A 48,429-nucleotide genomic window follows, 5' to 3' on the forward strand; every position below is an offset into this window, starting at 1 on the left:
CCCTGGGCGGCACCCATGAATAAGGCCGCCAGCTTTCGAAAGGCGATGGCCTCGGCCGTTCCCTCGCTCAACGATGACCCCGACAAGCTGCTCGTTTTCATCGATCAAGGGCGCATCGTCGCCACGGCCGCGCCGTCGCTGTCGTTCGAATATCGTTTCGTGCTCAATGCGATCCTGCTCGACTTCGCCGGCGACGCCGACACGATTTTCGTCGCGCTGATGGCCTGGGTTCAACGCAATCAATCCGACTTACTCGCCAACGTCGACGAGCGGGCGAACGGCATCACTTTCGAAGTCGATCACCTGACGCAATCAACGTTTGACCTGTCGATCAAGCTCTCGCTCACCGAGGGCGTGATCGTCGACACCGACCAGGCCGGCGCGCACACGATCACGCATATCGACGAGCCTGTGCCCGAATGGACCCTCGACACGCTGTTCGCCGGCAATGGATGAACTGCGCGCCCTCGAAGCCTGGGCGGGGCGCTTGCTCGCCCAGCTCGAAGCGCCCGCCAGGCGCGCGGCGTTGCGCGATATCGCGCGCGAGCTGCGGCGCACTCAAACGGCGCGCATCGCGCAGCAAAAGAACCCGGACGGTAGCGCCTATGCGCCCCGCAAGCCGAGGCATGTAAAGAAGCTGCGCGGCAAGCAAGGCCGCATCAAAAACGGGGCGATGTTTGCGAAGCTACGCCAGGCGAAATATCTGCGCGCCGAATCCGACGCGGTTAGCGTGACTGTCGGGTTTTCCGATCGCATTGCGCGCGTCGCGCGTGTGCACCAATACGGCCTAACCGATCGCGTCGCAAAGGGCGGCCCCGAGCACAAATACGATGCCCGTGTGCTGGTCGGATTTAGCGACGCTGATCGCGAGATGATTCGCGATATGTTGCTTAAACACATCGTCAAATAATCATTCGGCTCTCTAACTATGTACCCAAGGCGCGAACAACCGCGCCGTGTCGACTCGCGCGTGCGTGCTCGGCACCATTGGGGAATGAACTCAAACGAATCCACACGCCAATTTTTGAACGGCATACGCAAAGGCACCGTGATAGGTCTGTCCGGCGCGTTGTGTCGCGTAGAGAGCGGCGATTTAACTACCGACTGGATTCAATGGTTCGTGCCTTGTGCCGGAGAAACGATCGAGTGGCTTGCGCCCTCGATCGGCGAAGGCGTGATGCTGTTGTGCCCGAGCGGCGACCCGGCGCAAGCCGTCGCACTGCGCGGTTTCTATACCGAGGATTTCGAATCGCCGAGCCTCGACCCCAATAAACACATTCGACGATATCGCGACGGTGCGCTCGTCGAATACGACTTTGCCGCTCACATTCTCAACGTCGATTTACCCGCCGGCGCAACGGTCAATGTCACCGCCCCCGACGCGGTGAATATCAATACGAAAACCGCCAACGTAAAGGCCGACAAAGTAACGCTCGATGCGGACGTGGAAGTTACTCGCTCGATGGTTGTGAAAGGCCCGTTTTCGTTCGAGAACGGCGTGAGCGGAAAGGCCGGCCAAAGCGGCGGCCCCGCAATGGTCATTTCCGGCACCGTCGCCGTAAGCGATGACGTGATCGCCGGCGGCAAGAGCGGCGCACATCACTCGCACATGGAACAGGGCGACGGCAAACCAGTGAGCGAACCGATATGAAAGGAATGAACGCCAAGACGGGGCGCGCTACGTTCGGCCTGTCACACCTGTATCAATCGATCGAAAAGATTCTGACGACCCCGCTCGGCACGCGTATCGCTCGCCGCGATTTTGGTTCCGAGCTGCCCGATCTTGTCGACGCCCCGAACAACCTCACGACCCGCGTGCGCCTGTATGCCGCTGTCGCGACCGCGCTGATGCAATGGGAACCCCGCTTGCGGCTCACCCGCGTGCAGCTCTCGACGGACGTGAGCGAGACGGGCGCGGGCGTGCAAGTGCTCGACATTGAAGGCACGACAACCGAATCGGGCGACCAGGTATCGACCCGCGTGCAGCTCACGAACGGCGGTGCGGCATGAGCGCGACCCCGATCGACCTCTCGCGCCTACCTGTTCCGGCCGTTGTCGAAGTCATCGACTACGAAACGTTGCTCGCCGAGCGCAAGGCGCGGCTCGTCTCGCTCTATCCGGCCGACGATCAAGCCGAAGTCGCGGCCGCGCTCGAACTCGAATCCGAGCCGATGAATATTCAATTGCAGGAAAGCACGTATCGCGAAGTCGTCTTGCGTCAACGCGTCAACGATGCCGCGCGCGCCGTAATGCTCGCCTACGCGGTCAAAGAGGATCTAGACCAGGTAGCGGCCCTGTTCGGTATCAAGCGCCTCACCATCGTCGAACCTGACCCGGCAAACGACATTGAGGGCGTCTATGAAGAGGACACCGACTTGCGCAAGCGCACGCAGCTCGCCCCGCAAGGCTATTCCGTCGCTGGTCCCGAGGGCGCATATATCTCGCATGCGTTGAACACTGACGGCCGCGTGCTCGATGCCTCGGCCACGAGTCCCGCACCGTGCGAAGTCGTCGTAACGATCCTGTCGCGCGAAGGCGACGGCACCGCATCGCAAGAGCTGGTCGACAAGGTAACGGCCGCCCTGCAGGCCGACAACGTGCGCCCGTTGACTGACGAAGTAACGGTACGCGGTGCGCAAATTCTGCGCTACCAGGCGCGCGCGACGCTCATTTTCTTCGCCGGCCCTGATCGCTCCGTCGTGCTCAAGGAAGCGCAAAAACGCACGGCCGCATATACGGACGAAATGCACCGTATGGGCATGGAAATAACCGAGGATGGTTTGTTCTCGGCGATGCGTGCGCCAGGCGTTCAAAAGGTGAAACTCATTTCGCCGATCGGCGGCATTGCTGTATCGAAAGCTCAAGCGGCTTATTGCGAGCTGATCGAGCTGATCGACGGCGGTGTTTATGACGGGGGCACGGAATGAGCAAGCTACTCGCCCCTAACTCGACCACGACCGAGCGCAACCTCGCCACGGTCAACGCCCGCATATCGGATATCCCGACGCCGATCGCGCAGCTAATGAACCCCGACACGATCCCGCTCGCGTTGCTGCCGTGGCTTGCCTGGCACCTGGGAATCGATGCGTGGAAAGACTATTGGCCCGAGCAAGTGAAGCGCGCCCGCGTTAAGGCCGCTATCTCGATCGCCCGCAAAAACGGCACTGCTGCGGCCGTGCGCGAAGTCGTCGCCGCATTCGGCGGAAACATTGCGCTGCGCGAATGGTTCGAGATGCAACCCAAGGGCAAGCCGGGAACGTTCGACGTTGTTCTGACTGTTGGATCACGCGCCGGCGAAGCCCCGACCGCCGAGTTTATCGCCGACATCATCGCGGAAATCGACCGGACCAAGCCCGTGCGCGCTCACTACTCATTCACCCAGGGTTTCGGCATGCAAGGAACGCTCGGCGTTGTCGGCGCCGTGCGGCCGGCCCTGTATCGCCGTCTTTCTTTCACGGATCAATAAACATGGCCGGAAATCTCTTTACTGTCACCGACGCCGGTAGAGCTGCGCTCGTCTCACCCGGCAACACTGGCACTGCTGCGCACAAAGTCACGCAAATCGGCGTGAGCACCGTCGCCTTTGACTCGACCGATAAGACGCTCAAAGTGCTGCCAGGCGAGCGCAAGCGCATTACCACGCTTGCCGGCGATAACGTCGCGGCCGACATGATTCACGTCACGCTCAAAGACGATACGGACGATCAATACACGCTCTACGGGTTCGGCCTGTACTTCGAAAACGGCGTGCTGTTTGGCACCTACAGCCAGGCCACGCCAATCATGGAGAAATCGCCGGCGGCAATGCTTTTGCTCGCGGCCGATATGGCGTTCAAGTCGATCGACACGGCGCAAATATCTTTCGGCGATGCGACCTTCACGAACCCGCCGGCGACCACCGATCGCCAAGGCGTTGTCCAATTGGCGACGAACGCCCAGGCGATCGCCGGCACCGACACGCAACGCGCAGTAACGCCGGCCGGTTTGCAATCGGCCCTCGCCCCCGCACTCGCGACGAAATCGAATGTCGGCCACCGTCACACGATCGTCGAAGTTGACGGGCTGCAATCCGCGCTCGATGCAAAACTAAACCTCACTGGCGGGATATTGAGGGGAAACACGACCGTCTCAAACGCGACCCTCGCGTTTCAAAACGGCAATTACACCGCCAGCATGCGCGCCGATGCGAGCGGGCTGCTCGGCTTCCTCAATCAAGCGTTGACCGCGTGGAACCTGCAACTCAACGATGCCGGCGTGCTCTCGTTGCCGCGTGCTCGCCCGAATTGGGCGGGCGGCCTGACACCCTGGGACAACGGCAACTTTGACCCGAATACGCGCGTCGCCAAAACCGGCGATCGCATGAGCGGCGACCTGTTTGTCGATAGCGGCGGACTGCACTTAAGCGGATGGAACGGGAACCCGAATACAGGCGTCGTGTTTCTCAACGCTGCCAGCAATAGGTACGTTAATTTTGACGGGACCAGTTACGTTATGCCTGGCGCCGAGCTGTACACCGGCCCTGCGATTAACCGCGTTTGGCACGCCGGCAACTTCAATCCCGCGGCCTATCAACCTGCTGGCAACTATCAACCAGCGGGAAGCTACCAGGCTGCCGGCGACTATCTACGCAATCGCACCGGTCAAACCACGACGGGCCTGTATTTCGGTTCGGCTAACCCCCCTGGCATTGGTGGAATCTCCCAATCTGGAAACAACGACAACGTAGCGCTCACGATCGGCAATGACGGCAATCAGTCTGCGTCGGCCGTGATGCAGTTTCACCGCCAAGGTTCATTTGCCGCCTATTTCGGCCTGGACACTGACAACCAATGGGCGGTTGGCGGGCGCTCGATGGGCAACGTTCGATATCGCCTCTTTCACGAGGGCAATTTCGATCCCAACACCGCCGTCAACCTGGCTAACAACGCCAACAACAACGCCGCTTCAAAAGCCCCGATCCGCAACGGCAATAACAACGGCGGATACGGATACGTCTGTTGCGATAGCACTGCCAAGGTGACGATTAGTTGGGATGGCGCGAATCACCAGATATACGCCGATAACAGTTACCTCGGCGCGCTGATGACCACGAGCAATTACAACAATTGGGCCGCGACGAAAAGCGCACAAGTGCAATGGGGTAGCGGCGTTTCCGAACTCGCCGGAGTAGTGACCGGCGCCGATGTAACGGTGGACGCCGGCGGCCCTTGGGTGTTGGAAGGCTTGCGCACGGTCGGCGGAAACAACCGAATTTATATGCGCGTCGTTTGGCTAAGGAACCAATAACCATGATTTCGCACGATCAACTCGCTCACGCTATTGAGCAAGAACTCGGACTTAAGCACGGCGTCGATTTTCTCGTCGCTCATCCGCTCGACAAAGACGGAAATCAACGCGCCGATGCCTATCTTTTTCGATGGATGAACAAGGACGTTTTGCAACCGGATATCGAGCTGATGAAGGCCCGATATCAAGAGTGCCATTGCGACACCTATGAAGCGATGGCCGCACGCGAGCGTCGCGACGCGTTGATCGCGCAAACCGATTGGACACAAGCCCAAGACATACCGGACGCGGTGAAGGCGAAATACGCCGTCTACCGCCAGGCCTTGCGCGACATAACGAGCCAGGCCGGTTTTCCAAAGTCGATCGACTGGCCTCTTTTACCGCAGTAATCCCATACGCAACCAGGAGCAAAACAAAATGCCTTTGAAAAAAACAATCCGCATCGCATCGATCGGCACGCCGGCGTCATACCACAAGGTTCGTCGCTATGCGGTCGACGTGGAAGCAAAGACCACGTTCATCGATATCGCCAGTTTCTACGATGAACAAGCGGCACGCGACAACTTGCAATCGATCGGCATGGCAAACGTGATGATCGCCGGCATTCCTTCGAACGGCACCGATGCCGTCGCCTTCTGCGAGGCGCAACTCGCGGAGCCCGTACCCGCTGCGCCGGTCGATGGATCTGATCCGACCATCGGCAACCCGAATCGTTACCTGTTCGCCGACGCTGAAATCGTCGACTAACACGCCCACGCCCCCGTTTCCCCTCACCTCTACGGACTAGGAAAACCCATGCCTACGGATTACCACCACGGCGTAAGAGTGCTCGAAATCAACGAAGGCACGCGCCCGATTCGCACCGTATCAACGGCCGTTGTCGGCTTTGTTGCGACGGCTGAAGATGCCGACCCGCTCGCATTCCCGCTCGATACGCCTGTGCTCATCACGAACGTCATTTCGGCCCAGGCGAAGGCCGGCAAGCTCGGCACGTTGAGCAAGACCCTCAAGGCGATCGCCGCACAGACGAAGCCGGTTTGTGTCGTCGTGCGTGTCGCTGCCGCCCAGGACGCGGCCGCGACCTCGGCCGCAATCATCGGCGGCGTTAGTGTCGACGGCAAATACACCGGCATGAATGCGTTGCTGGCCGCGCAAGCCAAGCTCGGCGTTAAACCGCGCATCCTGGGCGTGCCTGGCCTCGATACGTCTGAAGTCGCCGTCGCACTGGCATCGATCGCGCAAAAGCTGCGCGGCTTTGCCTACGTGTCGGCCAACGGCGCCAAGACGAAAGAGGAAGCGACCGCCTATCGCAAGACCTTCGCACAGCGCGAAGTGATGGTCATTTGGCCGGACTTCACCGCTTTCGACACCGTGACGACCATCACGTCGACGCTGCCGGCGACCGCTGCGGCCCTCGGCCTGCGCGCCAAGATCGACGAGGAAACGGGCTGGCATAAGACGCTTTCCAATGTCCCGGTCAATGGCGTAACGGGTATCTCGCAAGACGTGTTTTTCGATCTGCAAGACCCGGCGACGGATGCGGGCTATTTGAATGAGCAAGACGTAACGACGCTCGTGAATCCGGGTAAAGGCTTTCGCTTCTGGGGTTCGCGCACCTGTTCGTCTGACCCGTTGTTCGCGTTTGAGAACTACACGCGCACCGCGCAAGTGCTCGCCGACACGATGGCCGAGGCGCATCTCGAATACGTCGATAAGGACATGCACCCCTCGCTTGTTCGTGACTTAATCGAAAGCATCAACCAGAAGTTTCGCGAGCTGGTCGCAAACGGCTATTTGATCGGCGGCTCGGCCTGGTACGACGAAGAACCGAACACCGTCGACTCGCTCAAGAGCGGAAAGCTCTACATCGATTACGACTACACGCCGGTTCCGCCGATTGAAAACCTGCTGCTGCGCCAGCGCATCACCGACCGTTACCTCGCCGACTTCGCCTCGCGCATTCAGGCCTAACCCGGTTCAACCAGGAGTAAGAAAACATGGCATTGCCGAAAAAGCTAAAGGCTTTCAACCTGTTTCAAAACGGCGAGAACTATCGCGGCGAAGTCACCGAAGTGACCCCGCCCAAGCTCACGCGAAAGATGGAGGACTATCGCGCCGGCGGCATGAATGGCCCGATCGGCATTGATTTCGGTAACGAAAAGATCGTGCTCGAATGGACGTGCGGCGGAATCATGCGCTCGGCCCTCGAACAGTACGGGATTATGAAACACGATGGCGTGCAACTCCGTTTCGCGGGCGCCTACCAGGCCGAGGACTCGGCCCGCCCCGATGCCGTCGAAATCGTCGTGCGTGGCCGACACACTGAAATCGACTTTGGCAACGGTAAGGCCGCCGACGATACCGCGTTCAAAGTCTCGACGCAGTGCAGCTATTACAAGCTGACGATTAACGGCACGACGATTATCGAAATCGACTTTATCAACATGGTCGAAAAGGTGAACGGCGAGGACTTGCTCGCGTCGCTGCGCAACGCTATCGGCCTCTAAGCCAGGCATCCACGTTTAACCCCGCCTCGCTCGCCTGGTGAACGCCAGGCGAGCAATCAGCACCCGAACCCATTGCAGAGAAAATCAAATGAACGAACAAGCAATCGAACAAGGCACCGAAGAAGCCAACCCGAACACTGTAGAACTCGATACGCCGATTACGCGCGGCGATCAAGTCATCAACTCGATCACGCTGCGCAAGCCGACCTCTGGCGAGCTGCGCGGCACGTCGCTGAATGCCCTGGTCAATCTGGACGTGGACGCCCTCGGCAAAGTCTTGCCGCGCATCGCCACGCCCACGTTGACGGCTTTCGACGTGAACTTGCTGGACCCGGCCGACCTGGTGCAATTGGGCGTGGTGTTTGCCGGTTTTTTGCTGCCGAAGCGGGCGAGCTAGAGCACGGCTTACCCGATCGCGTCGAAGAGGCGATGGCCGATATAGCGATCGTCTTTCACTGTTCGCCGTTCGGTATGGACGAGCTGACTCTCGGCGAATTGAGTGAGTGGAGAGAACGCGCCCGCGTGCGCAACGGAACGGAATAGATATGGCGAATGACCTGAAATTGCGCGTGCTGTTCGATATGGTCGACAACGCAACCAAGCCCCTCAAAGAGCTGATGAACGGTAACAAGGGGCTTGCAAAATCGCTGAAGGAAACACGCGGCGAACTCGGCCAGCTCAAGAAAGCGCAAAAGGACGTTGCCACGTTTCGCGAGCTGCGCACCGGCCTGGCCGGCACCGCGCGCGAGTTGAACACCGCGCAAACCAGGGCGAAGGAACTCGCCGGCGGCTTGCGTGCGTTCGGCCCGCCGAGTAAAGCAATGATCGCTGACTTTGAGAAAGCGAAGCGCACCGCCTCGCAGCTCGGCCAGGCACACGCGCAGCAAGCGAACAAAGTCGACGAGCTGCGCACGCGCCTCGCCGGCGCCGGAATCAGCACCCGCAACCTATCCGCGCATGAACGCGAGTTGCGCACGAGCATCACCGCGACAACCGGCACGATGACCGGTCAAATGCAAAAGCTTGACCAGCTCGCCGAACGTGAGAAGCGTATGGGCGCCGCACGCGGGAAAATGAACCGCTTGCAAGGCACGGCCGCAAACATGGCGGTCGCCGGCTATGCCGCGAAGGCAACCGGCTCGCATATCCTCGGCGATATCAGCGAAACGCTCGACGAGTCGAAGAAATTCGAAGTCGAAGCGATGAAGATAAAGGCGCTCGGTCTGGGCGATCACGCTACGGCCGACGCGCTGAAATACGTTAAGGCGATGAAGTCTTACGGCACGTCCACGACCGATAACCTCACGCTGATGCGCGATGCAATGACCATTTTTGCGGACGAGCATCACGCACAAATGGTTATGCCTACACTGGCGAAAATGAAGTTTGCAAACGAAGCTTTGTTCGGCGCCGAGGACGGCCACGTCAACGAAGAAAAGTTTATGAACATGCTGAAGGTGATCGAGCTCCGCGGCGGCACGAAAGACGAAGCGACGTTCAAAGACGAAGCGAACATGGTTCAAAAAGTCATCACGGCCACTGGCGGCCGTGTGGGCGGCGACCAGTGGATGCAGTTCATTCAAACGGGCGGCGTTGCGGCAAAGCAAATGCGCAAGGACGCGTTTTATAACCAGATGGAACCGCTCATTCAGGAAATGGGCGGGCATGCGGTCGGCACCGGGCTTATGTCCGCATACAGCAACGTCTACCAGGGCAAGACGACCGTTCGCGCAGCTCGGCAAATGATGGACCTCGACTTGCTCGATAAGAAGAAAGTCGAATTCAACAAAATCGGCATGGTCAAGCAAATCAAACCCGGCGCGCTCGCCGGTGGCGACATGCTCAAGGCCTCGCCGCTCGAATGGCTGGAAAAGGTTCTATTGCCGAAGCTGGCCGCCAAGGGCATCACGGACCCGGACAAGGTTAAAGACATGATCGCGACGATTTTTACGAATCGCACCGCGTCGAATCTCTTTACGACCATGTACATGCAGAAGGACCAGATTCACAAAAACGAAAAGCTAAACGCCGGCGCTGATGGCATCGACGAGGGATACGCCAAGGGTCAAGCATTGACGCACGGCCACGAAATCGAGGCGCTTAAAAAACTGGAGAACATTAAGCGTGAAATCGGCGACAAGGTTTCACCCATGTATAGCGCCGGCCTGGAAATCACGGCCAACCTCACGGAAAGGCTTACCCGCTTCATGCAAGAGCACAGCACCACCGCGAATATCGTGCTCGTGTCGCTCACTGCACTGGCGGCCTTGCTGGTCGGAGGCGGCATGCTGACGATCGCACTCGCCGGCATTCTCGGCCCGCTCGCCCTGGTCAAATTCAGTATGTCGACGCTCGGCATACAAGGCGGCATCCTGTCGCGCGTGCTCGGCCTGGGCGCGACTGCCTGGCGCATGTTCGGCACGGCCGCGATGTTTGCCGGCCGCGCCATGCTGATGAATCCGATCGGCCTCGCAATCACCGCGATCGCGGCCGCTGCCCTGTTGATCTATACCTATTGGGAGCCGGTCAAGGCGTTTTTCGGCGGCCTATGGGACCAGGTTAAACAAGCGTTCGCCGGCGGCCTGGCGGGCGTCGGGGCGTTGCTTCTGAACTGGTCGCCTATGGGTCTGCTTTACCAGGCGTTCGCGAGCGTGATGCAATGGTTTGGCATCGACATGCCGGCGAAGTTTTCCGAGTTTGGCGCGAACATCATCGCCGGCCTGGTCAACGGCATCACAAGCGGCCTCGGCGCGGTCAAAGCGGCGATCACGGGCGCGGCCGATAGTACGGTCGCATCGTTCAAGGAAAAGCTCGGCATTCATAGCCCCTCGCGCGTTTTCGGCGAGCTGGGCGGGTTCATCAGCCAGGGCGCCGCGCTCGGCATGGAAAGCGAGCAAGGGCGCATCGCAAAGGCCGCGGTCGGCCTGGCGACGCTCGCCGCGACTTCATTCGCCATGCCAGGCGCCCAGGCGGCCGACACGCCGCTCGGCGTACCGAGCGTACCCATTGACACCCGAGGACCGATCGCGGCCCGCCAGGCGCCCGGAATTTCGGCCGGCGGGGCATCGGCCGCCGGCGGTGACACCTACATTTTTCAAATCAGTGGCAACGATACGAAGGCAATCGCCGACGCGGTGCGCGCCGAGCTGCAAAAGATCGAACGCACCAAGCAATCGCGCGTTACCTCGCGTCTGTCTGACTAAGCGGAGAAAAAAACATGCTGGCATCACTCGGACAATTCGTATTCGGCCTGTCGACGCTCGCTTACCAGGAGCTGCAACGGCGCACGAGCTGGAAGCATGCGAGCACGTCGCGCGTCGGCGCTCGCAATGCCCGCCAGTTCAACGGCCCAGGCGATGACGCGATCACGCTCACCGGCTGGATCGCGCCCGATCAAGTCGGCAAGCTCGCGTCTATCGCCGAGCTGCGCACGATGGGGGACGCCGGCGACGCTTACGCCCTGGTCGACGGCACCGGCTCGGTTTATGGCGCCTTCATTATCGAAGGCCTCGACGAAGGGCAAACGCTGCACCAAAAGGACGGCACACCGAGGCGCGTCGAATTCACGATCACGCTCATGCGCGTCGACGATGGCCTCGTGCAAACCAAAACCAAAACGAACGAGACGAAGGCATGAAACAACCGACGCCCGAATTTCATATCACGCTCGACGGCCGCGACCTCACGACAAAGATCGCCCCGCGCTTGGTGAGCATGGGCTTGTCTGAGTCGCGCTCGGACGAAGCCGACACGCTCGACCTGACGCTCGACGATAGCGACGGCAAGCTCGAAATCCCCCCGCGCGGCGCCGTGCTGCGCGTCTCGCTCGGCTGGTCCGATACGGGCGTGATCGATAAGGGTAGTTTCACCGTTGACGAAGTGGAGCACGCCGGCGCCCCTGACGTGCTCACCATTCGAGCGCGATCGGCCTCGATGACTAAGGAAATGGGCGAGCGCATCGAAAAGAGTTGGCACGGCGAAACGCTCGGCGCGATCGTTCGAAAGATCGCCGGAAAACACAGCCTAAAGCCGGCGATCGCCGACGCACTTTCAAAGGTATTGATCGCCCATATCGATCAAACACACGAGTCGGATATGTCGTTTCTCACGCGCCTGGCGAAGCGTTACGACGCGGTGATGAACGTGAAAGACGCAAACTTGCTTTTTATGCCGATCGGACACGGCACGACCGCGAGCGGAAAAAAACTCGAGTCGATCGAGCTGACGCGCGCGAGCGGCGACTCGCATCGTTACCACGTTGCCGAGCGCGAGAACTATGCGGGCGTTCGTGCGCACTACCATGCAACCGGCCGAGCGAAACGCAAGTCGGTTGTTGTCGGCGGGGAAAATAATCACAGCATCAAGGTTTTGCCCGAAACGTATGCCACCGAAGCCGAGGCACGTGCGGCGGCATCGGCCGAGCTGAACCGCACGAAACGCAGTCAAGCGACGCTCGATTACACGCTCGCTCTCGGCCGCCCTGACCTTTACCCCGAGCTGCCGGTCTATCTGTCGGGCTTCAAACCTCAAATCGATGACGAGTCATGGCTCGTCAAGCGCGTTAAGCATTCAGTGGGCGATGGCGGATTCACGACCGGCCTAGAACTCGAAATGCGCGACGACCCGACAAGCGATCGCCACCGCTCGCACTTTCGAAAGGTAAGCAAATAAACGCCGCCAAGCCTATGCAGCTTGGTTTTTTGTATGTACGCCAATCTGTCGAATTCGTTGCAAAAATGTTACAAAATACTTCATATACTTTCTAATACCTTACCATTGCGCACTAAATAACAACGGCCGTTGGTCAACGGCAGCGCTATGACGATTGGAACTCATTTTGTATGCATCTCTCTTGAACGCGCTAGTGAACGCCGCGCACTGATGGCACGGCAATTCCAGGCACACGGGATTGATGTTCAATTCTTTTCTGGCATTGAACCGCGCTCCTCCGCTGACGCCATTAACGAAAGCGATTTTTCGGCGCGCATGCGGCGATATGGTCGCCCTATGTCAGAAGGCGAAATTGGCTGCTATCTCAGCCATCGCGAAGTGTGGAAACAGCTTGTCGATTCGGGCGACGATGCTTGGTGCATCATGGAGGACGATATCGCGCTTCGCTCCGGGTTCGTCGCCACGGTTTGGGAGTTGGCTTCAAACCGGGATCATTGGGATGTTGTGCGCCTGATGGGACTGAACAGAAACGAGCGAATCCCCTATGCCAAGCTGCCTAGCGGAACTCAGCTCATGTGGATGGATCGGCAACCAGTTGGACTGCAGTGCTACATGTTGACGCGCGCGGGCGCCGCTGCTTTGCTGGCACACACGCATAAAATCGTGCATGCAATCGATACTGCGGTAGACCGACATTGGGAGCACAAGCTACGGCTGTTTGTTACCGAGCCGGAATATGTTGAGACAGTCGATATGGTCTCAACAGTCGGTTTCCGGCCTGGCATCACGTCGCTTTCGATGCGCGTTCGAGAGAAGATTTATCGTCGCATTGATAAAACGATGGCGGCCTTATACAACGCGAAGCGCCGCCCACAACGTCCAATTCACTTATCGCAGAATGCCGTCTTTACCGAGCACCGGCAAAGGGACGCTCATGGTTTGAGCCTCATAGATCGCCAGTCCTAGTCCGCTCAAGAGCAAAGCAAACCAGCAATACCACCACACCCGCTTAGAAAGGCGTCGCTTTGAACGCGTTAGCTTCCAAGCTGCGATTACAGCGACGCCGCCAGCAAGAACTAGCGCAACTACGCCGATTAGCTTGCATAGTCCGATTGTCGTAATCAGTCCAGCAAATCCCCAACCCGTGATGTAAGCGTCCTCTTCGCTTGGAGAAAGAGGGGCTCGTTTGTGTTCGTCCATAAGTCTTTTCGTTAGGTAGTTTTCAATTTGCCTACAGTATTTTAATAACGAATGACTCGCGCGGTCACTGACTCAGTGCAGCACACACCAAAAACTTATATTTATCTTCCAATAAACTTATATACGACTTATAATTTCCAACATGAACAAAATCAACTGGACGTCGAAAGCAACCAAGCAGGCGCGCAAGCTCGATAGGCCCGTTCGTGTTGCAATCGTGGACGCGGTTGAACAACTGGCAGAGATGCCGGACTGCCAAAACGTGAAGGCGCTGACAAACCATCTCTACGGCTACCGTCTGCGAGTTGGTAACTACAGGGTACTTTTTGATTGGGATGGCTCAATCAAAATCGTCGAAATACAGGAAGTGAGGAAACGCGATGAACGCACCTACTAACATTCAAACGATCAACGGCCCGGACGGAAAGCCGGCCTTTGTCGTGATCCCCTATTCCGAGTACGTCGCGCAGCATGCGCGCGACAATGACTTGATCCCGCATGAAGTAGTGCGCCGCACGCTCGCCAATGACATACCGCCGGCGCGCGCATGGCGTGAACACCTGGGGCTAACGCAAGCAGAAGTTGCCGAACGGCTTGGCGTCTCTCAGTCGGCTTATGCACAGCAAGAAAGTAGTGCGCGCTTACGCGCTTCGTCTCGCGAGAAGATCGCCGGCGCGCTTGGTATTACGGCTGCGCAACTTGATTTCTGATCGGCACCGCGATCGAGAGCCGACTTACGAAGAAAGCATCGCGGACACTGAGCGCGCCCTACGCCACCGCATCAAGACCGCGCACGAATCCTTCGAACCCGGCTCCGACCAATTCAATGCGTGCCTTGGCAGTTGTTATACGGTGCTCGAAGGCGTCTGCCGAAACGTTGCTATCGCCCCCGCTGACGAAGCCCGCTTGCGGGCGCTTATCGAACGCGAGCGCCAATAGCGCAGGTGCATATAAGCCGATCGTTTTCTTTACTGTTTAGGTGGGGCGCCTAGCGCCCCTTTTTTCGCCCATTCGGTAGAGAAACCCGCAAACTCGTTAGCCCTCTAGCAAGCGTGCGTCAGATGTGCGAAGCAATACCCAATGAAGTCGACGGCGTCGGCCTGGTCGACGTCGATTACATCGGTTTCATAGTCCGGGTTATCGCACAGCAAGTGCAGCGCGCCCCCATACATGCGTTGCACCCGCCTCACTCGAAGGCTTTCACCGACTCGCACGATATACACGCCGTCAATGTCACGCGGCCGGCGATCGACCAGCACGACATCGCCATCGCTGATCGTCGGCGCCATGCAGTTTCCTGGTATGCGCATCGCAATCGTATCGGCCGTGCTCAACCCTTCGCGCTCGACCCACTCCCTCGGCAAGCGCATCGACCATTGCGCCGTTTCCCCGTCTATGAAACTTGGCATATCGAATGCTGGGAATTCGACATAGCCCGAATCAGGCGTGGCGGCCACCGGCAGATGCAAAAAGCTTTCCGGTTCCTCGATACCCGGCAAGCCTCGGCCAAGGATCAACCAATCAAGACTTACCCCGTACTTTTCTGCGATCGCCGCGCACTCGGCATAGGGCACGCGATCGCGGATTTTCCATACCGCCGGCGTGCTACGTGACGCGCCTATCACCTCGGCAAGCTCGACGTCCTTACTTACCCCCACTACATCTTTCATTCTGTCGACGATGGCTTGAATAAGTGCCTTTTTTTCGTTCATTTCGCGGTCTAGAAATTACAGAAATGTATGTGCGTTAGCTAACAGTAAGGCATATAATTACACTTAGTAACATTCAAAACCAAGCTGTTACAAACTGAAATTGACTATGCCACTTCCTAACGCAACTCGATCGACCGCTAAACGCGTGCCGATCCCTATGAGTGCCGACGAAATCGACACCCTCCAACAACTTGCCGAGCGCGATCAACGCAGCGCCGCATCAATGGCCCGAATTATCTACCTCGCCGGCCTCGAACAATACGCTGCACGAAACAAAGCACGCGGCCGTCGCTAACCGTGTGACCGTGAAGGATCAAGGCCGGGGGCGGATTCCTTATCTGAACGGGTAGACAAAAGCCATGCGAATCACACTGAGCTGTCCACATTGCCGAAGCCGCGTGATTGCTCGAACGTCGCGCGAACTTTCGGCAACGATGCGCGAAATCACTTTCGTTTGTTTCGATCACGAATGCGGCCACACGTTTGTCGCACAGCTTGAAGCAGTACGAACCCTCTCACCAAGCGCCAAGCCGAATCCGTTGGTCGGCCTACCTATGTCGCCGCATGTGCGAGAGCGGGTAATGAGCCAATTGCAATTAATTGACTGAGAGCCACAGTCACCGGGAGAAAAGAAATGATTAAACTCGATACGACCTTGCATTACGCTGCCCTTTCCTACCTCGTGCAGCACGAGGGCGAACACTTCAATCACGATCGGATTCTGCTGATCGACCGCTGCGTATCTCACCTGACCGAAACGCAATGCGTTTCTCAGCGTGAGGCGGAAGTCGCCACGCTGCAAGCTTATGGCGAACGCGAGTCGCGTCGATGCAAGGCCTATGTCGACATGTCACTGACGACAAGCCACTCGATTTTTATACGCGACCCGGCGACCGGCCGCCTCCGTGTCTTTACCGTTGCCGAACTGATTGACCTGGTGAAAACGCCAGCGCTTTCGAGCCTGCCTGTGCCAAGTAGTCGACACATGCTTGCCAATGGAATCACCGAGCTACCGCTCACTGCGTAAGACCCACCCAATTTAAAAGCGCATTCCCTGCCGCACTTTCACGAGCTGCGGCCGGGACAACTCACGCCCGCGAAACTGAAAAGCAATGGCCTCTATCGACGAACTCAAACGCCGCATCGACTTGCATCAACTCGCCGACCGTCTCGGCCTGAAGCAAGGCAAGGGTGGCGATAAAGCCCTCTATCACTCGCCGCACCATCCCGACAAGCACCCTTCGCTCTCGATCTATCAGGGACACCCCAAGTACGGCACGGGTTGGAAAGATCACAGCGGCGACGCTGGTGGCTCCTGCATTGACCTAGTGATGCACGTTCAAGGCTGCACCGTGTCGGACGCGATGAAATACCTGCACGACGCGTTCGGCATCCCCTACGACACCCCGACCAACTCGGCGCCGGCTCGAGAAAAATCGCGTTGCGACTACATCGCCGAACGTTCGCTCGGCCATGCCGAGAAGGTGCGCGCCTACCTCACCGGCCGAGGCATTAGCGACGCCGCGATCGACGCGGCAATCAAGGCCAAGACCCTTGGCTATAACGACTACACCAGCTCCACGAAGAAGCCCGGCGAAGTCGGCTTTTGCGGACCCTCGGCAGCTTTTATTGTCAGGCCCATGAACCGCACCGACGTGGTCGCCGTTGACATGCGGTTCATCGACCCTGCCCTCAATGGGGACGTGAAAACGCAAACACAGGGCGAGAAAGACGGCCACGGCTGGACGGCCGACCCGCGCAAGCTCGCCCGCGCGCAACGCGTCATTCTGGTCGAAAGCTCGATTAATGCCCTCTCGATCGACACCTGTGCGATACCCGGCACGGCCGCCGTCTCGATTCGCGGCATCGGCAACGCCGAGAACATCGACTTTTCGTTTCTGATCGGCAAGCAGGTGGTGATCTGCATGGACAACGACGCCCCCTTTCCAGATGGGCATCACCGTGCAGGGCACCGCCCAGGGCCGGAAGCCGCCTGGACCATTTATGAGCGTCTGACCGCCTTGAATATATCGGCGAGCCTGGTCGATCAATCCGACTGGATTCAAGACCTGGCAGACGGCGCGAACAAGACGGCGCCAATCAATGACGTCAATGACTTTCTGTTAATGCGCGACGCCGCCTCACTCGCCAAGGCGCTGAACACGTTCGAGCAATGGTTAATCCCCGGCATGGCCGGCAATGCCACGCACAAAGGAAAGCGCCGCGTCTATCTGCCCGAACACGACTACGCGCTCTACTGGCGGTTTCGCACCCACCTCGATTTCACGCGCTATATCACCCGCATGGAACGCAAGGAGGATTCGGACGTTGAAACACCGACCTACGGCGACCTATGCGGTTTTCGGGTGGCCTCGCTCTCACGCGTGGCGGTCGCGAGCGCGTCGTCGACGATGACCGGCGACGTGGACCAAGCGCCGAACGTCTATTTTGCGGCGACCGTGCAAACGCCGCGGCATGGTTCGAAGCTCACCCGCAAGGTGATGCTCGATGACCAGCTCCACAACAACACGCATTGGCTGAAATTCGGCCCGATCTGGAAGCCCGCCGAATTTTCGCGGATGGTCTCGATTCTGGAACGCACGGCCGACCTCGGCGCGCGCAACGCCGCGAACTTCGTCGGCCTCGCCTGGCGCGACGGTGCGCTCACGGTGAATGAAGGCCCTGATTGTTATTTCACCGACGCCGAAAAGCAGTGCCCGTATCACAACCTGACCTTTCCGAGCGGCGCGCGGACCGATGCTCGCCGCGTCATCACGGCATACCAACAGACCTTCAAGGAAAACGCGGCGGCCATCCCGCTGGTGTGGGCGCTCGGCGGCCACCTGAAAGCGATGCTGGGGTTTTGGCCGCATATCACCGTGCAGGCCGACAAGGGCGCCGGCAAATCGACGCTCATTAAACGGCTCGAACGCTCGATCGCCTTCACGATGTTTTCCGGGCAGAGCTTGCAGACCGAATTCCGGCTTTTGACGAGCATCAGCCACACGAGCCACCCGGTAGGCTGGGAAGAGCTATCCGCGCGCCGGCAAGAGGTGATCGACAAGGCGGTCGGCCTGCTTCAGGAAAACTACCAGTACACGGTGACCCGGCGCGGCGCCGATATGACCGAATACCTATTGTGCGCACCGGTCATGCTGGCGGGCGAAGACGTTCCTGTGCGCAGTTTGCTCGGCAAGCTGGTCCGTACCACCTTGACCGGCAAACGCGGCCCACTGCTGCCCGACGACCTGCCCCGCTTTCCGGTACGCGAATGGCTGGAATTCCTCGCTGGTTTGAACAAGCGCGAGGTGCTCGATCACTACCGCGCGCTGCGCGAGCGGTGTCTCACCAACAGCCGCGCCAGCGGCGCCGACGACGGCGCGTTGCGTATGGCCGGCAATTACTCGGCCGTGGCGCTGGCCTGGCACTACCTGTGTGAGTTCGCCGGCATGGATGACGGCGAAAGCGCGTTCTTTCACGACTTGCTCGCCGAGATGAACGGCCACATTGCGGAAACAAGCGCCGACCGCGAGCCGTGGGTGTGGATTCTCGAAACCGTGCTCTCCGAGATCGATGGCGGCAACTACAAACACCCGTACACCTTCGATATGGTCGACGGCGAGTTCTGCATTTTGCTGCGCACCGGGCACGTGATGGATCACATCGCTCACACCGGAAGCTTGCGCGACAAGTGGAACGGGCTGCCGGTCAAGTCCGATCGCGTGTTCAAGAAGCAGCTCCAACAGGCCGGCGTCGTGGTCGGCACGAAGGAAGTCGAGCGACGTATTTTCATGCGCCGCGTGCCTTACCTGACCCCGATCTCGCTGCGCCGCCTCGAAGCCTTCGGCCTGCATGTGTCGGTGCGGGAGGATCTGTGCTGAACGCCGCCCACCTCACGAACCCGAGTCGGCGTCCGAGCGGCCGCATAGCTTCGCTTGCTCATTCAGGCCGTCCGAAAGCACGAACGATGAACGAAAGAGGGCTGGCGGGCGGAATCGACCGGCGGCAAGGCACGGACAGCGCACGTGACACGTGGTTTTCAATACCCACCGCGCCTAAGTCATTGATTCTTGTAAAGAGTGCCGCCACGACTGATACGGCGTTTGCCACGAGTTACCGTGTTTTTGCCACGAGTCAGTTTTTGCACCGTCGCCGCAAGCCGTCCTCTTTTTCTCTCTCTAAATTATTGAAAGAAAAGAAGAAAGAAGGCTATGAAGCAAAGGAATTCCGAGACACCGGCGCGCCACGAGTTGATCTCGATTTGCCATCAGTTAGAAGGGCTGCCTATTTTTTGGGCCACGAGTTCCACGTGTTGTCCATGCCTGACTCGTGGCATTTGATGGCGTCCGTTTTCTTTGAAATCAGTGACTTACCGATGATCCACCGGCCCGCCACGTGTCCACGAGTTGCACTGCGTGTGGTTCGGCTGCGCACTCAATCGGAGGCCGGTCGGTGAACACAGTTGACCTGGTGCAAGCGGCGGCGATGCTCGGCGCTCACCCTGAGACGGTGCGGCTCAAGGCCAAGGCCGGCGAGCTACCCGGCCGGAAAGTCGGCAAGCGCTGGATGTTTTCGGTAGTTGCCCTGCAGCGTTACCTCAGCGGAGAATGGATTCCGCGAGTTGTGCAGGGCGAGCACGTTGAGGAAGTTAAAACATGTCGCTCTACAAACGGAGTAGAAGTCCAAACTGGTATTACCGGCTATCCCCGCCGAATGGCGGTCCAGTCGTACAAGGCAGCACTGGCACCAGTAACAAAGAGCAGGCGCAGGAGTTCTACGACCGCCTGAAGGTGGATCTGTGGAATCAGGCCAAGCTCGGTCACAAGCCGCGCTACACCTGGAACGATGCAGTTGTGCGCTACGTCGCCGAACGCGAAGGCATCGCGAGTCTCGAAACCAGCAAGACACACCTGCGGTGGCTCGATCAGCACCTGTCCGGCGTGCAGTTAGCCGATATCGACCGCAACCGGATTGACGCAATTGCGCATGTAAAACGGATGGAACCCCGAGTCATCCAGACGCACAAGGGTCCGAAGATGCTCGGGCGCAACGTCAGCGCAGGAACGGTCAACCGCGTGATTGGCGTGCTCAAAGCGGTCCTGAACGCCGCGGTTGAATGGGAGTGGATCGACCGGGTGCCAAGGACGAAAAAGACGAAAATCGTGTCGCGCCGGATACGCTGGTTGACGTTGGCGGAAGCCGAACGTCTGCTGGCCGAGTTGCCGACGCACTTGGCCGACATGGCGCAGTTCAGCCTCGAAACCGGGTTGCGCCGCGCCAACGTGACGGGCCTGCAGTGGTCGCAGGTTGATCTGGTGCGGCGCGTCGCGTGGATTCATCCGGACCAGGCCAAAGCCCGCAAGGCGATCACGGTGCCGCTGTCGGACACGGCAGTCGCGGTGCTACGGCGACAGCGCGCGAAGAAGCGCAAGCCGGAATACGTCGAAAGCGTGTTCGTGTACCACGGCAAGCAGGTCTACCAGACGGTGACGGCGGCATGGACCAAAGCGTGCAAGCGCGCCGGCATCCGCGATTTCCGCTGGCACGATCTGCGCCATACCTGGGCAAGCTGGCATGTGCAGCGCGGCACGCCGTTACAGGTCTTGAAGGAGTTGGGAGGATGGGAAACGCTGGAGATGGTGCAACGCTACGCGCACCTGTCGGCCGATCACCTGGCGCGCTGGGTTCAGCCGCACACGCAGGTCGTCGACCTGCAGACGGCCGCCGGCTGACTGTACTAACTGTATTTTCACTGTACTGGAGGGAAATGCTGAAGCGAGAAAACCGCTGAAACCCTTGTCAGGATTGGTGCGCCCGGCTGGGATCGAACCAGCAACCCCTGCCTTCGGAGGGCAGTACTCTATCCATTGAGCTACGGGCGCGTATGACCGCGGGCACCGCGTTCCATATACAAAACAATGGAGGCAGGGCCGCTGCGAGTCCGAAACAATACCTGTTTTCCGCCGATCCGTCCACCGCAAGGACCAGGCCAACTTACAACCAGCGCCGCTAACGCCATCGCCCGCAGCACCGAAATCCGGGTTAACACGCGCTGCGACAGGCCTTTCCGGGCGCGCCGCCACGTAAACGTTCCGTCTATAATCGACCGTGCTGGTGAAAACCATCACGAACGCCCCAGAAAGTCGTTGTTGCTGTCACGCTGTTGCTGAACCGACGCTGAACCGACTCACAAATAAAAGGGAGACGAGACGAGCATGAGTGAAGCACCCCACGGAGTCCCGATCAAAACGCCAGGCCAACTCATTGCGGCAATAGTCGCCGGGTTCGCCGTCCCTATCGTCGTGATCGTCCTGTTGGCCGTCTACGTCAACAACACGACACGCATCGGCGCCGGCACCGATTCCCTCTCCGAAGCGGAAGTGGCCGCGCGCGTTGCCCCTGTCGCCCAAGTCGACATACGCGACGCCAACGCCCCCCACGTGTATAAAACCGGTGAAGAAGTCTTCAAAGCCGTCTGCACGACCTGCCACACGGCCGGCGTAGCGGGCGCACCCAAGTTCGGCAATGCCGGCGACTGGGCGCCCCGCATTGCGCAAGGCTATGACACCCTGCTTCACAACGCGCTCAACGGCAAAGGCGCCATGCCCGCACGCGGCGGCACCAGCCCCGACGACTACAGCGACTTCGAAATCGCCCGCGCAGTCGTCTATATGGCTAACGACGGCGGTGGAAAATTCGCCGAACCCGCGCAACCGGCACCGGGCGCTGCAGCAGGCGCATCGGCAGCAGCACCGGCGAGCGGAGCCGCAGCAGGCGCGGCCTCGACCGACAACGCCCAGGCCGCCGCCGCAGTCGCGGCGCTGGCGAACGTGCCGCAAGCGAGCCCGGGTGCTGCAGCAGGCACAGAAAGCGCGGACGCATCGCAAGCTGGCAAGACGCTTTACACGCAGGTCTGCCAGGCCTGTCACGCGGCCGGCGTGCTCAACGCCCCGAAATATGGGGACAAGGACGCGTGGGCCCCGCGCCTGAAAGACCCGATGGACACCGTCTACAACTACGCGCTGCACGGCAAGGGCGCAATGCCACCCAAGGGCGGATCAACCGCATCCGATGCCGACGTGAAAGCCGCCGTCGATTACATGGTCGCAGCCGTCAAATAGCCGCTCTCCATCAGGCACCGCAAATAAAAACCCTGCGCAAAGCAAAACGCAGGGTTTTTTAATGCCACCAAGGCCAGCCGAAACAATCAAGCCGGTTTCTGCAGCAACTCTTTCAGCCGCGCCATCCGGTCCTTCGGCGACATCGGCGCTTCTTCCTCGGTTGGCGGCGGTGCATCGTCGAGAAGCATTTCCGGGATAAACCGCGACGGCTCGCACACTACCGTCTCGCGCGCCCGCTTGCGCTTCTTGCACCAGTTCAGATGAAGGCTGCGCTGGGCGCGCGTGATCGCCACGTACATCAGCCGCCGCTCTTCCTCGATTCGGCCGGTGTCCACCGGCGCGTCCGCGTCCGCATCAGGATTGCCACGGTGCGGCATGATCCCTTCCTCCACACCGACCAAAAACACGTGCGGATATTCCAGCCCCTTCGACGCATGGACCGTCGTCAGCCGCACGGCATCGGGATTCTCGTCCTTGCCCTCGAGCATGGACATCAGCGCGACGGTCTGGATCAGGCCGAGCAGGTTCTTGCCTTCATCGCCGAAACCATCGACGTTGTCATAACCCGTGGCCTCCGAATCCTCGGACGGCTCCGCCTCCGGCTTCGTGCCCTTTTTCTTCAGCCACTCGCAGAATTCCAGCACGTTCTGCCACTTCGATTGCGCCTGCCGTTCGTCGTGGGCATCGTAGAGATAGGCCTCGTAATGGATCGCCTCCATCATGTCGTCGAGCACCTGGGTGGCCGGATCGCGTCCCGCCCGATCGGACAGGCGCTGCATCCATTCGCAAAACGCACGCAACGGCTCGACCTGCCGCGCCGACAACCGCGCTTCAATGCCGCCCATGAACACGGCTTCGAACAGCGACACCTTCGCCTGCCCCGCGAACGAGCCCAGCGCTTCGAGCGTGGTATTGCCAACGCCTCGCCGCGGAGTGGTGATCGCGCGGATGAACGCGGGATCGTCGTCGGGATTCGCGATCAGCCGTAAATACGAGACGATGTCCTTGATCTCGGCTTTATCGAAGAACGATTGGCCGCCCGACAGCACATACGGAATCCGCTCGCGCCGCAACACCTGTTCGAAGATGCGTGCCTGAAAATTCCCACGATACAAAATGGCGTAGTCGCGAAACGCCGCGCGCCGCTCGAACTTATGTGCCGAGAGCCGGAACACGACCGATTCCGCTTCATGCTCTTCATCGTTGCAAGCGGTGACGGTAATGGAGTCGCCCATGCCGTGTTCGGACCACAGCTTCTTTTCGAACAGCTTCGGGTTGTTTGCAATGACGTTGTTGGCGGCCGTCAGAATACGCACGGTCGACCGGTAGTTCTGCTCGAGCTTCACCACGTGCAACTTCGGAAAGTCCTTGCCCAACTGCGCCAGGTTCTCCAGCGTCGCGCCGCGCCAGCCGTAGATGGCCTGGTCGTCATCGCCCACGGCCGTGAACGCCGCACGCGGACCGGCCAGCAGTTTCAGCAGTTCGTACTGGCAGGTGTTCGTGTCCTGATACTCGTCGATCAGCAGATACCGCAGCCGGTTCTGCCACTTTTCGCGAACTTGCTCGTTCTCGGCGAAAAGCTGCGCGGGCTTCAGGATCAGATCGTCGAAATCGAGCGCCTGATACGCATGGAGCGTCGCCACATAGCTGCGAAAGACGATGGCCGCCTGCATCTCGTCCTCGTTCGACGCGCTCGCCGACGCCTGATCCGGCGACATCATGCCGTTTTTCCACAGCGAAATAATCGACTGGACCTTGCGGATCAGGCCTTTGTCCGTCGTTCCAAGCTGCTCCTGGACCAGACCGAAACAATCGCTGGAATCCATGATCGAGAACTGCGGTTTCAGGCCGACGTGCTCGGCCTCCTGCCGCATGATCTGCACGCCGAGCGAGTGAAACGTCGAGATGGTCAACTGGTTCACCGGCACCCGGCGGCCTTCCTTGCCGGGCGTAGTGAGCGTCTTCCCTTCGAGCAGCTTGGCCGTGCGCTCGCGCATTTCGAGGGCGGCCTTGTTCGTGAAGGTCAGCGCGGCAATGTGCTTCGGCTCGAAACCTTTGCCTTCGATCAGATGGGCGATCTTCTGGGTGATCACGCGCGTCTTGCCGCTGCCGGCGCCGGCAAGGACAAGACAGGGGCCATCGAGATAGCGCACCGCTTCGGATTGCGCGGCGTTCATACCTGCTGCGGACATCGTTCGGACACTTTGAGATGCGTAAATCGGGCGGACGTTTCAGCTGCCGGAAATACGCGGTGGTGAGCAAGATGGTGAGCAAAATTGCGCCTCTTCGAAGCGGGCGCAATTTCGAGAGCGCGATGTTAACACGGAAGAAACCCTCTCTCGAAGGCAATGGTTCTGGCCCTTTCCGCCCATGCCACAATACCGGCATCGCCAAGACAACAGGATGCCCACATGACAGCACTTCTTAAAGTAGGCCTGATGGGATACGGCTTCGCCGGCGAAACCTTTCACGCGCCGGTAATAGAACATTGTGGCCGCGCGGTGGTATCCGCCATTGCCACGGGCAAACCCGAGCGGGCGCAGGCTGACTACCCGAACGCGACGATCGTCGAAGATTTCGATGCCCTGCTCGCCCTCGACGAACTGGATTGCATCGTCATAGCCACCCCCAACGACACCCATTTCGATCTCGCCAGGAAAGCCCTTGAAGCGGGCAGGAACGTGGTCGTCGACAAACCGGTCACCCTCTCCGGCACCGACGCAAAAACGCTCACCGAGCTGGCCGAAAAGCGCGGACTGCTGTTCGCGCCGTTCCACAACCGTCGCTGGGATGGCGATTTCATGACGGTGCGCGCGTTGATCGAAAGCGGCCGGCTTGGGCGCGTGACGCACTATGAATCGCATTTCGACCGCTTCCGGCCGAAAGTGCCGCAACGCTGGCGTGAGGAAGCGTCGCGTGGCGGCGGTTTGTTGTTTGATCTCGGGCCGCATCTGATCGATCAGGCGCTGGCGCTCTTCGGCCACCCGCAGACCATTTTCGCCAGCGTCAAAGCGCACCGCGACCACGCAAGCGCGCCGGACTACGTTCATCTGCTGCTCGGCTATGAGGACAAGGAAATCGTGCTGCACGCCACCGCGCTCGCCGCGCTGGAACCGCCGCGCTTCGCCATTCACGGCACCCGCGGCAGCTACGTGAAAACGGGTCTGGACGTTCAGGAAGACCAGCTCAAAGCCGGTTTGCGCCCGGGGAACCCGGAGTTCGGCCGCAATCCTCCCGGCCTGCTGCGCGAAGTCGACGGCGACCACGACCTGCGCCAGGAATTCGCGACCCGCGACGGCGCGTATGCGGAGTTTTATCGAGCGCTGGCGGCATCGGTGCTTGAGGGCAAGCCGTTCCCGGTCACGGCACAAGATGCCGTCGATGTAATGACCATCATCGACATCGCCATTCGCAGCAATGCAGAAGGATGTCGCCTGGATTTCACGCCGCTCTGATCTCTGATAACAAACGGCTCACGCGATACTTTCAAACACACAGCGTTACATTTGCGCGCGGCGCCGGCGTCAGCCGCAGCCGCGCGTGGGCCGTTCTTTCTCCAGACGTCTTATCTTAAAAACCAAAAGAGGGGAAATTCAATGCTGACGCTTAATGCAAGTTTTGCCCGCGCGCTGATTGGCGTGGCGCTGGCGGGATCGCTCGCGGCGTGTGTCGTGCAGCCGACGCGCCAGGTCGACGTCGTTCAGGAAGCACCGGCACGTCCCGATCCGCATATGGAAGCGGTGCATCGGATGGATCAGGTCAATGGCCGCATCAACTCACTGTGGCATCACGTCGATCAGCGCGTGAGCCAGGGCTTCTACCCGCCACCACAAGGCGACGCGTTCCATCGTCGGCTGGATGTAGTGCGTCAGGAAGCGCGCGACATGGCGTCCCAGCATGGCGGCGGTTTGTCGGGTGAAGAACAGCACACGCTGAACGGCGAGCTGGACGGTTTGCAGCGCGCAATTCAGTAAGCAGTAAGTTTAAGCACCGCATTTCATGCGCCGAACGGATGGCCTGCTCTATGGCTGCCGTTCGGCTTCGAGAGCACCAAGCTCGAACCCCAACACCATCTCCGCGACTTCCACGACCTCCTCCATCGCTGCTTCGACAGCTTCAGCCGATGGCGCCAACAACAGATCATCGGCATAGCCCATCGCCAGCGCGAAGAGTTGCCGGGCCGCACGTTCCGGCGATGCGCAGCGAAACACCTTCGCCTCCACCCCCCGTTCGATAATTCCGCGAAGCATGGCTTGCCAGCGACCGATCTCGCTTAAATAAGCTTGCGCCAGTTCTGCGTCGTGCATGGCCTCGTCCCAGGCATCCAGCCACAGCCCCCAACCATCATCCTTGCCGGCCGGAAGGCAGTCGCGGATAAAACCGAGCAACGCTTCGACCGGCGGTTTATCGGCCAGATGCGCGACGGTTTCTTCGAGTTGCTCGTCGGCAAAGTGCACGAACGCCTCGCGGCGCAATTCATTCCAGTCGCCAAAGTAGTGATAGATGTGACTGCGCGACAGCCCCGCGTGCTCGGCAAGATCGCGCGTCGAAACATCCGCGAAACCTTTTTGGCGAAACAACTCAAGGGCGGCCGCAATGATCTGACCTTTGCGTTCGGGGGACGACCGCGACATGTTCGATTCCTTTTAAACCGTGAACGGATTAGCTGAGCTTGTGTTTTGAGCGACTGCTCAAGTATAATTTGAGCAGTCGCTCAAATTATAGCGGCTATTCCCTCAAGGCACGTCATGTCATTCGTCACACCAGAAATCCAGATAGTTGAGCGCGAAAAGCTCGGCCAGCAGTCCGCCACCTCCACGCTCAAAGCCATTGCCCGAGCCTATCCGGGCAAGCTGTTCTTCACGCTGTCCCTCGTTGCGCTGGAGAACGCGCTGTTGCTCGCGTATCCGCTGTTCGCCGGATTCGCCGTCGACTCGATCATTCGCGGCGACGCCCGCAGCGCGTTGTTCTACGCGGTGATCGTATTGGCGTTCTGGGCGGTCGGCGCTGCGCGCCGGGCCGTGGATACGCGCACCTTCACGCGGATATACGCCGATCTGGCGGTGCCGGTGATCCTCAACCAGCGGCTGCAGAACCAAAGTACGTCGACGGCCGCGGCGCGCGTGGTGCTGGCCCGGGAGTTTGTCGATTTCTTCGAAAAACACGTGCCGACCATGGTCACCGCTTTGGTGTCCATAGTCGGCGCCGTGGCCATGCTGCTGGCAATCGAGCCATGGATCGGCGCAGCCAGCCTGGGCGGTTTACTGCTGTGCATGGCCTTGCTGCCACGCTTTGCACGGCGCAACCAGAGCTTGCATCAGCGTCTGAATGACCGGCTGGAGAAGGAAATCGGTTTGGTCGCGAAAGTCGGTACGGTCACCTTGAAACGGCACTATCACGTGCTGTCCAAGCTCCGGATTCACCTGTCGAACCGCGAAGCCGGGGCGTTTCTCTTCGTCGGCTCGGTCGCGGCCGTGCTGTTTGTCATCGCCATCAGCCAGTTGGCGCTGGCGCCGGCGGTCAAGGCCGGCCATGTCTATGCAGTGATGACGTATCTCTGGACCTTTGTCAGCAGTCTGGACGAAGCACCGTCGATGGTCGATCAACTCGCGCGCCTGCGCGACATCGGCAAGCGCGTGGACCCGGGGCTCGGGAAGGATTAAGGGCCGCCGCGCCAGCCCCTGCAGTTCAGTTTGACAAGCTGAATTCGGTCGCGTAAATTCGCCGCACGCGTCGGGAGAGAGCGCTGGCCGTTGGTTGTTCGCATCTGGAACGACATAAAAACGAAGCCGCGCCGCCGAAGGGGCACACCCACAAACTCTCAGGCAAAAGGACCGGCCGCGTCGAAGTTCCGTATATGAACTGCACCTTGAATTGGGCGCCAAAAACGGAAAGTCGAACTCTGGAGAGCGGCATCGGCTGATCGGGAAACACCAGCCAGATGCCCACCGAAGGGGCGCGCGTTGAACGTCGGAGCATCGGCGAACAGCGTGCAATCTCTCAGGTACCGAGGACAGAGGGGTCATGTACCGAATCGCTACGCGGTTTGGGCTTTGCACGTTGCAGCCGGATGGTTTCACGCATCTGGCGCAGCTCAAGAAGCCGAAACCCCGAGCGGGTTCGACGCATGGCCTTTTTTTGTTTTCGCGCACGCCCGAGGCCCGCTCCATGTCTGATCTTCAACACACGCCCTTGCACGCCGCTCACCTTGCGCTCAACGCGCGCATGGTCGATTTCGGCGGCTGGGACATGCCCGTCAATTACGGCTCGCAGATCGACGAACACCATGCGGTGCGCACCGACGCCGGCATGTTCGACGTGTCGCACATGCGCGTCGTCGATTTCACCGGCGACAAAGCGCGCGAGTTCTTCAAGCATGCAATCGCCAACAACGTCGACAAACTCACGGTTCCCGGCAAAGCGCTCTATTCGTGTCTGCTGAACCCGGAAGGCGGCGTGATCGATGACCTGATCGTCTATTACTTCGCTGACGACAACTATCGCGTCGTCGTGAACGCCGGCACGGCTGAGAAAGACATCGCGTGGTTCGGCCATCTGAATGTGGAAGGCGGTTTTGGACTGACCATCACGCCGCGGCGCGACTTCGCGATCGTCGCCGTGCAGGGACCGAACGCACGCGAAAAAGTCTGGCAGGTGCTGCCGGAAACGCGCGACGCCACCGCGGAACTCAAACCCTTCAACGCTGTGCAATTCCCGGCCAGTTCGTTCGGTGACGTCATGATCGCGCGCACCGGCTACACGGGCGAGGACGGTTTCGAAATCGTCGTTCCGGCGACGCAAGTGGAAGTGTTCTGGAAGGCATTGATCGCGCAAGGCGTGAAGCCTACCGGCCTCGGCGCACGCGACACGCTGCGCCTGGAAGCCGGCATGAACCTGTACGGCCAGGACATGGACGACACGGTCTCGCCGCTCGACGCCGGCCTCGCCTGGACTGTCGATTTGAGCGACACGAATCGCGCGTTCGTCGGCCGTGCCGCACTGGAAGCGAATGGATCGAAGGCGCGCTTTGTCGGCTTGATTCTGCAGAAGGAAAACGGCCGCGCGGGTGGCGTGCTTCGTGCTCACCAGAAAGTTGTCACGGCCGACGGTGAAGGCGAGATCACGAGCGGCACTTTCTCGCCGTCGATGCAGGAATCCATCGCGTTCGCCCGGGTGCCGGCGAGCGTGAAACCGGGCGACAAAGTGCATGTCGTCATCCGCGACAAACAACTGCCGGCAAGCGTGGTAAAACTGCCGTTCGTGCGCAACGGCAAGGTGTTGGCGGCGCTTTAAAACGCCCGCAAGCGCCTGCTGAAAAAGCCACGCACGACCCACCCTCAAAGACAACTGGAGCATCCGCATGAGCATCCCGGCCGACCTCAAATACACCGAATCGCACGAATGGGTGCGCACCGAATCCGACGGCACCCTGACCATCGGTATTACAGATCACGCACAGGAAGCACTGGGCGACGTAGTGTTCATCGAATTGCCGCCGGTGGGTAAGACCGTTGCCGCCGGCGACGCCATCGCGGTGATCGAATCGGTGAAGGCAGCATCCGATATCTACGCCCCCGTATCTGGTGAAATCGTCGGCGCGAATGACGCGCTGACCGGCACGCCGGATCAGATCAACGGCACGCCGTACGAAAGCTGGCTCTTCAAGATCAAGCCCGCCGCCGACGCCAAGACGGATCGGCTGATCGATGCCGCTGCATACGGCACCTCGATCGGCGAGTAAAACTTTTCAACGACCGTGCGGCGTGCTTGGCAGCCAATAGCAAACCACGCCGCACCAGCAGGAACTCTCATGAAGCTCGAACACCCGGACCATCTGATGAATCGCTCATCCCTGTCGCTCGCCGCACTCGAATGCCACAACGCGTTCGCCCAACGGCACATTGGCCCGGATGCGGCCGACCAGCACGCCATGCTCGAAGCGCTCGGTTTCGCGTCGCGTGCGGCATTCATCGATGCGGTGATTCCCGAGTCCATCCGGCGTCAGGAAACGCTTCCGCTCGGCGCGTTCACGCAGCCGAAGAGCGAGGCAGAAGCGCTGGCGTCGCTGAGGAAGCTGGCGGATCAGAACCTGGTGTTCAGGAACTACATTGGGCAGGGTTATTACGGCACGCACACGCCGGCCGTGATCCTGCGTAACGTGCTTGAAAACCCGGCGTGGTACACGGCATACACGCCGTATCAGCCGGAGATTTCGCAAGGCCGCCTGGAAGCGTTGCTGAACTTCCAGCAAATGATTATCGACCTGACGGGTCTCGCGATTTCGAACGCATCGTTGCTCGACGAAGCCACTGCCGCCGCCGAAGCCATGACGCTGCTGCAACGCGCGGGCAAGCCGAAATCGAACGTGTTTTATGTCGCCGACGACGTGCTGCCGCAGACTATCGAAGTCGTGCAGACGCGCGCGAAACCGGCAGGTATTGAAGTGAAAGTCGGTCCCGCCGCCGATGCCGCCAAAGCCAACGCATTCGGCGTGCTGCTGCAATACCCGGGCGCGAATGGCGATGTGCACGACTATCGCGCGTTGACCGAAGCCGTGCATGCCGCCGGTGGTTTTGTAATCGCCGCCGCCGACCTGCTCGCGCTCACGTTGCTGACGCCACCGGGCGAATGGGGCGCGGACGTGGCTATCGGTAATACGCAGCGCTTTGGCGTGCCGGTCGGTTTCGGCGGTCCGCACGCGGCGTACATGGCCGTACGCGATGACTTCAAACGGCAAATGCCGGGCCGGCTGGTCGGCGTGACCGTCGATGCCCAAGGCAAGCACGCGCTGCGTCTCGCGCTGCAAACCCGTGAGCAACATATCCGCCGCGAAAAGGCGACATCGAATGTATGTACGGCGCAGGCGCTGCTCGCGATCATGGCCAGCATGTACGCCGTTTATCACGGGCCGCAGGGTCTGAAGACCATCGCGTTGCGCGTGAATCGCGTGGCGTCGATCTTCGCCGCCGGCGTGCAAAAACTCGGCTACACGCTCGCGAACGAAACCTTCTTCGACACCGTTACCATCGTCAGCGGCACGAATACGACGGCGCTGCATCAGGCGGCGTCGGCGGTGCACGTGAACCTGCGTCACATTGATGCAACGCACGTGGGCATTTCCGTCGACGAAACCACCACGCGCGACGACCTCCTGAAGCTCTTCGCGCTGTTCGCGGAAGTGGCAGGCAAGACGGAAACATTCGATATCGACGCACTGGATGCAGACGCAAAAGTCTCCCTGCCGAAATCACTGGAACGCACGAGCGATTACCTCACGCATCCGGTGTTCAACCGTCACCACTCCGAGCATGAAATGCTGCGCTACCTGCGCAGTCTGGCGGACAAGGATCTCGCGCTCGACCGCACGATGATCCCGCTTGGTTCATGCACGATGAAGCTGAACGCAACGTCCGAAATGCTGCCCGTGACGTGGCCCGAATTCGCGCAGATTCATCCGTTTGCGCCGGCGGAGCAAACGGTCGGTTATCGCACGATGATCGATCAGCTCGAGCAAATGCTGGTTGCGTGTACCGGTTACGCGGCGGTGTCGCTGCAACCGAACGCCGGCTCGCAAGGCGAATACGCCGGCTTGCTGATCATCCACGCGTATCACGAATCGCGTGCCGAAGGGCATCGGAACATCTGCCTGATTCCGTCGTCCGCGCACGGCACGAATCCGGCATCGGCGCAAATGGCCGGCATGCAGGTTGTGGTGGTTGCGTGCGATGAACAGGGCAACGTCGATATCGCCGACCTGAAGGCCAAGGCCGACAAGCACGCCGACAAACTCGCCGCGATCATGATCACGTATCCGTCCACCCACGGCGTGTTCGAAGCGAATGTGCGCGAAATCTGCGAGATCGTGCACGCGCACGGCGGCCAGGTCTACGTCGATGGCGCGAACATGAACGCAATGGTCGGCCTGACCGCGCCGGGCCAGTTCGGCGGAGACGTCTCGCACCTGAACCTGCACAAGACTTTCTGCATTCCGCATGGCGGCGGCGGCCCGGGTGTGGGTCCGGTTGCTGTCGGCGCGCATTTGGCCAAGTTCCTGCCGAACCAGCATTCAACCGGTTATCAGCGCGATACGGCGGGGATTGGGGCGGTATCGTCGGCGCCTTATGGCTCGGCCGCCATTCTGCCGATCTCGTGGATGTACATCGCAATGATGGGCGCGCAAGGCCTCACGAACGCCACCGAAAGCGCGATCCTCGCAGCGAACTACGTGGCGAAGCGGCTCGCGCCGCATTTCCCCGTGCTGTACAGCGGCACGGGCGGCCTGGTCGCGCACGAGTGCATTCTCGATCTGCGTCCGTTGAAAGAAACCAGCGGCATTTCGGTCGATGACGTCGCAAAGCGCCTGATCGACTACGGTTTCCATGCACCGACCATGAGCTTCCCGGTGCCGGGCACCCTGATGGTCGAGCCGACGGAATCGGAGTCGAAAGAGGAACTGGATCGGTTTATCGATGCAATGATCGCCATTCGCGACGAAATTCGCGCGGTGGAGGAAGGCAAGTCAGATCGCGAAGACAATCCGCTGAAGAACGCGCCGCATACGGCAGCGGTGGTTGTGGCCGATGGCTGGAGCCACGCCTACTCGCGTGAAACGGCGGCGTATCCGCTGACTTCGTTGATTGCACGCAAGTACTGGCCGCCGGTCGGTCGCGCAGACAACGCTTACGGCGACCGTAATCTGTTCTGCTCGTGCATTCCATTGTCGGAGTACGGCGAATAAGCAGCGAATAAGCGGCAAATAATCAGCAAATAAGCACGCGTTTCAACTGTCCGGCATCCCTGGGAGCCGGACAGTTTTGCCGGAGTCACACAACACCAGATACCATCTCACCCGAACCAAGCCAATCAGGGAGTTTTGCATGGCGCGACAGGTGCGAGTGGTGAGTAAAACGTGGCGTGTTCCGGCGATGATCGCGGCCCTTGCAACATCGGCAATTACGGCGCCAAGCGCGTTTGCCGCAATGAATTTTTGCGCCGCGCCCGCGATGCAGACCAGCGAGCGCACGAATGCCGACCCGGGCGTAAAAGCATTGGTACAGATGGTCCAGTCGCGGCTGAATGACCAGCCGAAGGCGCGGGCGACGCTTCATACGGAAGGCACGTTGCCGCATCAGGGCATTCGCGACGAAAGCGAAGAGGCGGAAAAGGATCTCGGATTAATGCGCGACGCCGCGCTTGCGTGGCGCGCGACCGGCAACGAAGCGTATTTGCGTCTCGTCGAGCGGTTTCTATTCGCGTGGGTCACCACGTACCAGCCGAGTTTCAATCCTATCGATGAAACGAATTTCGAGTCGCTGATCCTCGCCTACGACCTGACCGCGAGCGCGTTGCCGGTAAAGACGCGGAATGCGTCGAGCGCGTTCATCACGAAGCTGGTGACGGGATATATAGCGGATATCGACAAGCAAAAGCGGCCTCTGACCGGCACGTATCGAAACAACTGGCAGAGTCACCGGATCAAGTTGATCGCGATGGGCGCGTTCACTATTGATGACCGCAAGCTGATTAACGCAGCGCAGCGTCTGTATGTGGAGCATATTGGAGACAACATTGCGCCGGACGGCTCGACCATCGATTTCGCCGAACGCGACGCGCTGCATTACGTCACTTACGATCTGCAGCCGCTGGTCACCGCCGCGCTCGCGGCGCGTCGTCATAACCGCAACTGGCTGGGTGAGCGCGCGCAGTCGGGCGCGACGCTGGCCGCCGCACTGAACTGGCTCACGCCGTACGCGCTCGGCACACGCACGCACGAAGAATTCGTTCATTCGACCGTGCCCTTCGATGCCACCCGCCGCGAGGCCGGCCTGCCCGGTTATTCGGGCACGTGGGATCCGAAACACGCGGCCGAATTGTTTCATCTATCGGCGCGGCTTGACGGGCGTTACACGCCCATTGCGCTGCGCCTGGCGCCCACGCCGCCGGCCTGGCTCGCGGTATGTTTACCGCTGCCGGCGCGCTGATTTTTTAGCAGCACCTTTGCAGGAGCAGTCATGGCAGTCAGCGTTTTCGATCTTTTCAAAATCGGCATCGGTCCGTCGAGTTCGCATACGGTCGGACCGATGCGGGCCGCCCTGATGTTCGTGCAGGGGCTCGAACGTGATGGTCTGCTGGACGCCACGGCCAGCGTGAAATGCGAGTTGTACGGCTCGCTTGGCGCAACCGGCAAGGGTCACGGCACGGATCGGGGCGTGATGCTCGGCTTGATGGGCGACGCGCCTGACACCGTCGATGCCGGCACGATCAGCACGCGTCTCGAGACCGTGCGCGCGACGAAAAAGCTTTTGCTGCTGGGCCGGCATGAAATTCCGTTTGTGCTGAAGGAACACATCGCCTTTCTGCGGCAAGCGCTGGCTGAGCATCCGAACGGCATGAAACTCCACGCCTTCGATGCCAACGGCGCCTCGCTGCGCGACTCGACTTATCTCTCGGTTGGCGGCGGTTTTGTGGTGACGGCGGGGGCGTCGAATGTGAAGGTGCTCACGGCGATTGAACAGTTGCCGTACGCGTTCCAGTCCGGCGATGAATTGCTTGCGTTGTGCCGTGAAACGGGCAAATCCGTGGCGCAATTGATGTGGGAAAACGAGCGTGTGTGGCGTAGCGAGGAGGAGATTCGTTCGGGCTTGCTGCGCATTTGGAACGTGATGCAGTCGTGCGTGAAGCGCGGTTGCGGAATCGATAACCCCGACGCCGATGGCTGCCTGCCCGGCCCTTTCCAGGTTAAACGGCGCGCGCCGGTGTTGTATCGGGCGCTGGTCGACAAACCGGAGCAGGCGCTGCGCGATCCGCTTTCCATGATCGACTGGATCAACCTGTACGCCATTGCGGTGAACGAGGAAAACGCAGTGGGCGGGCGTGTGGTGACGGCGCCGACCAACGGCGCGGCGGGGATTATTCCCGCGGTGCTGCATTACTACGACCGGTTCATGCCGGGATCGAATGCGCAGGGTGTGATTGATTTTCTGCTGACGGCGGCGGCTATCGGGATTCTGTACAAGATGAACGCGTCCATTTCGGGCGCCGAGGTCGGGTGCCAGGGGGAAGTAGGCGTGGCATGTTCAATGGCGGCAGCAGGGTTGGCAGCGGTCATGGGCGGGACGCCGACGCAGGTTGAAAACGCTGCCGAAATCGGGATGGAACATAACCTCGGGCTGACTTGCGATCCGGTTGGCGGGATGGTGCAGATTCCATGCATCGAACGCAATGCGATGGGGTCGATGAAAGCGGTGAATGCTGCGCGCATGGCCATGCGGGGAGATGGCAGCCATTATGTGTCGCTCGATTCCGTGATCAAAACCATGATGCAAACCGGCGCCGATATGAAAACCAAATACAAGGAAACGTCACGGGGCGGGTTGGCGGTGAATATTGTTGAGTGTTGAGGTTGGATGGTCCCTTTGGGAAGAACCTTCAAAACATCGCTTCCAAGCCTTTACGGTCAACCAGATCAAGCAGCTTCTGCGACGGACCGTTAGGGCGCTTCTGACCCTGTTCCCATTTCTGCACGGTCGACGCGCTGGTGTTCAGGCACAGCGCATCGAACTCCCGCAACGTCACCGCGTCCATCGTTCCAGCCTGGTGTAGCCCTTGCGCCGTTTCGTGCAGCGCCTTCAAGAGTTTGTCACTCATTGCTCTGTACCTCATGTAACTCGCCCGTACGCAGCGCCTGGGACAGCGTACGCGCGTCATAGCCGAAGGCTCGACTCACCCGGCCCTTCCCGTAGCCACGTAGCTTATTCGTCGGTCAAACCGGGGGGTTATCAACCAGGTCAACCAGCGCCACAAAATGCCATTGTTTTCCTTCGAGGTCATAGACCGCGATTTGGTTAATGTCAGCACTGGATGCTTCGCACGTTGCGGGCGCGTTTTGCATGGCCAACGCTACCTCCTGGTCAAGACGATGCTCGCCCCACTTCATGCTCGCTTCGAGCGATTCCGAATAGGCGAACAGTCCCGCTTTCTCATGGCAGGTATCGACGCTTTTCCGATTCTCGGCGTTTAGGGTGAATTCGATGTCTTCCATGTCGGCGGGTGCGACCGCGAGCGTTTGCAGCGCCATATACCCGACCAATTCGCCGCTCGGTTTAGCAAGTAACTTGCCGTCGCTAGCGGCCCAGCCGATGTGCAGCCCAACGTTGAGTTGGCCTCCGAGGTCGGAAACCATCTCGCGGGGATCAAACGTCGACGCGTCAATGACGCGATATGGTTTGCCGGGTTTGGACGAATAAGCAGCTTCGATCCATGCATCGAACGGCGACAGATACGTAAGCATCGCGTCGCCTTCGGGTGTCGGATAGCACATCACGCGTGCGTGATCGGGGGCACCCGGTTTGGGCGCGAACGTCACCAATGCGAACATGGTCGGGATGGTGTGGAACACACGGCCGCACGATCGGCGAGGGGCTTTGTTTTTCATTTCGGAGTCGGAGTGTTGCAAAGAAAACCGCATCCGCCAGTTGGGCAAATCGGCGCAAACTGTATGTCGACCGGCTCGGATGGATCGCGTTTAACTATTCGACGCGACTACGCTGCTCTCAACGTGTAGCAGGTCGGTAGCGACACCCATTTGGGTAAGGAATTGCGCAACAGTCTGTGCCCTTCGGCTTGCTAGTGCGGCGGGATCGTGCTCCCCTGCAAAAGCATAGCCATAGATGATTGCATCGCTGCGCATTGGCAGGGTGCGCACGTTGATAGTCAGGTTTGCCAAACGTATGCGATCGGCGTTCGTCATTTCAGCAGAGTTCCTGGACATCATTGCTGACATCTGCAACCCTAAGCTGCACGCAACAACATAGCTCGACGTGAAGCACAGCACCGCGCTAGTCAGTGCATAGCACATACCACGCGAGGCTGTCCGCGTTAGCAATGGCGAGTTCCGGGTTTGATTGAGCGAGCCGACGCGTGTTGAACTGAGTATAGGCATGGTCGAGCGATCCAAAAGTGTCATAGAAATGCGTGGCCTCGTGAACAATCGTAAGTTGTTTAGAGTCTAGTTTTCCGGCCGAGCGTTCGGGTAACGCGCAAAAATTTGGACTGATCGAAATGGTGTGTGTCGCCGTGTCTGGTCCACAGACGTGCGCGACTTCACCAGCAAGATTTTTCAGATTGGGGGTACAGCCTGTCGCCCTATCTGTATCAAGCGACGATCGAATAAAATTCTTCGGGGCCAGTTCTGCCAAAACCTTGCTTAATTTCGTCAACCCATCGATTAAACGGGCTTTGATTGATTCGTCGCTAGCGCCGAACCATGTCTGTACGCGTTCCTTATCGATCACGGCCCATCGGCTCAACTCACTTAGTCGCCGTTGCACCATGGCGTTTGCGTCAGCCGTCAGCTTTAGCACGCTCTTTCGAAACTCAGCGTCCGTCATGTTCGGGCATATGGGCGATGCGTTGAGATCAAGGAAAATGTCGACATTCGAATCGGGGATGCGATTCGTCGTTGCCGTTCCCACTTCGACCCAATTTTCTTCTGGCATGTGTCTCTCTCAGTATCGAATTTTCGGATTAATGCGAATGAACAATTTCGATAGTGAGGCGTTGCGCTATGTCCGTCGCGATTCGCTCGGTGCGCCCGTTCCAATCTGTCTTTCCGCTTGCGATCACGCCAGAACTGTCTTTCAACCGATACTGGACGTTCGCCAATGCGCGCCGCGTGCTACGGTCGCGCAGCGTAATTTGTTCGTCATGGTGACGCAGTAGGGGAACGCCCGTCGGCGTGTATCCCTGCGCAGCGAGCGCATTCTCATCGAGGCTTTGAGACATGGTCGATTGAGATGCGATCAATCGCGGCGTAGGCCGGCACTTGCACATGCCGAGATCGTTTTCCAACGCGGCCTGTTTGCCCATGAACGACATAGGCAAACGCGGCCCCGACGCGACGATGATTCCCGTCGATTTGCATGTCGGGCAATAAATTGCAGCGCCGATAAAGGCTAGAGGGGTCCCGTGATGGGTTGTTGTTGGCTCACCTTCGGTGACGAATGCGCCGCTCGTCGTTTTGTCGTGAAGCTTGATGTTGTACCGTCTCATCGTCCCGATTCCTTTTTGACCGTTCAAGATGGTTTTATCGAGAACAGCGATTAAGGGTCAATTGGACGAGTCTGAAGTTAAAAGTTAAAAGACTAGGAATTCGGACGATGGTGCAGATAAATGAAGTGAGCTTGGATTTTCGAAGAGTTGTTTTTTTCGCCCAAATCGGAGCAGCGGCCGAGTGCACAATCGTTAATTGTCGGAAACAAGAGCCACCTGCGACTAAGACAGCTCAAGGAGCATCCCATGCCGCATGCGGGCAACCAGCCCACGAATTAGCAGCTCCGCTCCGTCTAAATCCCTTCGAAAAGCCAATAGACCAAGCAGAACCAGCAAAACCCCTCCCTAGCGCCGGCGCCCCGCCCAAGCGTAAGCTATGAAATCCCCTGCCCACCGATAGCGCGAAACCTTCTGGGAGATTTCATCGCATGACATCTGCTGTCTCGTCCCCCAACACCCTTCCGACGACCGGCGCACGCCTGGTCGTCGATGCACTCCTTACCCACGGCGTTGAACGCGTGTTCTGCGTACCCGGCGAAAGCTTCCTCGCTATCCTGGATTCCCTCCACGACGAAACCAGCCGGATTCAGACCATCGTGTGCCGCCACGAGGCCGCTGCGGCAAACATGGCCGAAGCAGTTGGCAAACTGACCGGCCGCCCCGGCGTGGCGCTGGTTACCCGCGGCCCAGGTGCCACGCATGCATCGATCGGCGTTCACACGGCATTCCAGGATTCCACGCCGATGATCCTGCTGATCGGCCAATGCGCACGCGAACACATGGACCGCGAGGCATTTCAGGAAATCGACTACCGGCGCATGTTCGGGCAAATGGCGAAGTGGGTCGCCCAGATCGACGATCCGCGTCGAATTCCCGAATATCTAAGCCATGCATTCCATATTGCGACCTCCGGCCGGCCAGGGCCGGTCGTACTCGCCTTGCCGGAAGACGTGCTGAGCGACGCATGTGAAGCCGTGCCGGGCGCGCCGCGTTATCAGCGTGTGGCGGCCTCGCCGGCGCCGGCGCAAATCGCCCGTTTGAACGAAATGCTCGCGGCATCGAAGAAACCCTTTGTCATTGCCGGCGGCAGCGGCTGGACGCCCGAAGCCACGGCGGATTTCGCACGCTTCGTGGAAGCGTGGCGGTTGCCGGTCGGTTGCGCCTTCCGGTTCCAGGACACACTGGACAACAACCACCCCAACTATGCCGGCGACGTCGGCCTCGGGATCAATCCCGCCCTCGCCGGACGCATTCGCGATGCCGACTTGCTCCTGGTCCTGGGCCCCCGGATGGGCGAGTCGACAACCGGCGGTTACACGCTCCTCGACATACCCAAGACGACACAAACGCTGATCCACGTGCACCAAGGCGCCGAAGAACTGGGGCGCGTGTATTCGGCGGATCTGCCGATTGTTTCGGGCATGCCGGAGATGGTGTCGGCGCTCGTGGCGCTCAAGCCGCCCGCAGTCATCCCGTGGAGCGGCGCGATTGAAGCGGCGCATGATGCGTATCTCGCGTGGCGCAAGCCGCGGCCAATGCTCGGCGATGTCCAGCTCGGCGAGATCATGGAGCAACTCAGCGAACATCTTCCCGCCGACGCCATCGTGACGAACGGTGCCGGGAATTATGCGACGTGGTTGCACAGGCACTATGCGTATCGGCATTTCCGGTCGCAGGTCGCGCCAACGAGCGGTGCGATGGGTTATGGCGTACCCGCGGCGATCGCCGCGAAGTCGCTGTATCCGGACCGGGTCGTGGTGGCGTTTGCAGGGGACGGATGTTTCCTGATGTCGAGCCAGGAGTTGGCCACGGCAATGCAGTACAAGCTCGCGGTGATATTCGTGGTGGTGAACAACCAGCAATACGGCACGATCCGCATGCATCAGGAGCGCCACTATCCGAACCGCGTGCATGGCACCGCGCTCACAAACCCCGACTTCGCAGCCTATGCGCGTGCATTTGGAGCACATGGAGAACTGGTTGAATCGACCGCGCAATTCATGCCCGCATTCGAGCGCGCAGTGAAGACGGGATTGCCATCGGTGATAGAAATCAGGATTCCGCAGGATGCGAGCACCCCGGCTGCAACGTTGGATCAGGTAAGGCAGCAAGGCGAGAAGTTGCGGCAGAAATAAACAAGTGAGGAACGAGTGAGGAACGCCGGCCACGCACCCGTGGCCGCCACAAACATTCGCGAGCAAGCGGGTTTCACAAAGACCCGTATGCAAGAGCCAGATCCAGGCTCAAGCAACAGCTAAAGTGAACAAAATCCAGGAGACGCAAGACCATGGCATCGCAAGCATTTTTGCAGGCAAGAGACTTTCTGCTGCGTCATCGCGACGACTACGCCACCGCGTATAAAGACTTCACGTGGCCCGAACTGACGGAGTTCAACTGGGCGCTCGACTGGTTCGATGAATACGCACGCAGCAATCTCGATCCGGCGCTGTGGGTAGTCGAAGAGAACGGCGACGAGACGAAGCTCTCGTTTGCGGAGTTATCGGCGAGATCGAATCAGTTGGCCAACTGGCTGAGGCAGCAAGGCGTCCAGCGAGGCGACCGGATCTTGCTGATGCTGCCGAACCAGCCGGCACTTTGGGAAACCATGCTCGCCGCCATGAAGCTCGGCGCCGTCACCATTCCGGCGACCATGTTGCTGACCCCGGCGGATATTGCCGACCGCATGACACGCGGTGAAGTGAAGCATGTAATCGTGGCGTCGAGTGAAACCGCGAAGTTCGATTCCATCGATAAAACGAGGACCCGCATAGCCGTAGCCATCCCGCAGAGCGCTGCGTTGCCCGCAGGCTGGCTGAACTTCGCCGATGCGTTTGACGAAAGCCCCTCGTTCGAGCCCGAAGGCAGGACGCTCGCGACCGATCCGCTGCTGCTGTATTTCACGAGCGGCACGACAAGTCGCCCGAAGCTCGTGTTGCACAGCCATCAGAGTTATCCGGTCGGGCACTTGTCGACCATGTACTGGATCGGCCTGAAACCCGGCGATGTCCATCTCAACATCAGCTCGCCCGGCTGGGCAAAGCACGCGTGGAGTTGCGTCTTCGCCCCGTGGAACGCGGGTGCGACCGTGTTCATCCACAACACGTCGCGCTTCAGCGCGAAGGCCACGCTGGAGGCGCTCGTCAAGCACCAGATCACCACGCTCTGCGCGCCGCCGACTGTCTGGCGCATGATGATCCAGGAAGATTTATCGGCATATAAGGTGCATTTGCGCGAGGTCGTCGGCGCGGGTGAACCGTTGAATCCGGAGATTATCGAGCGCGTGAAAAAGGCCTGGAACCTCACGTTACGCGATGGTTTCGGCCAAACCGAAACCACTGCGGAGATCGCGAATTCGCCGGGGCAGCCGATGAAGCCGGGATCAATGGGCAGGCCATTGCCCGGCTACCGCATCGCGCTGCTCGATCACGACGACAACCCCGCGCAGGAAGGCGAACTCGCGCTGATCCTCGACCCCAAGCCGCTCGGCTTGATGGACGGTTACGTGGACGATCCGTCGAAGACGCAGGAGGCCATGCGTGGCGGCCTCTATCGTACGGGCGATGTAGCGTCCATCGACGACGATGGTTACTTCACCTACGTGGGCCGCGCCGACGATGTCTTCAAGGCATCGGACTACCGCATCAGTCCGTTCGAGCTGGAGAGCGTGCTGATCGAACATCCTGCGGTGGGCGAAGCGGCCGTAGTGCCGAGTCCGGATCCGCTGCGTTTATCGGTGCCGAAAGCGTTTGTCGCGTTGCGCAACGGTTATGAACCGACGAAGGAAACCGCCGGCGAAATCCTGAAGTTCGCCGCGCAGAAACTGGCCGCTTACAAGCGCATTCGACGCATCGAGTTTTATGAATTACCGAAGACCATCTCGGGCAAGATCCGTCGCGTGGAACTAAGGAAAACTGAAGAAGCGCGAGGCGGTGATGTGCGGCGGGAGAATGAGTATTGGGAAGAGGATTTCGACGCGTAGAAACTCGGGCGCTCTGTGCGGCCGCTGCAACCAGGGTTATCGAGTCGATCGGGGAGTCGACTCGATAACCTCAACAAGGTGTGTGGGTCATGAAGCATTCCTTCCTTGCCCAGTCGTGTTCGTCGTGCGATGAAAACGATCTGGAACGCGCTTCAGCTCGCTTGGCGCAATGCCTGGTCCATCGTCGACTACTTCGACTGCGGCAGCATCTACCGGAAAATTCTAAGCCGCCAGACCGCTCTCGGACACCGCATTGGCAATCCAGCGCTCGCGCATCGGCGCCAGCACGAGTTTCGCCGACACACCGGCGATGATTGCAACTGCTGCGGCGGCGATAAACACCGTGTCCCAGGAGCCGCCGGCCGATAGCACCGAAGCGAGTGGCACCAACAGCGAGGCGGTACCTTTGGCCGTGTAGAGCGTGCCGGCATTCGCCGCAGCGTACTTGCTGCCGAAGGTATCCGCGCAAGTTGCCGGGAAGATCGAGAAGATCTCGCCCCAGCACAGGAAGATCAGCGCAGCGAAACAAATGAACGCATACGGATCGTGCCCAAACTCTCTCATCCCGAGCAGAGCCAATCCCTCGCCGACGAAAATCAGGAACATGGTGTTTTCGCGGCCGATCTTGTCCGAGATAAACCCGCATAGCGGACGTGTCAAGCCGTTGAACAGATTGTCAATCGACAGGGCCATGGTTAGCAGCGGCAGCGTAAAGCCCATGACGGAGATCGGCAGCTTGGCGAACCCATACTCCTTGGCGATAGGCCCGAGCTGCGCGGTCGCTATGATCCCGCCGGCTGCGACAAACACAAACATTAAATAGAGCACCCAGAACACCGGTGCCTTGATCATCTGTCCCGGCGTGTAGTCAACTTTGCTCGACACGACACGCTTGATAGCAACTGCACCCGCCGGCGGTTTCGGCCGGACCAACAGCAAGCCAAGCAAGAGAATCAGAATGCCCTGAACCATGCCGAAGAACAGGAAGGTGTGCGCATAGCCCGCAGACTGGATCATGTTGGCGATCGGGATCACCGTAAGCGCCGCACCGGCGCCGAACCCCGCTGCAGTCAAACCAGCCGCCAAGCCGCGCTTGTCCGGAAACCACTTCAGTGCATTACCGACGCACGTGCCATAGACGCACCCGGCACCCACGCCGGCGACAATTGCTGCAGCGTAGAGCTCGGACAGCGAGGAAGCGTAGGAATCGATGACCCAACCCAACGCTACGCAAATGGCACCGCCCAGCACTACCGGGCGAGGACCGAATCGGTCGACCAGCCAGCCTTCGATGGGCACCAGCCAGGTTTCGACGACGATGAAAATGGAAAATGCCGTTTGAATCCCAGCTCCACTCCAGTGATTTTTCGTCTCCATCGGGACAACAAATAGGGTCCATGCGTACTGCAGGTTCGCGACCAGCGCCATGCAAATAACGCCGATTACCAGTTGGAACCAACGGCCTTGCAGTCTCAAACGAACGAATGAGCCGGCAGGTGTCATGACTCTTTATCCTCGCATAAAAGGGGTATCAATCCGGGCTTTCCGTGGGAAGGTGTCAGGTTCTCGCTGCGCAACACCAGAAATTCATCCGCTCGCGGGCTTTACTTGCGTTATCAAGTCGTTCATTTCAGTAAATTAGAACGGTAGGTATGCGAAATAAACTGATATGACAGGCGTTATCCGGAAGTCGAGAGCCCATACGACCGCGCACCGCCACCTGCTGAGTCGTATTCGATTGGCGCGGTAAGTCCTCTTGGGCGATCGCTGGCGACCGGCATTGAATTTATCGTGTGCCGGTCGCCGCCGGGCTTTTACGATTTCTGCTCGAAGACGCCTACCTTGTTGCTTGCGTTGAGGTACACGAGCACGCGGTGCGTCTTTGTGTCCACCGTGAGGGTATGCATATTTTTCTCCGTAGCAATGTGATCGACCACTTGGTTGGTATCAAGATCGACGACTTCGATATCACCGGTCTTGTCACCTACAAAAGCCCGACGCCTGGCAGTGTCCACGGCGGTCTGATCGACGGCGCCGGCAACAGGAATGGTCGTGACCAATTTTCCGGTTGCCGCGTCGACCACCAGCATCTTCTTGTCACCGGTACCGAAAATCAGATGATTGGTCTTGCTGTCGTAGATGCCGCCTTTGGCGGCACTTGCGACTCCGAAGTCCCATACCGCGAGAATCTGGTTCGTATTGGGATCGATCACATCGATATTGCCCCCCACTGGCTGATACAGGCGATCGAGCGAACGGACATAAAGCGCAACGTCAGGGCCATCTTTGGAATCTTCGGGTTTGAGCTTGAATACATCCGTGAGCTTGAAGGGGGGCTTGCTCTCGAATACAGCCTCGTTGTTGCTGTCGTCGTTAGCCACAAAAATCTTGCCGGAATGGCTATCGACGTTGACACCGTCAGGGGTCTTGCCACCGGTATCGACACGAGCCACTTTCTTGAACGTTCTCTTGTCCACGACCACCAACTTGCTCGGCGTGGCGTCGGTGATGAAAGCGTAGCGGTCGTCGAGGTCAATGCCGTTTCCAGAATCCACGCCCGTTATCGTCTTCTTGACGGTGAGCGCATTCGCATCAATGACCACAACGTTGTGATCAGGGGATTGCGCAAGCCAGACGGTTTCGGTCTGGGGATCATAGGTCACCCAGTCGCCGTGCCCGCCAACCGTGCCCGGCAAGTCGATCGTTTTGATCAACGCATAATGCGGCGATTGGGCGCTTGCCGCGGAAGAAAAAAAGCAGGCCATTACAGCGCTCACGGCCAGGGTCTGAAATTTCGGGAATGACGACATGGTGTCTCCAGTTAAATGTTTTAATTTGTGCGGATTGTGCTAATGCAAAAAAAACCGACTATTAACAGCAATTCAAAATGGATTCCTAACCATTCACGAACCGCTCGGCAAGCGTCAGAACTTGTGAACCATGCCGATCGTCAATACAACCTGAGTCGGGGTACTCGAACTGGAGGTCAAATCGCCCACAGCGCCTTGGGCGGGTACGATCGTCGTGCCGTCGCTGCTAAAGGTCGTGCCGCTCGCGTGCGTATATCCGGCGGTGGCGTACAGGGTAGTTCGCTTGGACAAGCTGTATTGCGAACTGGCCGCAACGGAGTTGTAGGTTGCAGAAGCCGCGCCGCTTGATTTGGTGTAGGTATAGCCGACCGCCAGCAGTGCAGCAGGCGTGACCTGGTAAGCAAGAGATGCGGCCCCAACGTTGTAGGTTTCTGTGCGGTTGAAGGCACCGTAGTTGACGTAAGGCTTATATTGCGCATTGCTGTAACGCAAGTTGGCGGTGAACAAACCGACTGCATATTGCGCCGCGGCCTGTGCTATCTGACGTGAACCGACCATTGCTACCGAGCCGAAAAGCGGTGTCACCGAGTTATTCTGAATCTGATCGGCCGTGCCAGCCCCGCCAGCCTCGTCATTTTTAGCAAAGAGATAGCCTGCAGCCAGACTCAAGCCTCCGTTGGCATATAGCGCAGCGGCAGAGTATGTCTGACCGGATGTCGTGCTACCCGCAACGCCGCCGAGCGCGTACAGCAGTTCGTATTGAAACCCTGCATAGGTTGGACTTGCATACTTGATCGCATTACTGACACGAATGGAATTGTCGTTGTTGTCGGCATCGCCTGGAGTCGTGAACGCCGGGCCGTAACCGTCGGCCGTAATTCCCTGAACCAGATCGACGGTTGGATCATATTGCCGACCGAGAGTCAGAGTGCCCAGTGAGTCGCTCGCCAACCCGACATATGCCTGGCGGCCGAATTCGCTCCCACCGTTTTGAAGGGCGCCGGTGTTGATGTCGAAACCGTTTTCGAGATTGAAGACTGTCTTGAGCCCACCGCCAAGATCTTCGGTACCCTTCAACCCCCACTTGTTAGAGTCCAGATTGCCACCCTGCATCTGGAATACGGAGCCGTGCCCCGTGTTGTTGTAATACGCCACGGCCTCGTCGATCGTGCCATAGAGAGTCACACTGCTTTGCGCATGAACACCCGGCACGGTGCTCAATAGAACCACGGTCAGGGCGAGAGAAGCTGTTTTTTTCATAAGTCATCCTGATATTAAATTATGCTGTTTTTAATTTTTTGAAAAATCAATTTAATCTCGATTTAAAAATCGGCAGATTTTATATGTTTAAATAATTGATGGCTCGGCTGATCGAAAGACATCATGCTCGCATCAATATTTTTAAGTCATGCATCCGACCGGGTGCGACTCATAAATTGATAAGCATGGTCTTGTTTCGGATGTAAATATTCGATTGGTTCGGAAATTAAATATTCCATATCAAATTTTTATGAAATCGACTGGCAAGAAACGTTTTGATTGATTAAGCAGCGCTAGATTTTCATGCTAAATCTATTATTACCATAATGGTTTCACCACTCCGATCAAATTCACTCGGTTTCAATGCCGTTTCCGGTATGGCTATCACTGACAACAGCCAATACATCGTTATCTGGTTTTACGAGTGCGCTTCGCCGAATGCTCCGGCTTCCGAGTGCCGGATCAAGCAGGTTTAAGTTTGTTGCTATCGATGCGTCCTCGTCTCCTGCCGGTATCTCTGGGCATTCTTTGCATTTCTTAAGAATTCCTGATCACAAGAGTGGACCGCACAATCCATTATCAACAGTTAAATAATTTTATATCAATCATATTGAATCATTTATGATCGTAATGTGCCAGGGTATGAACGCGTCGGAATTCTCATGCGTGATGTAAGGTTCGGGGGTGTTATTTTCTCAACGTTAACCCGCAGATTTCTATGGGCATCTCGCCTCCTCACGCGGATCTTTCGGGCGATCGTACGACGCGTCGCGAGCGCAATAAACGAACAAGATCAATCCATTCGCGGATTGCCTCAACGAGCCGATAACACTTCTAGACCATCCAAATAAATCAGCTCCTACTGATTCAAAATAGTCATTAATATCGCTCTGAAGGAAATAATGCCTTGCGATATGTAATATCACGTTATATTTTTTGTAATATTGGCCCGTGCTATGGATTGCGAAAAGACTGGCGAACGTGCGTAGCTTTACGGGAAATCACTTATAACTGCATTTATCAAATGCACAGCGGAAAAGAGGCCAGGAGCTCCTTACTAGCGCCGCGGTGGGCGGCGGTGGTGACTCCATCGCTTTGACGATGGTGTGCAGTGCGATGGCCATAGTCACATTTACGGCTCCCTCCTCCTGCGCTCTTTCATAGGTGATCGCTGCCCACCAATTCAATCCGCTCGCCACAAAACCTCGTTGTACCCGAGCAATTTCATGTCTTCCTACAGTCTTGCCGCAACAACACCCTCAAGAGCACTGCACGTGAGGAGCCGTGCCCGGACTCGGATACTGATTCTTGTCACGAAAAATACGTCGCAACCGGGCAGTGGCATCAATTTCTGCTTCATTGCGCTCCCGCATGGTAAGTGCGGGCCGGCTGCTTGGCGTGATGGGCAAGGACTGGTTGACGGCGCACTCGACGTGCTTGCCGTCGCGCAGTTGAACGTTGATGGTGTAGCTGGCACGTGACGTTGCGAACGCCGGCGTTATTACCAAGCTCGCGAAAATCAGTGAAATCAGCTTTCGCTTGATCCCTTGCATGATGGATACTCCCGTAGTCAGGCAACACGAAGTTGCAGCGCATCCATCTTTCTCCAAAGAAGCTTAAAGATTGCTTACCACTGTTGAATTACGCCAATCGGATTGCCCTATTGATGGAGCCGGCTTGCGCGCGCATGGGAAGCGACCGTTATTTCTTAAGCAATGCTTAAGCTGGCTCATGAAAGCGATGAGCGTTCTCTAGTCCGAACTTTGACTCGATCACAAACATAAGCCATTGATTTCACGCTGTTATGCGTGCGAGCGCAGGATAGCTACTGGG

At 58.8% G+C, this 48,429-nt stretch carries 49 protein-coding genes, 1 tRNA gene, 1 pseudogene and 2 riboswitches (1 of these 53 cut by a window edge); of the genes and pseudogenes, 37 read left to right on the forward strand and 14 right to left on the reverse strand.

The features are described 5' to 3' along the window. The 7 genes from lysC to AWB69_RS11005 all read left to right on the forward strand — a co-directional run. Positions 1-23, forward strand: the end of a protein-coding gene (gene lysC / locus AWB69_RS49260) for an Rz1-like lysis system protein LysC (RefSeq protein WP_231937058.1). The gene continues 217 nt to the left of window position 1, outside the view; only the last 23 of its 240 coding nucleotides appear in the window; the start codon falls outside the window, past its left edge; its stop codon occupies positions 21-23. Then, entirely contained in the window at positions 16-456 is a 441-nt protein-coding gene (locus AWB69_RS10980) for a phage tail protein (protein ID WP_062084925.1), read from the forward strand. The genes lysC and AWB69_RS10980 overlap by 8 nt, the downstream gene beginning before the upstream one ends. Continuing rightward, positions 449-910, forward strand: coding sequence for a phage virion morphogenesis protein (locus AWB69_RS10985; protein WP_062084926.1), 462 nt, complete (start codon positions 449-451; stop codon positions 908-910). The genes AWB69_RS10980 and AWB69_RS10985 overlap by 8 nt, the downstream gene beginning before the upstream one ends. A gap of 84 nt (positions 911-994) precedes the next feature. Further along, positions 995-1,651 (forward strand): phage baseplate assembly protein V, encoded by a 657-nt coding sequence (locus AWB69_RS10990; protein ID WP_062084927.1) that lies wholly within the window; start codon positions 995-997, stop codon positions 1,649-1,651. Next, complete coding sequence (locus tag AWB69_RS10995; RefSeq protein ID WP_062084928.1) at positions 1,648-2,010, forward strand: GPW/gp25 family protein; 363 nt, start codon at positions 1,648-1,650, stop codon at positions 2,008-2,010. The genes AWB69_RS10990 and AWB69_RS10995 overlap by 4 nt, the downstream gene beginning before the upstream one ends. Next, positions 2,007-2,927, forward strand: coding sequence for a baseplate J/gp47 family protein (locus AWB69_RS11000; RefSeq protein ID WP_062084929.1), 921 nt, complete (start codon positions 2,007-2,009; stop codon positions 2,925-2,927). Before AWB69_RS10995 ends, AWB69_RS11000 begins: the two co-directional genes overlap by 4 nt. After that, positions 2,924-3,466, forward strand: coding sequence for a phage tail protein I (locus AWB69_RS11005; RefSeq protein WP_062084930.1), 543 nt, complete (start codon positions 2,924-2,926; stop codon positions 3,464-3,466). Before AWB69_RS11000 ends, AWB69_RS11005 begins: the two co-directional genes overlap by 4 nt. 53 nt (positions 3,467-3,519) lie before the next feature. Here the strand turns inward: AWB69_RS11005 and AWB69_RS50740 are convergent, their stop codons facing one another. Continuing rightward, the gene (locus AWB69_RS50740) at positions 3,520-3,909 is read right to left on the reverse strand and encodes a hypothetical protein (protein WP_156528806.1); all 390 of its coding nucleotides are present in this window, start codon (positions 3,907-3,909) and stop codon (positions 3,520-3,522) included. Between the two features lie 12 nt (positions 3,910-3,921). Here AWB69_RS50740 and AWB69_RS50745 point away from each other — a divergent pair, with 12 nt between their 5' ends. The 13 genes from AWB69_RS50745 (at position 3,922) to AWB69_RS11065 (ending at position 14,374) form a co-directional block, all read left to right on the forward strand. Further along, positions 3,922-5,286, forward strand: coding sequence for a hypothetical protein (locus AWB69_RS50745; protein ID WP_156528807.1), 1,365 nt, complete (start codon positions 3,922-3,924; stop codon positions 5,284-5,286). A gap of 2 nt (positions 5,287-5,288) precedes the next feature. After that, positions 5,289-5,675 (forward strand): tail fiber assembly protein, encoded by a 387-nt coding sequence (locus AWB69_RS48630; protein ID WP_197500209.1) that lies wholly within the window; start codon positions 5,289-5,291, stop codon positions 5,673-5,675. Between the two features lie 28 nt (positions 5,676-5,703). Continuing rightward, positions 5,704-6,033 carry a hypothetical protein gene (locus AWB69_RS11020; RefSeq protein WP_062084932.1) on the forward strand — a complete coding sequence of 110 codons (330 nt, stop codon included), beginning with the start codon at positions 5,704-5,706 and terminating at the stop codon, positions 6,031-6,033. Between the two features lie 48 nt (positions 6,034-6,081). Further along, entirely contained in the window at positions 6,082-7,257 is a 1,176-nt protein-coding gene (locus AWB69_RS11025; RefSeq protein WP_062084933.1) for a phage tail sheath protein, read from the forward strand. A 26-nt stretch (positions 7,258-7,283) separates the two neighbouring features. Then, the gene (locus tag AWB69_RS11030; RefSeq protein ID WP_062084934.1) at positions 7,284-7,793 is read left to right on the forward strand and encodes a phage major tail tube protein; all 510 of its coding nucleotides are present in this window, start codon (positions 7,284-7,286) and stop codon (positions 7,791-7,793) included. An 88-nt stretch (positions 7,794-7,881) separates the two neighbouring features. Beyond that, positions 7,882-8,190, forward strand: coding sequence for a phage tail assembly protein (locus tag AWB69_RS11035; protein WP_062084935.1), 309 nt, complete (start codon positions 7,882-7,884; stop codon positions 8,188-8,190). A 74-nt stretch (positions 8,191-8,264) separates the two neighbouring features. Then, positions 8,265-8,336 (forward strand): GpE family phage tail protein, encoded by a 72-nt coding sequence (locus tag AWB69_RS50750; RefSeq protein ID WP_407923029.1) that lies wholly within the window; start codon positions 8,265-8,267, stop codon positions 8,334-8,336. Positions 8,337-8,338: 2 nt separating this feature from the next. Beyond that, the gene (locus tag AWB69_RS11040; RefSeq protein WP_062084936.1) at positions 8,339-10,996 is read left to right on the forward strand and encodes a phage tail tape measure protein; all 2,658 of its coding nucleotides are present in this window, start codon (positions 8,339-8,341) and stop codon (positions 10,994-10,996) included. 14 nt (positions 10,997-11,010) lie between these two features. Then, positions 11,011-11,430, forward strand: a complete 420-nt coding sequence (locus AWB69_RS11045) for a phage tail protein (RefSeq protein ID WP_062084937.1) — start codon at positions 11,011-11,013, stop codon at positions 11,428-11,430. Then, on the forward strand, positions 11,427-12,464 hold the full coding sequence (locus tag AWB69_RS11050; protein ID WP_062084938.1) for a phage late control D family protein: 1,038 nt from the start codon (positions 11,427-11,429) through the stop codon (positions 12,462-12,464). The genes AWB69_RS11045 and AWB69_RS11050 overlap by 4 nt, the downstream gene beginning before the upstream one ends. Before the next feature lie 147 nt (positions 12,465-12,611). Then, entirely contained in the window at positions 12,612-13,430 is an 819-nt protein-coding gene (locus AWB69_RS11055) for a glycosyltransferase family 25 protein (protein ID WP_075643894.1), read from the forward strand. A 376-nt stretch (positions 13,431-13,806) separates the two neighbouring features. After that, the gene (locus tag AWB69_RS11060) at positions 13,807-14,061 is read left to right on the forward strand and encodes a type II toxin-antitoxin system RelE family toxin (RefSeq protein WP_062084939.1); all 255 of its coding nucleotides are present in this window, start codon (positions 13,807-13,809) and stop codon (positions 14,059-14,061) included. Then, positions 14,045-14,374 carry a helix-turn-helix domain-containing protein gene (locus tag AWB69_RS11065; protein WP_062084940.1) on the forward strand — a complete coding sequence of 110 codons (330 nt, stop codon included), beginning with the start codon at positions 14,045-14,047 and terminating at the stop codon, positions 14,372-14,374. The genes AWB69_RS11060 and AWB69_RS11065 overlap by 17 nt, the downstream gene beginning before the upstream one ends. A 333-nt stretch (positions 14,375-14,707) precedes the next feature. On the opposite strand, the gene AWB69_RS11070 is transcribed toward AWB69_RS11065, so the two are convergent. Beyond that, positions 14,708-15,376, reverse strand: a complete 669-nt coding sequence (locus AWB69_RS11070; protein WP_062084941.1) for a LexA family transcriptional regulator — start codon at positions 15,374-15,376, stop codon at positions 14,708-14,710. A 359-nt stretch (positions 15,377-15,735) separates the two neighbouring features. Here AWB69_RS11070 and AWB69_RS45660 point away from each other — a divergent pair, with 359 nt between their 5' ends. The 6 genes and pseudogenes from AWB69_RS45660 to AWB69_RS11090 all read left to right on the forward strand — a co-directional run bounded on the left by AWB69_RS45660 (position 15,736) and on the right by AWB69_RS11090 (position 21,108). Beyond that, the gene (locus AWB69_RS45660) at positions 15,736-15,984 is read left to right on the forward strand and encodes an ogr/Delta-like zinc finger family protein (protein WP_075643895.1); all 249 of its coding nucleotides are present in this window, start codon (positions 15,736-15,738) and stop codon (positions 15,982-15,984) included. Positions 15,985-16,010: 26 nt separating this feature from the next. Then, complete coding sequence (locus tag AWB69_RS11080) at positions 16,011-16,403, forward strand: hypothetical protein (protein ID WP_062084943.1); 393 nt, start codon at positions 16,011-16,013, stop codon at positions 16,401-16,403. A gap of 85 nt (positions 16,404-16,488) precedes the next feature. Next, positions 16,489-19,257 carry a toprim domain-containing protein gene (locus AWB69_RS11085; RefSeq protein WP_062084944.1) on the forward strand — a complete coding sequence of 923 codons (2,769 nt, stop codon included), beginning with the start codon at positions 16,489-16,491 and terminating at the stop codon, positions 19,255-19,257. Positions 19,258-19,343: 86 nt separating this feature from the next. Next, on the forward strand, positions 19,344-19,832 hold the full coding sequence (locus tag AWB69_RS47590; RefSeq protein WP_156528808.1) for a hypothetical protein: 489 nt from the start codon (positions 19,344-19,346) through the stop codon (positions 19,830-19,832). Positions 19,833-19,861: 29 nt separating this feature from the next. Further along, a pseudogene (locus AWB69_RS50310) lies at positions 19,862-19,966 on the forward strand (helix-turn-helix domain-containing protein); the annotation flags it as partial. Between the two features lie 65 nt (positions 19,967-20,031). Next, positions 20,032-21,108 carry a tyrosine-type recombinase/integrase gene (locus AWB69_RS11090; RefSeq protein WP_062084945.1) on the forward strand — a complete coding sequence of 359 codons (1,077 nt, stop codon included), beginning with the start codon at positions 20,032-20,034 and terminating at the stop codon, positions 21,106-21,108. A 74-nt stretch (positions 21,109-21,182) separates the two neighbouring features. Here the strand turns inward: AWB69_RS11090 and AWB69_RS11095 are convergent. After that, positions 21,183-21,258: transfer RNA gene (locus AWB69_RS11095), tRNA-Arg, on the reverse strand. 333 nt (positions 21,259-21,591) lie between these two features. On the opposite strand from AWB69_RS11095, the gene AWB69_RS11100 reads away from it, so the two are divergent. Continuing rightward, complete coding sequence (locus AWB69_RS11100) at positions 21,592-22,497, forward strand: c-type cytochrome (RefSeq protein WP_062084946.1); 906 nt, start codon at positions 21,592-21,594, stop codon at positions 22,495-22,497. Between the two features lie 86 nt (positions 22,498-22,583). On the opposite strand, the gene AWB69_RS11105 is transcribed toward AWB69_RS11100, so the two are convergent. Then, entirely contained in the window at positions 22,584-24,689 is a 2,106-nt protein-coding gene (locus AWB69_RS11105) for a UvrD-helicase domain-containing protein (protein ID WP_062084947.1), read from the reverse strand. Positions 24,690-24,908: 219 nt separating this feature from the next. On the opposite strand from AWB69_RS11105, the gene AWB69_RS11110 reads away from it, so the two are divergent. Beyond that, on the forward strand, positions 24,909-25,952 hold the full coding sequence (locus tag AWB69_RS11110; protein ID WP_062084948.1) for an oxidoreductase: 1,044 nt from the start codon (positions 24,909-24,911) through the stop codon (positions 25,950-25,952). Positions 25,953-26,093: 141 nt separating this feature from the next. Beyond that, entirely contained in the window at positions 26,094-26,471 is a 378-nt protein-coding gene (locus AWB69_RS11115) for a hypothetical protein (RefSeq protein ID WP_062084949.1), read from the forward strand. Between the two features lie 48 nt (positions 26,472-26,519). Here the strand turns inward: AWB69_RS11115 and AWB69_RS11120 are convergent, their stop codons facing one another. Continuing rightward, complete coding sequence (locus AWB69_RS11120) at positions 26,520-27,131, reverse strand: TetR/AcrR family transcriptional regulator (protein ID WP_062084950.1); 612 nt, start codon at positions 27,129-27,131, stop codon at positions 26,520-26,522. A 114-nt stretch (positions 27,132-27,245) separates the two neighbouring features. On the opposite strand from AWB69_RS11120, the gene AWB69_RS11125 reads away from it, so the two are divergent. The 6 genes from AWB69_RS11125 (at position 27,246) to AWB69_RS11150 (ending at position 35,897) form a co-directional block, all read left to right on the forward strand. After that, positions 27,246-28,160, forward strand: coding sequence for an ABC transporter six-transmembrane domain-containing protein (locus AWB69_RS11125; RefSeq protein ID WP_082913350.1), 915 nt, complete (start codon positions 27,246-27,248; stop codon positions 28,158-28,160). A 61-nt stretch (positions 28,161-28,221) separates the two neighbouring features. Continuing rightward, positions 28,222-28,344: riboswitch (glycine riboswitch) on the forward strand. Positions 28,345-28,389: 45 nt separating this feature from the next. Beyond that, a riboswitch (glycine riboswitch) is annotated at positions 28,390-28,524 on the forward strand. A 141-nt stretch (positions 28,525-28,665) separates the two neighbouring features. Further along, the gene (gcvT, locus tag AWB69_RS11130) at positions 28,666-29,790 is read left to right on the forward strand and encodes a glycine cleavage system aminomethyltransferase GcvT (RefSeq protein WP_062084973.1); all 1,125 of its coding nucleotides are present in this window, start codon (positions 28,666-28,668) and stop codon (positions 29,788-29,790) included. 67 nt (positions 29,791-29,857) lie between these two features. Beyond that, positions 29,858-30,238: a glycine cleavage system protein GcvH gene (gene gcvH / locus AWB69_RS11135; RefSeq protein ID WP_062084952.1), complete on the forward strand. Its 381-nt coding sequence runs from the start codon at positions 29,858-29,860 to the stop codon at positions 30,236-30,238. 69 nt (positions 30,239-30,307) lie between these two features. Next, positions 30,308-33,235 carry an aminomethyl-transferring glycine dehydrogenase gene (gcvP, locus tag AWB69_RS11140; RefSeq protein WP_062084953.1) on the forward strand — a complete coding sequence of 976 codons (2,928 nt, stop codon included), beginning with the start codon at positions 30,308-30,310 and terminating at the stop codon, positions 33,233-33,235. A gap of 139 nt (positions 33,236-33,374) precedes the next feature. Then, positions 33,375-34,478, forward strand: a complete 1,104-nt coding sequence (locus AWB69_RS11145) for an alginate lyase family protein (RefSeq protein WP_062084954.1) — start codon at positions 33,375-33,377, stop codon at positions 34,476-34,478. A 30-nt stretch (positions 34,479-34,508) separates the two neighbouring features. Beyond that, positions 34,509-35,897, forward strand: a complete 1,389-nt coding sequence (locus tag AWB69_RS11150; protein WP_062084955.1) for an L-serine ammonia-lyase — start codon at positions 34,509-34,511, stop codon at positions 35,895-35,897. A 28-nt stretch (positions 35,898-35,925) separates the two neighbouring features. On the opposite strand, the gene AWB69_RS11155 is transcribed toward AWB69_RS11150, so the two are convergent. The 5 genes from AWB69_RS11155 to AWB69_RS11175 all read right to left on the reverse strand — a co-directional run bounded on the left by AWB69_RS11155 (position 35,926) and on the right by AWB69_RS11175 (position 38,547). Next, entirely contained in the window at positions 35,926-36,144 is a 219-nt protein-coding gene (locus AWB69_RS11155; protein ID WP_062084956.1) for a helix-turn-helix domain-containing protein, read from the reverse strand. A gap of 115 nt (positions 36,145-36,259) precedes the next feature. Continuing rightward, on the reverse strand, positions 36,260-36,931 hold the full coding sequence (locus AWB69_RS11160) for a hypothetical protein (protein ID WP_156528810.1): 672 nt from the start codon (positions 36,929-36,931) through the stop codon (positions 36,260-36,262). A gap of 90 nt (positions 36,932-37,021) precedes the next feature. Beyond that, a complete protein-coding gene (locus AWB69_RS11165; protein ID WP_062084958.1) occupies positions 37,022-37,246 on the reverse strand; it encodes a hypothetical protein in 225 nt (74 codons plus the stop codon). A gap of 88 nt (positions 37,247-37,334) precedes the next feature. Then, positions 37,335-37,994, reverse strand: coding sequence for a M35 family metallo-endopeptidase (locus AWB69_RS11170; protein ID WP_062084959.1), 660 nt, complete (start codon positions 37,992-37,994; stop codon positions 37,335-37,337). 28 nt (positions 37,995-38,022) lie between these two features. Next, positions 38,023-38,547 carry a PAAR domain-containing protein gene (locus AWB69_RS11175; protein ID WP_062084960.1) on the reverse strand — a complete coding sequence of 175 codons (525 nt, stop codon included), beginning with the start codon at positions 38,545-38,547 and terminating at the stop codon, positions 38,023-38,025. A 428-nt stretch (positions 38,548-38,975) separates the two neighbouring features. Between AWB69_RS11175 and AWB69_RS11180 the strand changes: the two genes are divergently transcribed. Then, positions 38,976-40,682, forward strand: a complete 1,707-nt coding sequence (locus AWB69_RS11180; RefSeq protein ID WP_062084961.1) for a thiamine pyrophosphate-binding protein — start codon at positions 38,976-38,978, stop codon at positions 40,680-40,682. Between the two features lie 152 nt (positions 40,683-40,834). After that, complete coding sequence (locus tag AWB69_RS11185; protein WP_062084962.1) at positions 40,835-42,526, forward strand: AMP-binding protein; 1,692 nt, start codon at positions 40,835-40,837, stop codon at positions 42,524-42,526. 222 nt (positions 42,527-42,748) lie between these two features. Here the strand turns inward: AWB69_RS11185 and oxlT are convergent, their stop codons facing one another. The 4 genes from oxlT to AWB69_RS11205 all read right to left on the reverse strand — a co-directional run bounded on the left by oxlT (position 42,749) and on the right by AWB69_RS11205 (position 48,149). After that, the gene (oxlT, locus tag AWB69_RS11190; protein ID WP_062084963.1) at positions 42,749-44,029 is read right to left on the reverse strand and encodes an oxalate/formate MFS antiporter; all 1,281 of its coding nucleotides are present in this window, start codon (positions 44,027-44,029) and stop codon (positions 42,749-42,751) included. A gap of 311 nt (positions 44,030-44,340) precedes the next feature. After that, a complete protein-coding gene (locus AWB69_RS11195) occupies positions 44,341-45,336 on the reverse strand; it encodes a YncE family protein (RefSeq protein ID WP_062084964.1) in 996 nt (331 codons plus the stop codon). Between the two features lie 114 nt (positions 45,337-45,450). Next, the gene (locus AWB69_RS11200; protein ID WP_062084965.1) at positions 45,451-46,596 is read right to left on the reverse strand and encodes a porin; all 1,146 of its coding nucleotides are present in this window, start codon (positions 46,594-46,596) and stop codon (positions 45,451-45,453) included. 1,259 nt (positions 46,597-47,855) lie between these two features. Next, complete coding sequence (locus AWB69_RS11205) at positions 47,856-48,149, reverse strand: hypothetical protein (protein ID WP_062084966.1); 294 nt, start codon at positions 48,147-48,149, stop codon at positions 47,856-47,858. Between the last annotated feature and the right edge of the window lie 280 nt (positions 48,150-48,429).

It is taken from the genome of Caballeronia udeis (assembly GCF_001544555.2).
Classification (GTDB): Bacteria; Pseudomonadota; Gammaproteobacteria; order Burkholderiales; family Burkholderiaceae; genus Caballeronia; species Caballeronia udeis.

Coding starts and splice junctions, on each gene's coding strand:
- AWB69_RS11150 (WP_062084955.1), top strand. CDS start 34,509: ATGGCAGTCAGCGTTTTCGATCTTTTCAAAATCGGCATCGGTCCGTCG.
- gcvH (WP_062084952.1), top strand. CDS start 29,858: ATGAGCATCCCGGCCGACCTCAAATACACCGAATCGCACGAATGGGTG.
- gcvT (WP_062084973.1), top strand. CDS start 28,666: ATGTCTGATCTTCAACACACGCCCTTGCACGCCGCTCACCTTGCGCTC.
- AWB69_RS11195 (WP_062084964.1), bottom strand. CDS start 45,336: ATGTCGTCATTCCCGAAATTTCAGACCCTGGCCGTGAGCGCTGTAATG.
- AWB69_RS11025 (WP_062084933.1), top strand. CDS start 6,082: ATGCCTACGGATTACCACCACGGCGTAAGAGTGCTCGAAATCAACGAA.
- AWB69_RS10995 (WP_062084928.1), top strand. CDS start 1,648: ATGAAAGGAATGAACGCCAAGACGGGGCGCGCTACGTTCGGCCTGTCA.
- AWB69_RS11160 (WP_156528810.1), bottom strand. CDS start 36,931: ATGAAAAACAAAGCCCCTCGCCGATCGTGCGGCCGTGTGTTCCACACC.
- AWB69_RS11005 (WP_062084930.1), top strand. CDS start 2,924: ATGAGCAAGCTACTCGCCCCTAACTCGACCACGACCGAGCGCAACCTC.
- AWB69_RS11165 (WP_062084958.1), bottom strand. CDS start 37,246: ATGACGAACGCCGATCGCATACGTTTGGCAAACCTGACTATCAACGTG.
- AWB69_RS11065 (WP_062084940.1), top strand. CDS start 14,045: ATGAACGCACCTACTAACATTCAAACGATCAACGGCCCGGACGGAAAG.
- AWB69_RS45660 (WP_075643895.1), top strand. CDS start 15,736: ATGCGAATCACACTGAGCTGTCCACATTGCCGAAGCCGCGTGATTGCT.
- AWB69_RS10990 (WP_062084927.1), top strand. CDS start 995: ATGAACTCAAACGAATCCACACGCCAATTTTTGAACGGCATACGCAAA.
- AWB69_RS11000 (WP_062084929.1), top strand. CDS start 2,007: ATGAGCGCGACCCCGATCGACCTCTCGCGCCTACCTGTTCCGGCCGTT.
- oxlT (WP_062084963.1), bottom strand. CDS start 44,029: ATGACACCTGCCGGCTCATTCGTTCGTTTGAGACTGCAAGGCCGTTGG.
- AWB69_RS11110 (WP_062084948.1), top strand. CDS start 24,909: ATGACAGCACTTCTTAAAGTAGGCCTGATGGGATACGGCTTCGCCGGC.
- AWB69_RS11205 (WP_062084966.1), bottom strand. CDS start 48,149: ATGCAAGGGATCAAGCGAAAGCTGATTTCACTGATTTTCGCGAGCTTG.
- AWB69_RS11085 (WP_062084944.1), top strand. CDS start 16,489: ATGGCCTCTATCGACGAACTCAAACGCCGCATCGACTTGCATCAACTC.
- AWB69_RS11045 (WP_062084937.1), top strand. CDS start 11,011: ATGCTGGCATCACTCGGACAATTCGTATTCGGCCTGTCGACGCTCGCT.
- AWB69_RS11120 (WP_062084950.1), bottom strand. CDS start 27,131: ATGTCGCGGTCGTCCCCCGAACGCAAAGGTCAGATCATTGCGGCCGCC.
- AWB69_RS11105 (WP_062084947.1), bottom strand. CDS start 24,689: ATGTCCGCAGCAGGTATGAACGCCGCGCAATCCGAAGCGGTGCGCTAT.
- AWB69_RS11055 (WP_075643894.1), top strand. CDS start 12,612: ATGACGATTGGAACTCATTTTGTATGCATCTCTCTTGAACGCGCTAGT.
- AWB69_RS11180 (WP_062084961.1), top strand. CDS start 38,976: ATGACATCTGCTGTCTCGTCCCCCAACACCCTTCCGACGACCGGCGCA.
- AWB69_RS11125 (WP_082913350.1), top strand. CDS start 27,246: ATGTCATTCGTCACACCAGAAATCCAGATAGTTGAGCGCGAAAAGCTC.
- AWB69_RS11100 (WP_062084946.1), top strand. CDS start 21,592: ATGAGTGAAGCACCCCACGGAGTCCCGATCAAAACGCCAGGCCAACTC.
- AWB69_RS11050 (WP_062084938.1), top strand. CDS start 11,427: ATGAAACAACCGACGCCCGAATTTCATATCACGCTCGACGGCCGCGAC.
- AWB69_RS11185 (WP_062084962.1), top strand. CDS start 40,835: ATGGCATCGCAAGCATTTTTGCAGGCAAGAGACTTTCTGCTGCGTCAT.
- AWB69_RS11170 (WP_062084959.1), bottom strand. CDS start 37,994: ATGCCAGAAGAAAATTGGGTCGAAGTGGGAACGGCAACGACGAATCGC.
- AWB69_RS11020 (WP_062084932.1), top strand. CDS start 5,704: ATGCCTTTGAAAAAAACAATCCGCATCGCATCGATCGGCACGCCGGCG.
- AWB69_RS11040 (WP_062084936.1), top strand. CDS start 8,339: ATGGCGAATGACCTGAAATTGCGCGTGCTGTTCGATATGGTCGACAAC.
- AWB69_RS10985 (WP_062084926.1), top strand. CDS start 449: ATGGATGAACTGCGCGCCCTCGAAGCCTGGGCGGGGCGCTTGCTCGCC.
- gcvP (WP_062084953.1), top strand. CDS start 30,308: ATGAAGCTCGAACACCCGGACCATCTGATGAATCGCTCATCCCTGTCG.
- AWB69_RS11080 (WP_062084943.1), top strand. CDS start 16,011: ATGATTAAACTCGATACGACCTTGCATTACGCTGCCCTTTCCTACCTC.
- AWB69_RS11035 (WP_062084935.1), top strand. CDS start 7,882: ATGAACGAACAAGCAATCGAACAAGGCACCGAAGAAGCCAACCCGAAC.
- AWB69_RS11060 (WP_062084939.1), top strand. CDS start 13,807: ATGAACAAAATCAACTGGACGTCGAAAGCAACCAAGCAGGCGCGCAAG.
- AWB69_RS10980 (WP_062084925.1), top strand. CDS start 16: ATGAATAAGGCCGCCAGCTTTCGAAAGGCGATGGCCTCGGCCGTTCCC.
- AWB69_RS48630 (WP_197500209.1), top strand. CDS start 5,289: ATGATTTCGCACGATCAACTCGCTCACGCTATTGAGCAAGAACTCGGA.
- AWB69_RS11145 (WP_062084954.1), top strand. CDS start 33,375: ATGGCGCGACAGGTGCGAGTGGTGAGTAAAACGTGGCGTGTTCCGGCG.
- AWB69_RS11030 (WP_062084934.1), top strand. CDS start 7,284: ATGGCATTGCCGAAAAAGCTAAAGGCTTTCAACCTGTTTCAAAACGGC.
- AWB69_RS11115 (WP_062084949.1), top strand. CDS start 26,094: ATGCTGACGCTTAATGCAAGTTTTGCCCGCGCGCTGATTGGCGTGGCG.
- AWB69_RS11175 (WP_062084960.1), bottom strand. CDS start 38,547: ATGAGACGGTACAACATCAAGCTTCACGACAAAACGACGAGCGGCGCA.
- AWB69_RS11070 (WP_062084941.1), bottom strand. CDS start 15,376: ATGAACGAAAAAAAGGCACTTATTCAAGCCATCGTCGACAGAATGAAA.
- AWB69_RS47590 (WP_156528808.1), top strand. CDS start 19,344: ATGAACGAAAGAGGGCTGGCGGGCGGAATCGACCGGCGGCAAGGCACG.
- AWB69_RS11200 (WP_062084965.1), bottom strand. CDS start 46,596: ATGAAAAAAACAGCTTCTCTCGCCCTGACCGTGGTTCTATTGAGCACC.
- AWB69_RS11090 (WP_062084945.1), top strand. CDS start 20,032: ATGTCGCTCTACAAACGGAGTAGAAGTCCAAACTGGTATTACCGGCTA.
- AWB69_RS11155 (WP_062084956.1), bottom strand. CDS start 36,144: ATGAGTGACAAACTCTTGAAGGCGCTGCACGAAACGGCGCAAGGGCTA.